43 protein-coding genes, 1 pseudogene and 1 riboswitch (1 of these 45 cut by a window edge) are annotated in these 57,671 nt (G+C 39.5%); of the genes and pseudogenes, 13 read left to right on the forward strand and 31 right to left on the reverse strand.

The features are described from left to right. The first annotated feature begins 230 nt into the window (after positions 1–230). A complete protein-coding gene (locus ACZ9EE_RS05545; protein WP_476025667.1) occupies positions 231–704 on the forward strand; it encodes a hypothetical protein in 474 nt (157 codons plus the stop codon). Positions 705–753: 49 nt separating this feature from the next. Here the strand turns inward: ACZ9EE_RS05545 and ACZ9EE_RS05550 are convergent, their stop codons facing one another. After that, entirely contained in the window at positions 754–1,197 is a 444-nt protein-coding gene (locus ACZ9EE_RS05550) for an SRPBCC family protein (protein ID WP_476025668.1), read from the reverse strand. A gap of 27 nt (positions 1,198–1,224) precedes the next feature. After that, positions 1,225–2,028, reverse strand: a complete 804-nt coding sequence (locus ACZ9EE_RS05555; RefSeq protein ID WP_476025669.1) for an SRPBCC domain-containing protein — start codon at positions 2,026–2,028, stop codon at positions 1,225–1,227. A 210-nt stretch (positions 2,029–2,238) separates the two neighbouring features. Between ACZ9EE_RS05555 and ACZ9EE_RS05560 the strand changes: the two genes are divergently transcribed. Further along, a complete protein-coding gene (locus ACZ9EE_RS05560; RefSeq protein WP_476025670.1) occupies positions 2,239–3,165 on the forward strand; it encodes a DMT family transporter in 927 nt (308 codons plus the stop codon). Between the two features lie 12 nt (positions 3,166–3,177). Further along, positions 3,178–3,738, forward strand: coding sequence for a cysteine dioxygenase (locus tag ACZ9EE_RS05565; protein ID WP_476025671.1), 561 nt, complete (start codon positions 3,178–3,180; stop codon positions 3,736–3,738). 79 nt (positions 3,739–3,817) lie between these two features. On the opposite strand, the gene ACZ9EE_RS05570 is transcribed toward ACZ9EE_RS05565, so the two are convergent. The 9 genes and pseudogenes from ACZ9EE_RS05570 to thrC form a co-directional block, all read right to left on the reverse strand. Further along, entirely contained in the window at positions 3,818–5,179 is a 1,362-nt protein-coding gene (locus ACZ9EE_RS05570; protein WP_476025672.1) for an MATE family efflux transporter, read from the reverse strand. Between the two features lie 289 nt (positions 5,180–5,468). Further along, positions 5,469–6,800, reverse strand: a complete 1,332-nt coding sequence (locus ACZ9EE_RS05575) for a glycoside hydrolase family 30 protein (RefSeq protein ID WP_476025673.1) — start codon at positions 6,798–6,800, stop codon at positions 5,469–5,471. 81 nt (positions 6,801–6,881) lie between these two features. Next, the gene (locus tag ACZ9EE_RS05580) at positions 6,882–8,888 is read right to left on the reverse strand and encodes a beta-galactosidase (protein ID WP_476025674.1); all 2,007 of its coding nucleotides are present in this window, start codon (positions 8,886–8,888) and stop codon (positions 6,882–6,884) included. 36 nt (positions 8,889–8,924) lie between these two features. Then, positions 8,925–9,718: pseudogene (locus ACZ9EE_RS05585) on the reverse strand (carbohydrate ABC transporter permease). Further along, on the reverse strand, positions 9,718–10,677 hold the full coding sequence (locus tag ACZ9EE_RS05590) for a carbohydrate ABC transporter permease (RefSeq protein ID WP_476025675.1): 960 nt from the start codon (positions 10,675–10,677) through the stop codon (positions 9,718–9,720). Before ACZ9EE_RS05590 ends, ACZ9EE_RS05585 begins: the two are co-directional and overlap by 1 nt. 87 nt (positions 10,678–10,764) lie before the next feature. After that, positions 10,765–12,045, reverse strand: a complete 1,281-nt coding sequence (locus ACZ9EE_RS05595; RefSeq protein ID WP_476025676.1) for an ABC transporter substrate-binding protein — start codon at positions 12,043–12,045, stop codon at positions 10,765–10,767. A gap of 100 nt (positions 12,046–12,145) precedes the next feature. Next, complete coding sequence (locus ACZ9EE_RS05600) at positions 12,146–13,213, reverse strand: response regulator transcription factor (RefSeq protein ID WP_476025677.1); 1,068 nt, start codon at positions 13,211–13,213, stop codon at positions 12,146–12,148. 1 nt (position 13,214) lies between these two features. Continuing rightward, the gene (locus ACZ9EE_RS05605) at positions 13,215–15,020 is read right to left on the reverse strand and encodes a sensor histidine kinase (protein ID WP_476025678.1); all 1,806 of its coding nucleotides are present in this window, start codon (positions 15,018–15,020) and stop codon (positions 13,215–13,217) included. Between the two features lie 105 nt (positions 15,021–15,125). Then, a complete protein-coding gene (gene thrC, locus ACZ9EE_RS05610) occupies positions 15,126–16,529 on the reverse strand; it encodes a threonine synthase (RefSeq protein ID WP_476025679.1) in 1,404 nt (467 codons plus the stop codon). 253 nt (positions 16,530–16,782) lie between these two features. Here thrC and ACZ9EE_RS05615 point away from each other — a divergent pair, with 253 nt between their 5' ends. Continuing rightward, positions 16,783–17,583 carry a hypothetical protein gene (locus tag ACZ9EE_RS05615; protein WP_476025680.1) on the forward strand — a complete coding sequence of 267 codons (801 nt, stop codon included), beginning with the start codon at positions 16,783–16,785 and terminating at the stop codon, positions 17,581–17,583. A 231-nt stretch (positions 17,584–17,814) separates the two neighbouring features. On the opposite strand, the gene ACZ9EE_RS05620 is transcribed toward ACZ9EE_RS05615, so the two are convergent. The 11 genes from ACZ9EE_RS05620 to ACZ9EE_RS05670 all read right to left on the reverse strand — a co-directional run bounded on the left by ACZ9EE_RS05620 (position 17,815) and on the right by ACZ9EE_RS05670 (position 30,719). Continuing rightward, positions 17,815–19,167 (reverse strand): aminotransferase, encoded by a 1,353-nt coding sequence (locus ACZ9EE_RS05620; RefSeq protein WP_476025681.1) that lies wholly within the window; start codon positions 19,165–19,167, stop codon positions 17,815–17,817. A gap of 552 nt (positions 19,168–19,719) precedes the next feature. Beyond that, positions 19,720–21,186, reverse strand: coding sequence for a CoA-acylating methylmalonate-semialdehyde dehydrogenase (locus ACZ9EE_RS05625; protein WP_476025682.1), 1,467 nt, complete (start codon positions 21,184–21,186; stop codon positions 19,720–19,722). A gap of 59 nt (positions 21,187–21,245) precedes the next feature. Continuing rightward, positions 21,246–22,379, reverse strand: coding sequence for an alanine dehydrogenase (gene ald / locus ACZ9EE_RS05630; protein ID WP_476025683.1), 1,134 nt, complete (start codon positions 22,377–22,379; stop codon positions 21,246–21,248). Then, positions 22,376–22,621: a hypothetical protein gene (locus tag ACZ9EE_RS05635; protein WP_476025684.1), complete on the reverse strand. Its 246-nt coding sequence runs from the start codon at positions 22,619–22,621 to the stop codon at positions 22,376–22,378. The genes ald and ACZ9EE_RS05635 overlap by 4 nt, the downstream gene beginning before the upstream one ends. Before the next feature lie 76 nt (positions 22,622–22,697). Then, the gene (gene hydA / locus ACZ9EE_RS05640) at positions 22,698–24,116 is read right to left on the reverse strand and encodes a dihydropyrimidinase (RefSeq protein WP_476025685.1); all 1,419 of its coding nucleotides are present in this window, start codon (positions 24,114–24,116) and stop codon (positions 22,698–22,700) included. 39 nt (positions 24,117–24,155) lie between these two features. Further along, a complete protein-coding gene (preA, locus tag ACZ9EE_RS05645) occupies positions 24,156–25,442 on the reverse strand; it encodes an NAD-dependent dihydropyrimidine dehydrogenase subunit PreA (RefSeq protein WP_476025686.1) in 1,287 nt (428 codons plus the stop codon). Positions 25,443–25,475: 33 nt separating this feature from the next. Beyond that, the gene (locus ACZ9EE_RS05650; protein ID WP_476025687.1) at positions 25,476–26,852 is read right to left on the reverse strand and encodes an NAD(P)-dependent oxidoreductase; all 1,377 of its coding nucleotides are present in this window, start codon (positions 26,850–26,852) and stop codon (positions 25,476–25,478) included. A 32-nt stretch (positions 26,853–26,884) separates the two neighbouring features. Next, positions 26,885–28,108 (reverse strand): allantoate amidohydrolase, encoded by a 1,224-nt coding sequence (locus tag ACZ9EE_RS05655; protein ID WP_476032864.1) that lies wholly within the window; start codon positions 28,106–28,108, stop codon positions 26,885–26,887. Between the two features lie 256 nt (positions 28,109–28,364). Further along, on the reverse strand, positions 28,365–29,699 hold the full coding sequence (locus ACZ9EE_RS05660) for a hypothetical protein (RefSeq protein WP_476025688.1): 1,335 nt from the start codon (positions 29,697–29,699) through the stop codon (positions 28,365–28,367). Between the two features lie 184 nt (positions 29,700–29,883). After that, positions 29,884–30,495 carry a DNA-3-methyladenine glycosylase gene (locus tag ACZ9EE_RS05665; protein WP_476025689.1) on the reverse strand — a complete coding sequence of 204 codons (612 nt, stop codon included), beginning with the start codon at positions 30,493–30,495 and terminating at the stop codon, positions 29,884–29,886. A 14-nt stretch (positions 30,496–30,509) separates the two neighbouring features. After that, entirely contained in the window at positions 30,510–30,719 is a 210-nt protein-coding gene (locus ACZ9EE_RS05670) for a hypothetical protein (protein ID WP_476025690.1), read from the reverse strand. A gap of 338 nt (positions 30,720–31,057) precedes the next feature. After that, positions 31,058–31,166, forward strand: a riboswitch (TPP riboswitch). 102 nt (positions 31,167–31,268) lie between these two features. Between ACZ9EE_RS05670 and ACZ9EE_RS05675 the strand changes: the two genes are divergently transcribed. From ACZ9EE_RS05675 to ACZ9EE_RS05695, 5 genes are read left to right on the forward strand one after another with little or no spacing between them, the layout of a single operon-like run. Continuing rightward, on the forward strand, positions 31,269–31,898 hold the full coding sequence (locus ACZ9EE_RS05675; protein WP_476025691.1) for a thiamine phosphate synthase: 630 nt from the start codon (positions 31,269–31,271) through the stop codon (positions 31,896–31,898). After that, positions 31,895–33,022, forward strand: a complete 1,128-nt coding sequence (thiO, locus tag ACZ9EE_RS05680) for a glycine oxidase ThiO (protein WP_476025692.1) — start codon at positions 31,895–31,897, stop codon at positions 33,020–33,022. Before ACZ9EE_RS05675 ends, thiO begins: the two co-directional genes overlap by 4 nt. A gap of 10 nt (positions 33,023–33,032) precedes the next feature. Next, positions 33,033–33,236, forward strand: coding sequence for a sulfur carrier protein ThiS (gene thiS, locus ACZ9EE_RS05685; RefSeq protein ID WP_476025693.1), 204 nt, complete (start codon positions 33,033–33,035; stop codon positions 33,234–33,236). 1 nt (position 33,237) lies between these two features. Continuing rightward, positions 33,238–34,005: a thiazole synthase gene (locus ACZ9EE_RS05690; RefSeq protein ID WP_476025694.1), complete on the forward strand. Its 768-nt coding sequence runs from the start codon at positions 33,238–33,240 to the stop codon at positions 34,003–34,005. Beyond that, positions 34,002–35,021 (forward strand): thiazole biosynthesis adenylyltransferase ThiF, encoded by a 1,020-nt coding sequence (locus ACZ9EE_RS05695; RefSeq protein WP_476025695.1) that lies wholly within the window; start codon positions 34,002–34,004, stop codon positions 35,019–35,021. Before ACZ9EE_RS05690 ends, ACZ9EE_RS05695 begins: the two co-directional genes overlap by 4 nt. A 67-nt stretch (positions 35,022–35,088) precedes the next feature. On the opposite strand, the gene ACZ9EE_RS05700 is transcribed toward ACZ9EE_RS05695, so the two are convergent. Beyond that, complete coding sequence (locus ACZ9EE_RS05700) at positions 35,089–36,123, reverse strand: LacI family DNA-binding transcriptional regulator (protein ID WP_476025696.1); 1,035 nt, start codon at positions 36,121–36,123, stop codon at positions 35,089–35,091. 322 nt (positions 36,124–36,445) lie between these two features. Between ACZ9EE_RS05700 and ACZ9EE_RS05705 the strand changes: the two genes are divergently transcribed. Next, positions 36,446–40,870, forward strand: coding sequence for a pullulanase X25 domain-containing protein (locus tag ACZ9EE_RS05705; RefSeq protein ID WP_476025697.1), 4,425 nt, complete (start codon positions 36,446–36,448; stop codon positions 40,868–40,870). A 227-nt stretch (positions 40,871–41,097) separates the two neighbouring features. Beyond that, positions 41,098–41,499, forward strand: a complete 402-nt coding sequence (locus tag ACZ9EE_RS05710; RefSeq protein ID WP_476032865.1) for a DoxX family protein — start codon at positions 41,098–41,100, stop codon at positions 41,497–41,499. Positions 41,500–41,667: 168 nt separating this feature from the next. Here ACZ9EE_RS05710 and ACZ9EE_RS05715 read toward each other — a convergent pair whose 3' ends face one another. After that, positions 41,668–42,723, reverse strand: a complete 1,056-nt coding sequence (locus tag ACZ9EE_RS05715) for a HupE/UreJ family protein (protein ID WP_476025698.1) — start codon at positions 42,721–42,723, stop codon at positions 41,668–41,670. A 103-nt stretch (positions 42,724–42,826) separates the two neighbouring features. Further along, entirely contained in the window at positions 42,827–44,365 is a 1,539-nt protein-coding gene (locus tag ACZ9EE_RS05720; RefSeq protein ID WP_476025699.1) for a CehA/McbA family metallohydrolase domain-containing protein, read from the reverse strand. Between the two features lie 528 nt (positions 44,366–44,893). Here ACZ9EE_RS05720 and ACZ9EE_RS05725 point away from each other — a divergent pair. Beyond that, positions 44,894–46,036, forward strand: coding sequence for an MGDG synthase family glycosyltransferase (locus ACZ9EE_RS05725; protein ID WP_476025700.1), 1,143 nt, complete (start codon positions 44,894–44,896; stop codon positions 46,034–46,036). 115 nt (positions 46,037–46,151) lie between these two features. On the opposite strand, the gene ACZ9EE_RS05730 is transcribed toward ACZ9EE_RS05725, so the two are convergent. Further along, positions 46,152–46,958, reverse strand: a complete 807-nt coding sequence (locus ACZ9EE_RS05730; protein ID WP_476025701.1) for an alpha/beta fold hydrolase — start codon at positions 46,956–46,958, stop codon at positions 46,152–46,154. A gap of 302 nt (positions 46,959–47,260) precedes the next feature. On the opposite strand from ACZ9EE_RS05730, the gene ndk reads away from it, so the two are divergent. After that, entirely contained in the window at positions 47,261–47,722 is a 462-nt protein-coding gene (gene ndk, locus ACZ9EE_RS05735; RefSeq protein WP_476025702.1) for a nucleoside-diphosphate kinase, read from the forward strand. A 159-nt stretch (positions 47,723–47,881) separates the two neighbouring features. Here ndk and ACZ9EE_RS05740 read toward each other — a convergent pair whose 3' ends face one another. The 5 genes from ACZ9EE_RS05740 to ACZ9EE_RS05760 form a co-directional block, all read right to left on the reverse strand. Next, complete coding sequence (locus tag ACZ9EE_RS05740; RefSeq protein ID WP_476025703.1) at positions 47,882–48,208, reverse strand: cupin domain-containing protein; 327 nt, start codon at positions 48,206–48,208, stop codon at positions 47,882–47,884. Between the two features lie 149 nt (positions 48,209–48,357). After that, a complete protein-coding gene (locus ACZ9EE_RS05745; RefSeq protein ID WP_476025704.1) occupies positions 48,358–52,119 on the reverse strand; it encodes a hypothetical protein in 3,762 nt (1,253 codons plus the stop codon). 271 nt (positions 52,120–52,390) lie between these two features. Next, a complete protein-coding gene (locus ACZ9EE_RS05750; RefSeq protein ID WP_476025705.1) occupies positions 52,391–53,143 on the reverse strand; it encodes a response regulator transcription factor in 753 nt (250 codons plus the stop codon). Beyond that, the gene (locus tag ACZ9EE_RS05755) at positions 53,125–54,939 is read right to left on the reverse strand and encodes a sensor histidine kinase (RefSeq protein WP_476025706.1); all 1,815 of its coding nucleotides are present in this window, start codon (positions 54,937–54,939) and stop codon (positions 53,125–53,127) included. Before ACZ9EE_RS05755 ends, ACZ9EE_RS05750 begins: the two co-directional genes overlap by 19 nt. A gap of 323 nt (positions 54,940–55,262) precedes the next feature. Further along, positions 55,263–57,671: the 3' portion of an alginate lyase family protein gene (locus tag ACZ9EE_RS05760; RefSeq protein WP_476025707.1), read on the reverse strand. Its footprint extends 351 nt past the window's final position; the window shows 2,409 of its 2,760 coding nt (coding positions 352–2,760); the start codon falls outside the window, past its right edge — the gene reads right to left on this strand; its stop codon occupies positions 55,263–55,265.

The raw sequence follows: 57,671 nt of genomic DNA on the forward strand, positions 1-57,671 counted from the left end.
CTTAGAATATCCTACCTAACCTCCAATCACAATGGATTTCCCCGCCATGTTTCATGGATTATCTTGCTTTTTAGAAACTAGGAAAACCCCTTCCTTGAAAATAAGAAAGAGGTTAAACGGATCATATCAATTTAAAACTCGAACTCCCATGAATAAATTACCTAATTGTCCTTTACGGGCTCGTCTTCCTTACATACACTAATAGGAATTCATCACTAGGAGTGAAGACCATGTCCTCTAACATCGTTTCAAATGTAAGATATGCCCTGGCTTATACAGTCCAAGCCATTCGATATACGGAAAGTGCGTTAATTTTTTTCCGAGAACTGACTGCCTTTCCTTTCCCGCCAAATCCGATTAAAGAACAATTCTACCAAGATGCGATTGATAGTCTCACAGAGGTTTATCTCGCGATTAAATGTTTACCCTTTGATACTTATTTTCCAAGCGACCCAATATTCCAAAACATACCTATTGCCCCCGAGATTCAAGATAACCAACTTCTCATTAATCTGTCTGACAATCGAATTACTTTGGCATTCGAAAAGACGAAAGAAACGATTGAGTTTATTAACGAAGCTATTTCCTTAAGCGGTAAAAATGATAAACTCCAAGGGCAGCTTGCTTTTATTAAAATTGAGTTAGAAGCAGCAAGAGACTCACTGGTCTCTGGTATAAATTCGTCTGATTTTATGGTGAATTAGAAAACGAGTACTGTTCTTTTTTAGGACAGTTCTTTTTTTCGAATAATATTTAATCTAGTAATTCTTCAAGGATAAATTTTATTTTTTGCAGGTCTTTATTGTTTGCTTTTTTCATCATCAGATCCATGAAGGGAGTAAACAATTTTGAAAAACCTGTTGGGTTCCCTTTGTTCCGCAGCGTCATTCTAGTTAGATTATTTTCAATCGGTTCCCAAGTGTAGATTGTTTCCATTGGAAAAGGACCGTCTGCCGTTTTCATAACAAGCTTTTGTCCCGATATAAATTCGGCTACTTCGTAAACATAGGCAAGTTCTCTGCCTAAGAATTGAGCTTTGAAGGCCATTTTCGAACCCATTGTTAGAGGTTTAGGGGTCAACCATTCAACAGATTTAATATTTACATACCAATCCGGAGCATGATCAGGATCTGCTGCATATTCCGCAACTTGTTGTAGCGGGCATCGGATGGTTATTTCTGTTAAGACGTCTACCATATCTTCGATTTAATCTCCTAACAACTATTATCTTGATGAATGATTTTGTTCTAGATAATTTTTCAGCAGAGTACCAAGCAGATATTTCCAGCCCTCTGAATGTTCTTGTTCCCAGTTTTCCTGGATGATACCAGATGCATGATGGGAAAGCTGCAGCACTGTCGCCCCATCCTTCTCAATAAGACGATACGTGTAGGAACTGTTTACCGCCCCTTGCATTCCGAGATGACCATGTAGGCGGATTTCTTCAGGTGCATTCACATAGTAAACATTACCCCAGACGGCACCTTGATTTTCACCCCACTTTTCAATAAATTGTCCCCCCGGAACAGGATGAAAGGTAAACTCAGATGGGACCCCTTTTGGCGCCAAACGGAACTCCCACCAATCGCCGGCCCGTTCTGTTAAGGCTTTGAAAACTTGTTCACGTGGAGCATCAATTAATACCTCTTGCTCAATTTTAAAAACTTGGCTTTGATCTTGGTTTGTTACGTTCATATCTAATTCTCCTCCTGTTTTTTGAACCACTGATTGTAAATTTAACAATGAACTGGCTGCTGCCTGCATGTATTTTCCAATCCAGCGATTATGCATCTTCTGAAGTGGAACAGCATTGAGAAAATTGCGCCGATATTTTCCTTCACGCCTGACGACCACTAAGTTTCCTTCCTCAAGTAATGACAAATGCTTCATAATCGCATATCTAGTGACCTCCGGAAAATAGTCGTTCAGTTCTCCTGTTGTTTTAGGTGATTCCTTCAGAATATCAAGAATTCGTCTGCGAATTGGATGTCCTAATGCCTTAAAAACTGTGGAAAGTTCGTCCTCCATTCCAACGATCCTTTCTAAGAAATATAGCAAATTACATGTGACCTAATGGTCACATTTAATAAGTGACTTTATGGTAACATGTACAATAACAAAGGTCAAGTTACCAAATCTATCCTTATCTTTCCAACGTTCGGTAGAAACAATCATCTTCTCTCAGGACAAGCATAAAATGGAATAACACCTTTTTTTATTGAAAGGAATGTTTAGTCCATGGCCCTTACTAGATCTAAGTTAACTGCCTCGCTTTATGCTTTCATCTCAATTAGTTTCTGGGGAATTTCCTTTGTATCAACGAAGGCTGTTCTAGCAGAACTTGATCCTTTTTCGATCGTTGTATTTCGCTTTGGAATAGGTGCCTTATTTTTACTGCTGCTATTACTAATCCAGCGTACCCGGCTGCTTGTCTCTATTAAATATCTTCCCCATTTAATAGTACTGGGTATTCTTGGTGTTTTTGTTCATCAATTGCTCCAGGTAACAGCGTTATTAACAATCCATGCATCTTCAGCTGGATGGCTCATATCGTTTTCCCCCATCTTTACAGTCATCCTATCCGTTCTCTTTTTGCATGAAAAAATGACTTTATCTAAGGCAACGGGAATGGTCCTAGCTATAATAGGTGTACTGCTAGTTACAACGACAAGAAGTGGGCATTCTTTTGCAGTCAGCATGAACATCGGCTTTTTTCTCATGCTTTTAAGTACCTTGAACTGGGCTGTTTATTCTGTGCTATTAAAAAGCTTACGGATTCCCTATTCTCCTCTTTTGATGACCTTTTATATGAGTTTACTTGGATTGATTCTAACGGCGCCTTTTATGATCCGGAACAAGGGCTGGGAATCCCTTTTACTGCTTAATCATACAGAGTGGGCGCATTTGTTGTTTCTTGGTGTCTTTGTTTCGGGGATTGCTTATTGGTATTGGGGAAAAGCACTCGAAGTTTTAGAGGCCTCTAAGGTATCAATGTTTCTATATATGGAACCTATCTCAACATTAGTTGCGGCAGTCTTATTTTTACAAGAAAAAGTTTTAATCATAAGTATTGCTGGGGGAATCATAATTATAATTGGAGTGATTATTGTTAACGGTCAGCTTGTGCCTCTTTTGTTCAGCCTCTTCAAGAAAAAACGTCCATAGGAGGAGAGCTTTATGACTTTGACAAGTAGGATAAAGAATGTATTAGATCCCTTAAAAAGTCCCTCTAAAGCACAGTTAAAAAATGCACTAGTAAAACTAGATATACAACTTAGAGATTTGAGCTTCCTCCCAGAACCGACCCAAGGAAAACCGTATAATCGAAAACTATTATTTAAAAATGAAGAAGTCGAGATGCTCGTGATGAATTGGTCTCAGCTGGAGTGTGCCCCTCATGACCATGGCCATTCACATGGCTGGATACAAGTCCTCTCGGGCACCTCTATTAATACGATTTATGAAATGAGCGGAAATAGCTTACCTGTTGAATTGTTACAGGAGTACCACCATCAAGGGAACTATTTATATGCACCGAAAAAAGCGATCCATAAAATGCAAGCCTCCAACCATGCAGATTTGATTACCCTTCATCTTTATTCACCACCTATTGCCGGAATGATTGTGTATGACCTAAAAAAATGTGCCGCTTGCATCGTTTCTGATGACTGCGGCGCGTGGTGGCCGGACGAACAAAATCAGAAAATAAAAGAGTTCCAACTAAAAAAAGAAAGGTAAACTTGTAATAGTCAAAAAAGAGGAGAGGGTGTACCGAAAAGTTTCCTTTTGGCACACCCTCTTTTTGATTTCCTAAAGATTATGCGTTAACCGACTTCCTTCGAGAAATAGGCTCTGATTTGCTTTTGGCTAATGTCCAATCCAAAGACTTAAAACGCCAGGCATTTGCTGCAAATTGTAGCACGATTAAACTGCAAAAAGCTGTCCAGGCGCCGGTTTGCCCTAAGTGATAAACTTGAGTTAGCAAAATCGTACATGGGATAAAGTAAATCCAATTCAATAATAAGGAAGCCCGAGACAAGAAGGTTGTATCCCCCACTCCTCTCAGTCCGCCAGAAAGTATAATGCCGGCTCCGCTAAACAATAGAATAAACGAAGCTAAATGAATGAGGGAAACAGAAGTTAAGTACACCGCAGAATCTGAGGTATACAATTTAGCCACAGGTAAGGAAAAAACAAACAATAAGATCGATATCAATAACATAAACCCTATGCCTAGGTACACCGTTACCAGTCCAAACCGTTTCGCTTCCGTCGGCCGCCCTTTACCAATTTCTTGACCAATACCAACGGTGGAAGCCGCTCCAAATCCATTTGCTGGCATAAACCCAAAAGATAAAATATTTAGAGCAATTTCATTGGCAGCAATCGCCACTGTCCCAAGTCGAGTAATACAAGCGGTAAATATCAACATCCCCATACTATTCGACAATTCCGTTATCCCTAGCTTTGAACTTTCGAACAGCAATAATCGAACCTGCTGCCGCTCAATCCGAACCCATGAACGGGTAAAATATTTTTCATTTAAAAAGCGGTAATAGACAAGTATATTTAGCAGGAACGTAATTCCTTCCGCTGCCACCATACTCCAGCCCGCTCCTTGTAAGCCTAAGTTTTGAAAGCCAAACTTTCCGTAAGCTAATACATAAGTTAAAAACACCACAAGTGCACTATTAATTAAAGAGATGTTCATGGGTGTTCGCGTATCACCTGTTGCCCTCATATAGGCATAAAAAATAATATTAAATACAGTGAACATCATGGCAAACATCCGGACCTGAACATATGGAACTCCAAGCTTTAAAATTGCTGTGTTTGATCCCATGACTTCTAGTATGAAATGAGGAATCATAAAGCTGGCACAGAATAAAAGGATCGCCTGCAAGGCAGCTAAAATTATTCCAATTTGCATACGCTGATTGCCCTGCTTCATGTTTTCAGATCCATAGTTTTGGGCAACTAAATAGTTAATGGCTCCTTGATTGCCGGAAAACAAGGCCCATAAATTGTACATTAAAACATTGGTAATCCCGACCACTGCAATAGCTGTAGCCCCCAGCTTGCCAACAATCATCAAGATAAGCAAACCTGTAACCGTCATGGAGGAGAAGGTTGCAATCGATGGAATAGCTAAATGAAGAATTTCCTTTATTAATTTCATGATCATCCCACCGTCATTTTTAAATTATTCATGAGAAACTAAATATGCACTAGATACTATGTGGAACCTCCCCTCCAATTAGAAAGCGCTTTTAATCTGTTAAATTCTAAATTATTTTGAGGTTTTGGTATATGGGCAAATTGCACAAAAGTAGGATGAATTGTAAAAGGAATGACTGGGGAATATGTGGGGGTTTAGTTTGTAGGCAACTACCGCAAGTAATGAGGCAGTTGCCTTTTTCTTATTAAATTAATGATGCAAATCAGTTTATTGAATCAATATTGATTAATCATTCTAATACGAAGGTATTAAAAGATTCAGGCTCTAATGTAACACGATAATTTTTATTATCTAGTTCCATACAAAGTTCACGTGCATCATTAAATGGATTGGCAATAACCACCACCTTAGAACCATCAGGATTTTGAAATGCTACTGAATTACCAGACCAAGGCCCTTTTGTATCCATCCTAACAGCACCAGGAGTAATATAATGAGAAAAATGTTTCATGACATAAAACTCTGGATTAAACATTACTTCCTTCGTGTCTGGATCTATCGTAATCATAGAGTTTTGTTCCCACCCCCATGTGCTCCGGCCAAAAGGCTCCAGCACCATATTCCAATAAACATAGGAATTAGCTCCATTTACAAAGTAATGTCGGAACAAATTATAGACATAGTGTGCATATTCCCAAGAGTTCTTTCCATCTCCACATTCATTTTCGGTCTGCATATAACGTAATTCAGGATAACTTTGCACCGTTTGTTGGATTGTATATTTACCTGCCCATTGAAAACCGACACCTTTAATGTATTGATAAGCATGGGGGTCACTGAGAACCGTATTTACCATTTGATCATAGTCGGAGGCTGACTTTTGAAATAGTTTTTCTACAATTCCATTAATAGTGCCCAGCCAAATTTCGGTGTCAAGTCCATGTTTTTCAAAGGCTGGACCTAAATATTCGCTGATAAATTCCCTAAGCTGCTCACCTGTCCAGACACAGGATGGAAATTTCTGATCAGCAACGACTTCATTTTGCACATGTATTTGATCTATCGTAATTCCTTCCTGTTTGTATGCCTCCACAAATTTTACAAAGTATAAGGCATATGCTTCTAATACTTCTTTTTCCCAGCGTAGCTTTCCATAATTATAAGCTTTAGGAAATTTCATCCATGTTGGCGGGCTCCAAGGAGAGGCAAATAATTTCATTTCTGGATTTCGTGTTAGCGCTTCTTTTATGTACGGGATTAAATATTTTCGATCCCTGTCAATATTGAAATGCTCCATGTGATAATCATTTTCTACTTCATTATGACTATACCATTCTAATGCATAGTCACTTGCCCCGATTGGAAGTCTGCAAATAGTAAATTTACACTCGCCATTTGGATCAAACAGTGTATCAAACACTTTATTTTGTTCTTCTTTACTTAAATGTTGAATCGCTGTTATCCCCAACTCATTAAAACAGCCGCCAAATCCTTCGATGATCCGCTCAGTTTTACTGGTCAAAGTTAAATTAGGTAACCCTGTTTCTGTTTGGTGTACTTCACTGGTATTCCAACTTCCCTGCTTTGTCGTTGAGATCCATTGCACAGAATTTCTCTTCATTGGTGATTCCTCGCTATCCTCATGGAATGTGATGGTTCCGCTGCTGATCGGTTACACCAGAACCATTCAAGTCTGTTACTATTACGTCTCTTCGATAATCAGGACTCCCCAAGGCTCTATATCTAAACTTTCCTCGATCGTCACAGTACGATCTGTTAACAATTCCACCCCACTGTTATGAGGATACTTGATAGAATCCCGGGCATCTGAGTAATTAAAGTAATAATGAACATTTTTACCTTTTTGATTAATGCCTGACTTTACAATTAACGGAAATGCAAGCTCTTGGTTTACTCCCCAAAGGTTTGCATGTTTAATCACATGTTTCAATATGTTATGCATGATCGCTGCACTAGGGATGCAGCCAATATAGGTTGCTATACCTTTACCATAACCATTTTGTGTAATAGCGGCATACCTTCCCCAATGTGGGTGATCATAATAAGCTAATACTTCCGCCGTGGTTGGGGTTATCAGTTCCATCCAGGTGTCCACCGTATTATTTTCTTGGCCCACCTCAAAAGGATCATCCTTTAAGGAAACATTCTTCGGTTCAACAAACATATTGTAATAAATACCGCAAGCCTCATTAATGATTCCTGGCTGATGAGTGGTTCTTACCTTTACATTTTCGTCAGTAAATCCACTCTTGAAAGTATATACGATGTGACCACCATTTTTAACAAACTTGTTTAATCGTTCTAGCAGTTGATTAGAAGCAGTATATAAGGCTGGTACGATTAACATTTGATAGTTTTCTAGGTTTTCACTAGTCGGATTTACAAAATCACAGCCAATATTCATTTTGTAAAGCTCGTCATACATCATGCGAACAATATCATTGTAATTTTTAGTGCTGGAAAAATTAAATTTAAACCACTCGATAGCCGTTAACGATTCATTGCTGACCAATATGGCAACTTGATTATTTTTCTCAAGGTTCACAAGATGTGGAGAGAGTCTTGCGAAATCCCTGCCGATAGTTTTGGCCTCATTATAAACGGGATTGGGTTCAAAATCGTGGCTTAACAGCCCTTTCCAATAAGTTTCAAACGAGTTGTGGATGGAATGCCAATGCCAATAGGCGACCATGTTAGCTCCTGACGCTAAATGTGAAAACGCCTGAAGCCTTAGCTGCCCTGGGTACGGAACCCAATTGGTAAATGCCTGTGCTTCCGTTTCAACTACAAGATAATTGGTTCCCTTCGTAGAACGAGCAACATCGCCGCCAAACGAAATTTCAATCCCGGTTAAATCCTCCTGCGAAGGATGATAGATATCCACTCCAGTTACATCAAATGCTTTAGCTGCTTCAAAATGATTAACTCTTGGCTGAATCCCATAGGAATAGCCACGCCATTCAAAATCAAAGTTTTGCATCACAAACTGGTCCGGACGTTTATACTCATTCACAATAGAAACCTGCCAAGATAGAAAATCCGTTACTAGCTGCCGTTGAAATCTTGCAAACTCCGCCCCTAAACTTCCATTTATGGTTCCAACTACAGAAGGGAAATCCTCCCAGCTATTAATGCGATTGCTCCAGTAATCTAATCCGAATACGCTGTTAATGGTATCCAGTGTTTTAAACTTTTCTTTCATGTATTTTACGAATAACACCTGAACATTCGGACCGGCGGTGTCATAATGCTTTGTCTCATTATCCGTCTGGTAGCCAATTATGGCTGGATGGTCCTTTACATGTCCAATTAATTTCCGGATAATCCGTTCAGCATAAAACAGATACGTAGGATTGGTGATATCCATAATCTGACGAGCCCCATACTTTCCTGGTCCTTTTTGGGTAATCGCCAATACTTCTGGATGTTCCTTTACCATCCAAGTTGGGATCGCATAGGTGGGGGTTCCAACAATTACTTTGATTCCGGCATTATGCATAGCATTCAGTACCCGGTCCACTGAAGTAAAATCGAAAACGCCATTTTGCGGTTCATGGGTGCTCCACGTCGATTCTGCGATTCGAACCACATTAATGCCTGCATCCTTCATCATCTCGATATCTTTTTCTAATCGTTCATAGGGCATATATTCATAATAGTACGCTACACCGTATAACAACTGTTTCATTACATTTCACCGTCCTAATCTGTGTAAACCACTTGTTTATTTAATCGCGCCATCTGCAATTCCCTTAAGAATGTATTTTTGAAAAATCGCATAAAACACAACCACAGGCAGCGCCGTAATGATAAGTCCTGAGAGGATCTTTGGCCAATCACTGTTGTATTCCCCGAATAACATGTTAATGGACAACATCAGGGTATAATTATTTACATCAGTCAACATGATTAAAGGCAATAAGAAGTCATTCCACAACCATAAAATATCTAAAATTAGAATTGTGGCTGTGATTGGTTTTAGAAGAGGAAAAATGATTTTCGTAAAGATTTGAAAGTCATTACATCCATCAATTCTTGCCGCTTCCTCCAGCTCTTTAGGGATGGTTTTCACAAAACCATGATATAGAAAGATGGCCATGTTTACACCAAGCCCAATATAAATGAGTCCTAACCCATAAATCGAACCCTGTACATGTAACCCTTTGGCTACCTTGGTCAAGGTAATCATGATTGAATGAAAAGGTACAAGCATTGAGGCTAGGAATAGCCTGGAGTCCTAGCTAATTTATAACCTGCAAGCGAACCGCAAATAACAATACCTGCTAATCCTATTACCGTGACAAGGACCGTATTCCAGGCGCTATGAAATAAATCTAACTGTTCAAACACACCCGTATAATTTTCAAAATGTAATTTTGTCGGCAGTTTTAAAACGGATTTAAAAATTTCTCCTTGTGTTTTAAAGGAATTAATAAAAGCCATGTAGATGGGAAAAAACGATATAGCCGCAAAGATTGCTAGAATTAGAGTAGCCGCTGCCCCGTATAGTTTTTTCATTATGCTTCCACCTCTTTCTTTTTCAACACTTTAACTTGGATCAAGGTAATCACTAAAACAATGAGAAAGAGTATCATTGCTTTTGCATTAGCATAACCATACCTAAAATTATTGGAGAATGCTTCTTCATAAATATTAAGGGCCATTACCTGTGTTGATCTTCCAGGCCCGCCTGCTGTGAGTGCATAAACAACATCAAACACTTTAAAGGCACCATTCAATGTCAAAAAGGCACAAATGGTTATGGCGTGCATAATCATTGGAATCGTAATATGAATAAGTCGTTGAAACGGATTTGCACCATCAATCATCGCTGCCTCCTTAAGATGTGAGGGTACACCTTGCAGTGCTGCCATATAAATGACCATCATATAGCCAATCCCATGCCACAAAGACACGATAAGAATGGAATAGAAGGAAACTTTTGCATCACCAATCCATGGTTGTTCTAGCAGATGAAAAATCGCTTTTTTCGATAGTTCAGGAAGTACATTCGAAAATATAAACGAAAACATCAATGCACTAATGATTAAACTTAACATATTTGGCATAAAGAATAGGGTTCGAAAAAAGCCTTTCGTCCTTACTCTAGTTTCAATAAAAAGTGCTAGAAGTAGCGCGATCACATTTTGGAATACAAACATGAAAGCCGTATATTTTAAAGTAAAGAAAAAGGAATGACGAAAATCAGGGTCATCTTTAAACGCTTCAATATAGTTACTAAAACCAACAAAATGAAAGGTTTGCGATAAGGCATTCCAATCGGTAAAGCTATAAAACCCTGCCCCGACCGTTGGAATCAACAAAAATACAAAATAAAAGATAAAGGCCGGAAGAACAAATAATAGTAGACTAAGAGTACCTTTTTGTTTTTTCAAACTTAAGGTGCTTTTTGAGCTTATTTTCGGTTGAACTTGGTTGATAGCGATTTGATTGCTTTGTTTTCCTAACTGTGGCATTGCACCCACCCCATTGACAGTTAATTTTTGATAATGATAAAGACAGCTGTGTAGAGCTGCCTTTATCATTGTCTGATGATAATCAAATTACTTATTGTTTTTATTGAATTGATCCCAGGCACGATCCAACCCTTTGATGACCTCAGCTTTGGATGCATCTCCTGCAAGATAACTCTGGAATAATTTTTGCGACTCGTCTTTAACCGCAGATGGAATTGCAGGGTCCTGATAAGCTCTGCCTTGTGAAACATAATCAGATGATTCTTTTAGCCATGGAAATGGTGCAAATGTATGAACTTTTGAGATAGGATTAAATCCAAGGCTCTTATAGAATTCACTGGAATCTTTATCATCAAGAATATAATTGATGAGGTCTTTTGCGACAGCTTTATTTTTACTCATTTTGGAAACAGCTAGTGATGTAGATGTACTTAAATTCAATAAAGTTGCTTTTGGATCATCATTAATAGGCAGTGGTGCAACACCAAATTCAAAGTCTTTATTTGCACTTACAATGGAATCTGCCATCCATGGTCCTTGGACCCACATGGCAGCCTTTCCATTCGCAAAATCAGAGGCTCCTTGATCTTGTCCGTTTTCAAAGGCACGTGTTGTTCCATTGGAATTAACTAAATCCATGATATCAAACAAGTCTTTAACATCTTTAAACGAACCTTTACCTTCATTCATGCTCTTTATAAAGTCAGGAGTCGTTGTACTGGCGTCCCCACCTACAGTAAGTGGTAAAAATAATTGCGGGATGTATGCATCTTTATAAGTTAACAAGAACGGTGTGATCTTATGTTGTTTTAATACTTTTATGGTTTCTTTCATTTCGGACATCGTCTGTGGTAATTTTAAACCTAAGTCACTAAAGATTTTCTTATTGTATAAGTAACCCCATTGAAGAGTCTCTAATGGGATTGCTACTACTTTACCATCGGTTGTGGTGACAGCTGGTTTAACCGTGTCATACAACTTATCAGCAAACGGTTCCTTTGATAAATCTTCTAGATAACCTGCTTTATTAAAAAGAGGGATATCATTTATCGCATGAAGACTGAAAATATCTGGGCTATCACCTGAAGCTAATCTTGTCTTTAATAGCTGTGATGCCTGATTTACATTTGGTAATTCCAATTTGATTTTGACATCAATGTTTTTATCCTGTTTCTCTTTTTTGACAAACTGATCAAAATACGTTTCATATTGTTTCTTAAATCGTGGTTGTCCAATAAAAACTTTAAGTTCAACTTGTTTTGACGCCTTTGTATCATTTTGGCCTGAAGCAGTATCATTTGAACTACAACCCGCTAACAAACCAATCCCAAGAATCAAGCTAAGTGCTGTTGAAATCGCTTTCTTCATCTTTTATGGCCCCCTGTTAAAGTTTTAACTTACACTCTTATCATAAACATCCCACTCGTACTCGAATATTGAAAATATTAGCGCTTACATTTGGACTTTTTTAACCTTGCCTCATTTCTCCCGGAGAAATTTTGAAGTATTTTTTAAAAACACGATAAAAATAGGACAGGTCTTCATACCCCACCATTTGGGCAATGCTTTTGATTTGAAGTTCATTTGCATCAATTAATCTTTTCGCATGTTCCATTCGTCTGCTGACAATGTACTCTGTAATATTACACTCATACATAGCTTTAAATGCTTTGCTTAAGTATTCTTTACTAACGAAAAACTTGTTGGCTAATACATCCAAAGATAGATGGGATTCTGTAAAATTCCGTTCTATGTATTCTTTTATTTCTTGGAGATCTACTCTGCCTTTTCGTTTCTTAACCTGGAGCATATATTCCACAAAACGTTTCCCTAAATCTTGATGTTTCTTCATGATTAACTCAAGTGACAAGCCGCTTTCATAGCTTAATTCTTCATGTTTAAACACCTCTTGAACATTGCAATCATTTTTAATCATTTGAGCTTCTAAAATCAGAATAAACTCGTGTTCAATTTTAGCCAGTGCATGGTTGTCCACTCCATCTACTTTCTTTAAATCAATGAAAAAACGCTCCATGACATTTTCAAAGCCCTCTGTATTTAGTTCATCCAAAAAAGAGATAATTGTTTTTTTATAGTCCATCATTAACGTAGAGATATCTTTACTTAAAAAAGAAAAAGGCTTTAAATGCTGCCTGGATTGTCGTTTTATCTCTTTTACACATTTTTCTATAGTTTGATTTAATTCGTCTGCATTGATTGGTTTCAGCAAATACTCATTGGCTTTCGAACGAATCGCCTGGCGCATATAATGAAAGTCATCATAGCCGCTGGCTACAATCAACTTAATCTGAGGGAAACGTTCGGCTACAATCCGAAGTAATTCCATGCCGTCCACACCAGGCATTTTCATATCGGTAATCACAATATCCGGGGACCATTGTTCGATCAATTTCAACCCCTCTTGTCCATCCGCAGCCTCCTCAATGGCTTCAATCCCATAGTCCTGCCATTTTCCAAACTGCTTAATCGTCTCTCTTGTCCATTTTTCATCGTCAACAAGTAATGTTTTTATCATGTTATACCTCCAATAGCATCCTTGCAGGAATTGTAATTACGATTTGCGTTCCATGATCTCCGCTTGAAATATCAAGACCGTATTCTTTACCAAAGTACAATCCGATTCTAGCAGCAACATTTTTAATTCCAATACTTCCTTTAGTATTCAAGGGCTGGGATAAATCGTTAATTTGACTTATGAGTGTTCTCAGTTTCTCCTCAGGTATTCCTACACCATTGTCTGTAATGGTTATCTCAATATCATCAAAGACTTTCTGCACTTCAACGGTGAGTTTCCATAGACCAACCTTTTGTTCAAACCCATGATTAAATGAATTTTCCACCAAAGGCTGGATTGTTAACATAGGGATTTCGTACGTTTCAGTACCTTCCTCTATATAAATATCCGTCTCTATTTTTCCATCAAAACGTTGATTTTGAATATAGAGGTAATTTTTTATATGTTCGATTTCATCTTCAATTAACACCAAGTCTCCTTGCTTCCCTGTAATATAGCGGAACATATCACTTAGTGCACATATCACCCTGTATATCCGCTCAGCATTATGGGCTACTGCCATTCCCCCGACTAACTGAAGAGTGTTATATAAAAAATGAGGATTGATTTGTGCTTGCAGCGCCTTAAATTGAGCCTCTTTTGTGGCAATTTCACTTTTGTATTCTTTTTCTATCAATTCATTTATTTGATAAACCATAGATGTAAATTTTTTTTCAAGCAGGCCAATCTCATCGGATCGTTCGGTTTCAATTCTTACATCAAAGTTGTTTTTTTCCACTTTTTGCATCGCATCAACTAAATGAATAATGGGCTTTGTCGTTCTTAAAGATATAATAATAGATAAAAATATGGTCAGGATGATAGAAAAAACACCGATGATAACTGCGTAGATCAATGTCTTCGTTACACCATTCATGATGAGTGTTTTAGGGATAAATTTCACAATTACTACTTTTTGGTTAAATGCCTTTTGAAAGAAAATATATCCACTTTTATCATTAAAATAGTAAACATCCTTCTTACTTTTGTTAATTTGCTTTATTATTTTTTGGAAATCAACTGATGGAGTTTTAATACGGTTAGGATTGTATATGATTTGACCTAGGTTATTTAATAGATAAACAGAGCTTTCTTTTTCTGATTCCAGCATCTCAATGACACTGTCGATCACATTCCAATTCACATCAATCGATACCCCGCCAACTATTTTTCGATCCTCAAAGCGAATAATACTTCTTGTTAGTGAAAAACTTTGCTTGGAATCTCTACTATCAAAAATATAATGGGGATTGACACCTAATTTAGACCAGTTTGTTCCCGAAAGATTCGATATCTTCGAAACTTTGAAATCTTCTTCTGTAAGTGAATAAACTGTACTTTTTTCTTTGGCATAGATTGAAAAACGATCAAGATTTTCATTTCTATAATAAATGGAATATAACTTGTCTTTTATGTAGTTTAGTGTACTAAAATTTAAAGGGGTATTTTCATCACTAGTTTGACTTATACTTGGTATTAATTTTTCGTCAAGTAAACTAGAAAATAATATTTTGTCACTTTCTTTTAATTTTTCATCTACATACTTTCCAGCTAAAACGATTCTGGATTCATTTGAACTGATAATTTCTTTTTCATAATTTCGTTGCGATACATTGATTGAAAAAATAATGAGGATCAGTAACGGGATGATCATGACAGATAACAGTAGAAACATTAATTTATAGCGGATATTTCCCGCAAGTTTACGAAGAAGTTTTTGCTGTAAATAATTTCGAATCCTTATTGGGAGCCTCGTAATTTTCAACATAGCGCTCTTTCCTTTTCTACAGAGGATATTCTAATGCAAAATAAATTATATCAAAAACAAAAAGGAGTAAAACTCTTACTCCTTTTCATCCACTTTGTATAGAATTTAGTTAGCAGAAAAACTAAAAAGCCTTTCTAAATGACGAACTACTTCATCATTCTCCGCTTCAACCACTTCTAAATACTGTGGTTTATTAAACAATTGATTGATTTCCCCAGGGTATGTCTGCTTAATATCACAAAGTTCAATGGATTCATTAAACTTTGCCGGATGGGCTGTTGCCAGTGTTACACACACCTCATTCGCATGATTACATTTTTCGTAAGCTGCGACACCGCAGGCAGTGTGTGGATCTAATAAGTAACTAGTTTCATTATAATACTTACTGATCGTCTGCAAGCATTCTTCCCCTTCAACTCCATGTGCTGCAAAATCCTTTTGAACCTGTTGGAGCTGATCTTCGCTCACAACAATTTTTCCTTCTGCCTTGAATTTCGCCATTAAGTCGGACACTGCCTGTGGATCTTCGCCAAGCAAGTAGTACAGGTAACGCTCAAAATTGCTGGCTACTTGGATATCCATCGAAGGGCTGTAAGTACTTCGGAATTCACCAGGCATGTACACGCCATCCTGGATAAAGCTTTCTAATATATTATTCTCATTCGTTGCAACAATCAGCTTACCTACAGGAAGACCCATTTTCTTGGCAAGATAACCAGCAAAGATATCACCAAAGTTTCCTGTCGGAACGCTAAAGTTAACACTCGTTAGGTCATTCTCTTTTTTCACTTGGAAATACGCATAGAAATAATAAACGGTTTGCGCCAGAATACGTACAAAGTTAATAGAATTAATCGCGCGGAGATGATATTTGTTTTTAAGATCTACATCTGCGAACAATTCCTTAATGATTCTCTGACCATCATCAAACGTTCCTTTTATCGCTAAATTCAACACACTTTTATCAGCAACAGTCGTCATCTGTAATTCTTGCACCTTACTTACTTTACCATGCGGGTGCAAAATACAAATGCGAATCCCTTCTTTTCCTCTAACACCTTCAATGGCAGATGCACCCGTATCACCTGAAGTTGCTCCGAGGATATGAATGGTTTCTCCTGTCTTTTTTGAGACATAGGAATATAAATTCCCTAAGAATTGCAGCGCAATATCCTTAAAAGCAAAGGTTGGACCATGAAACAGTTCCAGCACATACATATTATCTTTCACTTTTTGGACAGGTGTTACTTCCGGGTGACGGAAGGTTGCATAGCTTTTCTCGATTAATGTCTTTAGCTCATTGCCTGGAATCTCCCCATCAACATAGTAGGAAAAAATTTCGCAGGCTAATTCCTGATACGTTAAATCTGACATGGCTTCTAACTTCTCGGCAGGAATTTGAGGGATTTTCTCCGGTACTAATAGTCCCCCATCATTTGCCAGTCCCATTAAGACTGTATCAATAAATCCAATTTTATTAACTTTACCTCTTGTACTAACAAAGTTCATAGCGCCCTCCAGGTTTATATTAAAGTTGTATGTCTTAGTTATCATACTTGTTCAATTTTTATAGTGTAACAATACTATATTCTTTTTTTGCTTTAAAATATATAAAGTTTATTTTAATACATAATTTAGCGAATAGTCTATAAATTTCGTTTTAGATAGAGAAATTTTTAAACATTTACATTTTTCGATAGTAGATTTCCTCATAATTACTCAACAAATAGGAGGAACCCTCGCATTTCATAAGAAAGTGACGATGAAAACTCTTCATACCCATACAGGAAGTAAGGAATCTATATTGAATTATACTTTTACAAGGAAAAATAACCTTGTATCAAATCGGAAAGGTTGTGAGTTTATGAGACTTTCAGATGTACAGCCTAAAAAGAACTTCAGCTACATCTTCGTTCAATTTCCAGGAATGAAAATGAATGTCCCAATGCTCTCGAACAGTGAGGGAAAGGCGGTGAAAGAGGATGTTGCTTTATGTGTCCAATTAGATAGTAAAGACAAAGTGAATCAACTGTACTTTGTCCGTACAGAAAGTATCAAACCTTTTGACTTTACAGCTGAAGGAATTGGAGCAATAGCATCTTATCGAGTCATTAAGCAAAAAGAGAATTCTCAAGACTCACACTCGAAAGAACCTGTTGATTTTATCACGGCTATTACGGATGAAGTAGAAATTGTCCAAAAGAAAACAGATACAGGGTATCACTTCGTCCTAGTATTAAATAATCGTGAAATTGGTTTAGTCGCTTCAGTTGAAGTAGAAGAATTACAACCAGTGAAAGGATCAATGCCTCTTAAAGAGAAAGCGACCGAAACTGTCACCTCTATCCTTGATCAAAAAATAAATAAGGCTGTCTTAGCTAGGAGAGCCAAAAAGATAATTATCTTAGGAGGCAATCTCTTTCAGGATCATATAGTTATAGAGCCAATCCGAATTCTATTAGAGGGCGTTAAAAGAAAAGTTACCGTATTTTCTCCTGCCGCATTAGATTTTATCGGTCCGGGTGATCAGAACCAAACAATCGTAATCAAGAGGGGGTGGTGAATAGGTTTGTCCATTATGGATTCCACAACTTCATATTAGTATCTATCGAAACAAAAGGATTAAAGGGATAATCCGTTTCGATGGAAAAAATATTAAGGAAAGGATATATCGTTGACGTTTACTAGTTAAGAAGAACGTTAATATATGCAAAAGACTTAACCACGGGGGTTAAGTCTTTTTTGTTATTTTTAGCCAAAAACTTTACATGCCAGCTGCTTTCTTACTTAATCCTTATCTGATTCTACCTATAACCTTCTTTATAGTTGATACTATAAATTCTACATCCTCAGCTGTTGAGGACAATGGCGGAGATAGCGTAAGAATATTATTAAACCCTGCAACAGTGGCCCCATTTTTGCCAATAATCAATCCCTTACTCTTACACTCTGAAATAATTTGATCAATTTTTGCAGGCGAAATGGGTTCTTTCGTTTGTTTGTTTTCAACCAGTTCTATTCCCAGCAGGAAACCAAAACTACGGATATCACCAACAAGTGGATGATCCATGAGATCATTCAGTTCTTGTCTCAACTGTTTACCTAATTGAAGAGCACGCTCTACTAAATTTTCTTTTTCGTAGATTTCAATATTCTTTAAAGCGACGGCACAAGCCGCAGGGTTTCCACCAAAGGTATTTACATGTCTGAAAAAACCAAATTCATCTGAACTCTTGAATTTGTCGTATAACTCACGACGAACGGCAGTGGCCGATAAAGGAAGATACCCGCTGGTCAGCCCCTTCGCCATGGTGACTATATCAGGTTTGATGTCAAAGTGCATGTGACCAAATTTTTTCCCCGTTCGTCCAAAGCCGCAAATGACCTCATCTATAATTAAAAGGATGCCATACTTTTGGCAGATTTCCATAACCTTTTCCATATAAATTGGCTCAGGAACCAGAACACCTCCCCCAGTGATAGCTGGTTCCATAATAACCGCAGCAATCGATTCCTTACCTTCCCAAATGATTGTTTTTTCTATTTCTAGGGCGCATTGCAGATTAAATTGTTCGCTGGTCTGCCCTTCTGGGCGGCGGTAACTATCCGGAGGGCTAACATGAATAAAGCCCGGAGCAAGTGGTTCATAATTGAATTTTCGAACAGCCTGCCCTGTCGCAGCTAAAGACCCCATTGAATTCCCATGATAGGCTCGATACCGCGAAATAAATTTATACCGAGCTGGTTCTCCATTTTGCTGGTGATACTGACGAGCAATTTTAAAGGCGGTTTCATTTGCCTCCGACCCACTGTTCGAGAAAAAAATCACATAATCTCCTTCTAACCACTCATTCAATTTCTCTGCTAGCTGGATAGCCGGGATATGACTTTGTGAAAGTGGAAAATAGGCCATGCTTTTTAGTTGTTCATATGCTGCCTGGGCTAACTCTTCTCTTCCATAACCAACGTTTACACACCATAAACCTGACATTGCATCTAAGTATTTATTGCCATGGATATCGGTAATCCACGATCCTTTTCCTTCAACGGCAACGGTTGGTGAGGCTTTTTCTTTATAGGGGGTCATATGATGCCATAAATACTGCCGGTCTTTTTCGAGCATTGCCTCTGCTTTATTTTTGGTCATGGAAATTGTCCTTTCTGTTTAGAAATTTCAGGCTTTTGTTTAAAATTAATGAAAACGGGAACGTTTTTTCCGCTAAATATATAGGGTGTACCACTCTTCCTTAACCCATGGGATGATCCGTTTTTTATATCGTTATATGAACTGCTCTTTCATTGACCGAGAAGGGTTCTATTTCCTTTTTTCGGGCAATGAACCGCTCTTTTATTTACCCAGAATGGTTCTACTACCTTTTTTCGGGCAATGAACCGCTCTTTCATTTACCCAGAATGGCTCTACTACCTTTTTTCGGGCAATGAACCGCTCTTTCATTTACCCAGAATGGCTCTACTACCTTTTTTCAGGCAATGAACCGCTCCTTCATTTACCCAGAATGGTTCTACTACCTTTTTTCGGGCAATGAACCGCTCTTTTATTTACCGGAGGAGGGTTCTCACTCACATTCCTCTTTATGATCAATGAAAACTTTCTTTCATTGACCTTGCGTGCGGCCTTCGAATAAGCAACCAGGATCAGGTAGAAGCTCCTTAAAGAAAAGCAACACTGTCTCTCATCCTATTGATACCGAGCTGTCAGCATTTTCTTTCTTGTATAAAATTCAAATCCGTCTGTGCCATTTGCATGTAAATCCCCATAGAATGAATCCTTGTATCCGGAAAATGGGAAGAAAGCCATCGGAGCTGGCACGCCAACATTGACACCGAGCATTCCAGCATCAATGGTTTCGCGGAACTGACGCACGGCGGAAGCACGATCAGTGTACAGGCAGGCACCGTTCGCAAATGGTGAAGCATTCGCCACATCGATCGCCTCGGTTAAATCTTTTACTCTAACGATGGAAAGAACCGGTGCAAAAAGTTCATCCTGCCAGATTTTCATCTCTTTCGTAACATGATCGAAAATCGTTGGCCCAACGAAATAGCCAGGACCGTTAACCGCTTCATCCTTCCGTCCATCCCGGACAAGAGTAGCACCTTGAGTAATACCGGACTCGATATAATTTATCGTACGGGTCTTATTCCCTTCACGAATGACTGGTCCAAGGAAAATTCCGTCGGTAAGTCCATTACCAATTTTGATTTCATCAGCTAAAATAGATAAACGCTGGACCAATTCATCAGCAATACTTTCTTCCACTGCAACCACGGCGGCTGCCATACAACGTTCGCCTGCAGAACCAAACGCAGCGTTCGTAATTTCTCTTGCTGCAAGCTCCAGGTTTGCATCTTTTAAGACGATGGAATGATTTTTGGCACCAGAAAGTGCTTGGACCCGCTTTAGATTGGCTGTTCCTTTTTTGTAAACATATTCGGCAACAGGCTGTGAACCGACAAATGAGATTGCTTTGACCTCTTTATGTTCGAGCAGCCCATTGACCACATCATGTGCACCATTGACAATATTTAAGACTCCGCTTGGCAATCCAGCTTCCGTCATTAATTCTGTCAGACGGGCCGCAAGAAGTGGTGTCCGTTCGGAAGGCTTTAATACAAATGTATTTCCACAGGCAATCGCAATCGGAAACATCCAGCACGGAACCATCATCGGAAAATTAAATGGAGTAATCCCACCTACGACTCCGAGAGGATAGCGATACATCCCAGATTCAAGATTGGTAGCAATATCGGGCAGCTGTTTCCCCATCATGAACGATGGTGCACCAGCAGCGAATTCAACACACTCAATTCCACGCTGTACCTCACCTGCTGCTTCCGATAGAGCCTTGCCATTTTCTATTGTTACAAGCCTCGCCAGTTCATCCGAATTATCCACAAGCAGCTGCTGATACTTAAATAAAATTCTGGCCCGCTTAGGAACAGGTGTCTGTGACCATGTTTTAAAGGCCTCCTTCGCAACGGCAACGGCATGCTCGACATCTTCTTTTGTAGAAAGTCGTATTTCAGCAATTGCCTGGCCCGTTGCTGGATTGACAACAAGTTCTGTTTTATCAGATTTTGAGTCAACCCATTCTCCTCCGATGTAATTTTTTAATTGCCTGATTCCTTGTGTAAAAGTTGTCATTCAAACAGTCCCCTTTTGATGATTTATCGTTGAGTGCCCGATTAGCAGATGTAAATATATTAAATTGATATACTATCGTTATTAATCATTTGATCTATTTTGGTATAACTAAAACCATGGGCATCTGCCACCGCTTTAAACGTGACTTTTCCACCAATCACATTGATTCCCTTCATTAGAGCAGGTTTGGAAAGTGCGGCAAGATAAATACCTTTGTTGGCAATTTCAATACCATATGGAACGGTTACATTCGTTAAGGCGATGGTTGCGGTTCGAGGGACAGCACCTGGCATGTTTGCAACTGCATAATGAACCACGCCATGCTTTTCATAGGTTGGGTTTGTGTGAGTGGTAATCCGATCAATTGTTTCAATGGAGCCGCCTTGATCGATTGCCACATCAACCACAACAGAACCGGGCTGCATCGTCTTTATCATGCCCTCTGTGACAAGTCTGGGTGCCCGTGCCCCAGGAATAAGGACCGCACCAACAACTAGGTCTGCTTTTTTAACAGCTTCAGTAATGTTATAAGGATTGGACATAAGTGTCGTTAACCGTCCTTGAAATAGGTCATCTAATTCCCTTAACCGGTTTGCATTAATATCCAGAATGGTGACTTTAGCACCTAAGCCAAGCGCCATTTTCGCTGCATTTGATCCGACGATACCGCCGCCGATAATGGTAACTTCAGCCGGGGCAACACCAGGAACACCTCCAAGAAGAACTCCTTTACCACCTTTCGGCTTTTCTAAAAATTGGGCACCGATTTGGATCGACATCCTGCCGGCTACTTCACTCATCGGCATTAACAATGGGAGTAATCCATTTTCTAGTTGAATGGTTTCGTAAGCAATCGCGGTTACTTTTTTATCAATAAGTGCTTTCGTTAGGTCATATTCTGGTGCCAAATGAAGATAAGTAAATAATATTAATCCTTCCCGAAAATATTCAAATTCTTCCGGCAGCGGCTCTTTTACTTTCATGACCATATCTGCTGACCATGCTTCTTTCGCAGTCTGTACGATTTTGGCGCCGGCAGCGATGTATTCCTCGTTCGAGAAACCACTGCCAATTCCCGCATTGTTTTCAATCCAAATTTCATGCCCATTGACGATAAATTCAAATACTCCTCCAGGTGTTAATCCCACTCGATTCTCATTATCTTTAATCTCTTTTGGTATGCCGATAATCATGCTCCTGCATCCCTTTCTGGTTGACCGTTTTGTTGTTGAATTAGTCTCACCGAAAAATACTTCCGAGCCCCCGGAGTTAATAGATGTATAATTTCATTTTCCAATTCACCATTGCTGTTTTTTTTCTCAAAATGAACATAGGCACCGCTTAAATTTTCGGTACTATTTATAATTTGATAGCCTTTTTGAATGTAATAATCAACAAGATCCCGTTCTTTTAAATACTGTTGATATTCAGTCATTTTTCTCCTCCCTTATCTTAACCCGCTTGGTAAAGGGTTAAGAATCTTAATCCTTTACCCTTTACCACTTAATCTCTTACAATATGACAGTTTTTTCTGATTCTGCTTTTTGATTTGAACCATATTTCGCACGTTTTAAAAACTTTCCTGTTCCTGGTTTTCCAACAAACTGTTTATCACGGATAACAAAATTACCGCGTGATAGGACAGACACGGGCTCACCAGTTACCTTGATTCCTTCGAATGCATTATAATCAACGGCCATATGGTGCGTTTCAGCTGAAATGACGCGTTCCACATTTGGATCAAAAATGACAATGTCAGCATCAGCTCCTATGGCAATCGTTCCTTTTTGTGGATACAAACCAAATAATTTAGCAGCCTTTGTTGAGGTAATATCAACAAACTGGTTAATGGAAATTCTTCCTTTCTTAACCCCTTCGGAGAACAGTATACTAACGCGGTCCTCAATGATCGGTCCACCGTTTGGAATTTTTGAAAAATCACCTTTGCCAAGGTCCTTTTGACCAACAAAGTCAAAGGAGCATTGATCAGAGCCTACGGTCTGCAGTTGTCCTGTTTTTAAGGCATTCCACAGTTCGGCTTGATTCCATTTTTCACGTAACGGAGGCGACCAAACGTATTTTGCTCCTTCAAAATTTGGCTTTTCTAGGTAGGATTGGTCCAAAACCAAATATTGCGGACAAGTTTCTCCCCAGATATCGATGCCTTTGCTCCTCGCCTCGGCAATTTTACGGGCAGCTTCTGCACAAGAAACATGGACAACATATAATTGAGATTTAGCTAATTCTGTTAATGTTGCCGCTCTGCCTGTTGCTTCCGCTTCTACTTCCGGTGGTCTTGTCAGCGCATGGAAAATGGGATCGGTATTTCCTTCTTCTAAGGCCTTTTTCACTAAATAATCAATCACATCGCCATTTTCCGCATGAACCATGACGAGTGCCCCAAGGTCCCGTGCAGCAATCAATGTTTTAAAAAGTGTTTCATCATCAGCTTGAAACTGATTTTTATAAGCCATAAATACTTTAAGTGATGTGATCCCCTCTTCTTCAATCATTTTAGGCAGCTCGGCTAGCTTTTCATTGTTCATCTCAACAATTTGGAGGTGAAATCCATAATCAATGACGGCTTTATCTTTAGATTTTGCATGCCAAGTATCAACGGCACTTTTCAGTGTTGCCCCTTTTGTGGTTAAGCAGAAATCAATGATGGTGGTCGTTCCACCAAAGGCTGCTGCTATCGTACCGGATTCAAAATCATCTTTTGTAACGGTTCCGCCAAACGGCATATCCAGATGGGTATGGGGGTCAATTCCGCCAGGGAACAGGTAACAGCCTTTTGCATCAATAACTTCTGCTCCTGAAGCAGGTAAATTGTCGCCAATTTGCGTAACGACTCCATTTTCAATACACACATCGGCTCGATAAGTATCGACTGCCGTTACGATGGTTCCATTTTTAATAATTTTTTTCATAATTAATTATCCTCCCTATTTTGTTGGAATTTCAGTTGTTTATTTTTTAATAATATCGGTTTGATAAGAAAGCGCCCCGAGTGCTGCCTGGCGTTCATTCCATGTCATTGGCGGAAGTTCACTTGGTACTTCAATCATGTCAATCGCACCCTCGACCGGACAGACAATGGAACATAAATTACAGCCGACACAGTCTTCTTCCCTTACTTTGAGGATGCTGTTTCCGTGTTCATCCTTCAGCATATCGATGCATTGGTGGGAGGTGTCTTCACAGGCAATATGGCATTTATTGCAATTAATGCAAACATCATTATTGATTTTGGCAACCACACTATAGTTCAAATCAAGATTGCCCCAGTCAGAATATTTCGGTACCGATTTACCAACTAGATCCATAACAGAGGCGATGCCCTTTTCATCTAAATAATTATTCAATCCTTCAAGCATATCCTCAACGATTCTAAAGCCATGGTGCATGGCTGCTGTACAAACTTGGACTCCGCTTGCACCCATTAACATGAATTCGACTGCGTTTTGCCAGTTTGAGATTCCACCAATCCCTGAGATCGGGATATTAATCCTAGGATTTCGGGCACACTCCCCCACCATATGTAACGCAATCGGTTTTACCGCCGGCCCGCAGTAACCTCCATGTGCACCTTTCCCGGCAACATGTGGAATCGTATTCCAGGTATCAAGATCTACTCCTGCTAAACTATTAATTGTATTAATCATACTAACGGCATCCGCACCACCCTTTACCGCAGCCTCAGCGGTTGCCGTTATATCGGTTATATTCGGTGTGAGTTTTACAATGACCGGAGTCTTCGCCACTTCTTTTACCCAGTAGGTTTGTTGTTCAACTAGGGCCGGTACTTGGCCTGATGCAGATCCCATCCCTCGTTCTGCCATTCCATGTGGGCAGCCAAAGTTTAATTCAAGACCATCAACACCAACTGCTTCTACTTTTTTTACGATCTCATGCCATTTTTCTTGCTTTGGCTCCACCATTAACGAGGCGATGATGGCGTGATTGGGGAAACGCTTCTTAGTTTCATATATTTCTTTCAGGTTTACTTCTAAAGGGCGATCGGTAATGAGTTCGATATTATTAAAGCCGGCTACTCTTTGGCCATTAAAACTCACAGCAGAAAATCGGGAAGACGTATTAATAATAGGCTCTCCCAATGTCTTCCAAACCGCGCCGCCCCAGCCGGCTTCAAATGCACGTTGGACTTGGTATCCTGAATTTGTCGGGGGTGCTGAAGCAAGCCAGAATGGATTGGGTGATTTTATTCCAGCTAAATTGATCCTTAGGTCTGCCATAATCCTGCCTCCTTTTATTCTTTATCCGTAAGCCTAGGCTGTTTCCACAACCGAAGGATTCAGTAGTTGATGAATGGCATAAGCAGTTTCTTTCCCTTGTTGAACAGCCGTTACCACCATCGCATCGCCCTGTAGTCCCTTTCCATAAATGACATCGCCACAAGCAAACACCTTCTGGTTGGACGTTTGATAGGTAGCGGGATTAATCGTCACAACTCCCCCGTTATGCTCTAGATGAAACTGTTCGATTAGTTCCACATATCTGGATTGGCCATTTGCTTTAATCACCGCATCGACTTCAAGAATAAATTCAGTTCCTTTGATTGGAACAGGGCGCCGGCGGCCATCCGCGCCTGGTTCTGCCAGCTCCATATTGATGCATTCAATCCCGGTTACATTCCCTTGCTCATCACCTAAAATCCTGACTGGTGCCGTAAGCCATCGGAATTCCACTCCATCTTGTTTAGCGAATTCAAATTCAAATTGATAGGCAGTCATTTCTTCCCTTGTTCGTCTGTAGAGGATCTTGACATTGTCAGCACCGAGACGAGCGGAATTCGTTGCTGCATCAATAGCGGTGTTTCCTGCCCCGATTACGGCAACCTTTTTTCCTAGCAGCTGCGCAGAAAGTGGTTTTGTTTTCGTTTCTTTAACAAATTCGATCGCGTCAAACACTCCTGTTAAATCCTCACCATTTATCCCCAATTCTGGCACCTTGGACATGCCAATCGCGAGGACAATAGCATCGTAGTTATTCATAATTTCTTCAACTGCTATATTTTTGCCAACTCTTGTGCTGGTTCGAATCTCAACAGTTAAGCTCTCAATCTGCTTTACTTCCCAGTAGGAGATGTTAAGCGGCAGTCTAAATGGCACGATTCCATATGTGTTTAATCCTCCGGCCTTTTCTTCTGCTTCAAAAATAGTAACCTGGTAACCTAGCAGTGCTAGTTCCCTTGCTGCAGACAACCCAGCTGGTCCCCCGCCAACAATCGCCACGGTTTTCCCGTTTTTCTTTCCAGCTGTAAACAGGGATTGTTCATTCTGGATCGCCCAATCGGTCGCATAACGCTGCAGGTTACCAATCATGATGGGCTTGGTAGAATGGTTCAGGACACAGGCGCCCTCGCATAATTCCTCTGTTGGACAAACGCGTGAACAACTAGCCCCAATAGGATTTGCCGTTAGAATCGTTTTAGCTGACCCTTTTAAATTCCCAGAAGCGATTTTCTTAATAAACGAAGGGATATCAATTCCTGTTGGACATGCTTTTATACAAGGTGCATCGTAGCAGTATAGACATCGATTCGCTTCTTCGACGGCTTCCTGCTTTGTTAATCCAGGGACTATTTCTTGAAAATTCAGGCTTAAATCTTCAGATGAGATTTTTGAATGATTAATAACACCCAATGGCCAAAACCCCCTTTATTAAATAATAAATTCTAAAAAGAAAGAACCGTTTCTAACAGGACGTTTACTCCCTTTGCGCAGTCCTCCCAAGTAGTAAGCTCCTCTTCACAATGACTCTTTCCATTGATACTTGGAACAAAGATCATCGCCGTTGGAATATAACTTGCTAGAAATTGAGCGTCATGACCGGCGCCGCTATCCATTCTTTTATACGAGTAGTTTAATGACTTAGTAGAAATCTCTAATAAATCGCATATATCATCATCAAATAATACTGTAGAACGATCCCATAATTTCTCGGTTCGAATATCACAGCCCTCATTTCCCGAGGATTGTGTAAGACCAAAGATAATCTCTTCCACTCGCTTGATTACCGCTGGATCTTTGTGTCTAGCCTCAAGTGAAAAAACTACTTTATTTGGGATAACGGTATGAATGTTTGGAAGGACATTCATACGTCCTATCGTGAAAACTAAATCCTTATCTAGAGCACTAAGCTTTTGGCGGGCTTCGCTGATTAAGTTATTAGCCGCAAAGAGAGCATCCTTTCTCATGTCCATGGGAGTGGTTCCCGCATGGTCCGATTCCCCTGTTATCGCGATTTCATAACAAACCATTCCCAGCACGCATTCTACTACCCCGATTGATAAAGATTCCCGTTCAAGAATCGGTCCTTGTTCAATATGTAATTCTAAAAAGGCCGCAGCTTTGATTAAACGGGATTCCTCCTTACCAACGTAGCCAATCGACTGTAAGGCGTCTTCAAACGTGATACCATAGACATCCTTTTTCTTTAGCATTGTCGCTTTATCAAATTTGCCTGACAATACTCCAGATGCCATCATCGATGGTTCAAATCTGGCTCCTTCTTCGTTTGTGATATCGGCAATGACAAGAGGAATCCGGGGCTTAACCTTATTTTCAACTAAAGCACGCGCGACTTCTAAACCAGCGACTACCCCTAATACGCCATCAAACCGTCCGCCTTTTTTGACTGAATCTAAATGCGAGCCGATCACAAGCGGCGGCTTGTCTTCAATCCCTGCTAATGTCGCATAGATATTCCCCATATCATCAATTTCAACCGACATCCCTAACTTTTTACAGCATGAAATAAAATAATCTCTCGCTAAACGATCCTCTTCGGATAGGGCTAAACGAGTGACACCATTGTTTTCGGTTCGGCCGAAATTGGCAAATTGCTCAAGCGTGGACTGTAATCTTTCGGCGCTGATTAAAATTTTTTGTTTTTCCATCATCTTATTTCTGCCCCTTTCATCTCTTTTTAGCTGTGTGAAAAGACTTTTTTTACCCTACTGTCTTAATGTGAAATCTCCTCCTAATTGCTAAGCTTTAACCTTATGTCTTTTATATGTCTTTAATTTCCGCTCTAAATTGATTATCTTCCTTATAAGAATGACATTCCATTATCTGGTAAGGAAATCTAACACAATTATTTAGGTAAACGACTACAATTATGACGCCACTCCTTGAGAACATCCCTGTAAAGGGTTAGGGTGTTAACAAGTATGGATCAAGATTTGGCTTTGCTTCTTCATTCACTAGTTTTGCTAATTCTGTAAATTCAATTTCGTAAACAATCCGTGGCCGCCCTTTTTGATGTAAGGATTCTTTCCCAATGATTTTTGCAATCTTCTTTTCACATAAACTTTTTAAAATTCTTGCTGCGTGGCGTTCACTTGTATTCATCCCAATACTTAATTCCCTTGTGGTCACAACATTTTTTTGCATCATTGACAACCATGCATAAAATTTACGAAGTGTTAATGAATTTTGCTGATTATCGTTTGATTTTTGTAAGGGATAATTCACTGTTTCTACCGTTCCAAGTGGTCCATAAATCCTTTTGTCTGCATCAATCAAAAAACTGCTCCCCTTCTTTTCTCTGATTGAAAATTCAAGAGCATTCCTTGCATTATAAGCAGCATTTTCAACCGTATTTCCATAGCCAATCCCAAGATTAACCGTAACGGTAAAAAGGTCGTTTAATTCTTTTAGAAAGTAGAAATCTCTCCGTTTTTTCGTTACCTTTTCAAAAACACCACGTGTTGTGTAAAGTGTAATGATCTCGCTATCCGATAAATTACTACTTGAAAATAGCAGGTTTCCAAATTCTACTATTCTTTCCTTTATAAAATTACATTCCTTTTGTAATCGTTCAGTTCGTTCCTTTTCGTCATGGATCAGCTTAAATTGGAGGACCGTAATTTGAGCTTCCGCTTTTTTTTGATTTTGCCCACTTAGCACCGCTTTGCGTAATGTATCTCGGATATTTGCCTTTGTGTGTTTAATCAAAAAAACCGGTACATGGAAGAACTTTAATCTTTCATAGACAGAATTTAGCGTGGTGGCAATCACCTGAACTTTTCCCTCTTTCCATAAGTTCAAGTGATAGTTTGCTAATCCATCACTATCCACTGTATCTTCGTTCAAGGTGATTAATCGATAGGGGATTCTAGAGATCCCTATTTCCTCATAAATTTCTTCTAAGTAATGGGACTCGACAATATCATAACTAATGATTGGGTAATGATGGTAAATCTCGAACACCTCTAATAACAGTCGATAGATATCCGAGCCTTCAAAAGGAATATAATAGGAGATTACATCCAAGGGGATAGCCTCTTTTGAAATAAAAAAAGGTGTTGGACCAGCAAAAACATAAATATCCTTCGGTTCGTGGTGTTCCCGAACTAATTTTGCTGATTCCTCTACCTTTTCATAGATAAGTGATTTTGTTTTAAGTTGATTAAATTCTGAGGCAATCTTACTTATTTTATCGACTAACGGTTCAGGACCGACAATGTATACAGTCAGTTTTATCATGATCACCTCCTGTTCGATAGCATAGAAGCATCTAAAATTTGTCTTAACTAGCTTCGTTAGCCTGATTATCGTTAATATGTTTAAAATAATCCATCGCTTTGAAATAAAAGCTCACATTGAAATTTATGTAAACGGATACATTTTAGAACAAAAAAACCTAATCCTTATCGACGCAACGAAAGGATCAGGTCTTTTGATGTCTTGAAACATATTTATTATTCGTCACCCAGAAACGCCATGGATAGTCCCTTGCTTCACCAGAATTGTTAATTCCAATCCTTTTTCCAGATGATATGCTTTCAGGACAGATTCCCTTAGCAATAAATAAAGGAGAAGAAGTGAGAAGGCGGCCATAGTCATCGATTGTAATGCCCATTGATTTTGTCAATTTGCCGGGGCCGTTTGTCAGATTAGTCAGGACCTCGATTCCTCTTCTTTTTTTCATAAGCTCGATACCAATCACTGGTTCAATGGCTCGGACCAATACCGCTTCAGGTTTTTCTTCACCACCGCTAACTACATTGAACAGGCAGTGGGTGTGCATTAAATACGTATAGGTAAGACCCGAACGTTGGAACATGACTTCTGTTCTTTTCGTGCGTCTGTTTTGATGGCTGTGTGCAGCCCTGTCTCCAGGCCCTATGTAAGCCTCTGTCTCGACAATATAACCTGCCGTCATTCCTTCGTTCGTTTCTTTTACAAGCAGGCAGCCAAGTAATGCCCTTGCCAATTCGAGAGTGGGCTGGTCATAAAACTCCGCAGGTAACGGATCGATATCCAGTAAAGTATCTTCCATGCCTTATTCACTCCTTATAAAGGCTTATCTTTCTCTGTTATAAACCAACCATCAGGTTTTCTTTCAATATGAAACAAATTTTCATCAAACTTTTTTCTAAGTAATTTATACTCCTCATTTTCAAATTTCACCTGTGTTACTTTAATTTTCTTTAAGGTTATTTCCGGTTTCTCGACTTCAAAAATCAGGTCGTCTATTACAAAAAAAGTTTTCTGATGTTTCATTCTTTCCACTCCTTCCCCTTATAAATACATACGTATATAATTTGTTAAAAATGAAAAATTTCCTTGTTAATTTTCTGTAAAATAAACGGAATCTTATCATGATTTGAGCAATTCCTTAACAATCCTTGATTCCTACTTGGTTCGTGGGTACAGTATCAGTGGCTATCATGGTATTGGGTGAAGGTGAGCCACTACATATTCATTATACGCTAATTCGAAAAAAAAGCTTATATGGTCACAATAAAAGATCAGTTCTTACTAAATAAAATTATTTGACATTTCAATCAATGGTGATAGTATTGTACATGCAGGTAATTATTACAAATTCATATGGAAAATAAATCCGCTAGAGGTGCCTTTTTAAAGGGCTGAGATTGAAGTACTACTTCGGGACTCTATGAACCTGATCTGGGTTATACCAGCGTAGGGAAGTGGAAAACAGGATATTTGAATGTGCAATTTTCTCTTTCAAATGATCAAACCACTTTCTAAACATCGGAAAGTGGTTTTTTGTTTTTCACCTGTTCATAAGCGGAATCTTCTAAAGAGGTGACGCGAATTTTAACAAATGTTAAAGAGTTACATATCATTTCGAACGCTAAAATGCCAATCGAGCAGTTACGAGAGATTTTACTTGAGATTCACCCTTATGTAACGTCGATCCACTTAAGGGAAAAGCAACAAACAGCCCGGGAACTTTTTCAAGCGGTTGAATGGCTATCTAAAGACATCCCCCTTTCAAAAATTATTATTAATGACCGAGTGGATGTTGCTGTTGCCGCAAGAGTCGCAGGGGTCCAATTAGCCTATCATAGTTTGGACCAAGCGATTGTAAAAAAGGCGTTTCCAAGCTTAAAGGTAGGTAGTTCCATTCACTCTTATCAGGATGGAGAAAACGCTCTGAGGGACGGTGCTGATTACGTTCTGTTCGGCCACGTGTACCCTTCCCACTCTAAACAAGGTAAGACACCAAAAGGTATCGAGGAATTAGCAAAAGTAGCTAAACTGGCTATTCCGGTCATTGCTATTGGCGGGATCACACCTGAAAATACAAAACCAATCATTCAAGCTGGTGCTAAAGGTATTGCGGTTATGTCGGGTGTCTTAGATTCAAGCGATCCGTTAACCGCAGTAAAAGCGTATGTACATGCATTAAAAGATGGAGATGGTAAAAGGTGAAAAATTCATTTGATGTTGCCATTATTGGCGGCGGAATAAACGGAAGTTCCATTGCCTATCAACTTTCAAAGCTTGGGAAAAAGGTGGTTCTAATTGAGAAGAATCGTTTGGCTTGTGAAGCATCCAGTGCCGCTGCCGGAATGCTGGCAGCACAAGCGGAGATTGAAGATGATGGTCCCTTTTTTCAATTAGCTTTAAAAAGCCAGGGAATGTTTTCTTCCCTCTCAGACGAGTTATTTGAAATTACCGGAATCGATATTGAGTTTGTTCGTAAAGGCATGATTAAAATTGCCGAAACAGAAGAAAAAGCCACAGAAGTCAAACAACAAGCTACGTTTCAACGACATTGGGATCCAGAAATAGAATGGCTTGATTCTCATAGTATACGAGAATTGGAACCCTTCCTCTCCCCTAACGTTGCTGGCGGGATGTTCATCCCTAACGATGGCCATGTCCAGCCAGCTAAATTATCGAAGGCTTTTGCAAAGGCCGCAGAACAATTCGGGGCGACCATTCTCGAAAACACAGAGGTTCTTTCATTCAACTACGAAAATGACCGAGTAAACGGGGTTATAACCACTTTAGGAAACATCGATTGTAACCAGGTTGTCCTTGCAACCGGGGCATGGGCTTCAAAGCTAATGGATGAAACAGGGCTGGCTCTATCAGTCTATCCGGTCAAGGGTGAATGCTTTTCTGTTAAGACAGATATACCGATTATAAACAGAACGATTTTTTCGGATAAACGCTGTTACTTGGTTCCAAAACGCAATGGTGAAATCTTTATTGGTGCCACCCAAATTGATAATACATTTGACAAAAAAGTGACACCAAGCGGTATTGCTACATTAGTGGAAAGAGCCAGTCAACTGGTTCCACAGATTAAGGATGCCCCATGGGAGCGGGTTTGGGCTGGTCTTAGACCCCAAACTGGAGATGGTCTCCCTTATATTGGTGAACATCCATTATGGAAAGGATTGTTCATTGCAGCCGGACATTACCGGAACGGAATTTTATTAAGCCCGGTTACAGGTATGCTTGTGGCTGATTTATTGGATGGCAGACCAGATGGAAACCTGCTCTCGGCTTTCCGAATTGACCGGAATAAAACATTGGTGCATTAGGAGGTTAAACATGAACGTATTATTAAATGGAGAGTTTATTACATTACCAGATGACATTGACTCCGTTTCAGATTTACTTATGCATTATGAAGTCCACGATAAAGTCGTTGTCGTCGAAGTTAACGGGGAAATTCTAACTAGTGAAAATCACCAATGTACTAGATTATCAGATAAAGATCGAATCGAAATTGTCCATTTTGTAGGAGGCGGTTGAAATGTTAAAAATAGGCCCATTATCATTTAATTCTCGTTTATTGCTTGGAACTGGGAAGTACCCAAGCTTTGAAATCCAAAAGGAAGCGGTGGAAGTTTCTAAAGCTGAGATTCTAACGTTTGCTGTGCGGCGGATGAATATCTTTGAACCAAGCCAGCCCAATTTTTTAGAGCAGCTGGACACCAATAAATATACTTTACTTCCAAATACAGCTGGGGCAAAGACTGCCGCAGAAGCCGTGCGAATTGCTAAGCTAGCAAAGGCTTCTGGTCTCTGTGACATGATTAAAGTTGAAGTCATTGGCTGTGATAAAACATTACTACCTGATCCAATCGAAACTCTTAAAGCAACGGAAGAGTTAGTAAAAGAAGGATTTATTGTCCTTCCTTATACTTCTGATGATGTCGTCTTAGCAAGGAAACTACAAGAAGCTGGTTGTCATGCAGTTATGCCAGGAGCCTCACCAATTGGTTCTGGCCAGGGAATCATCAATCCAGTAAACCTTAGTTTTATTATCGAACAAGCCGTGGTTCCGGTTATTGTTGATGCTGGTGTAGGTTCCCCTGCCGATGCTGCATTGGCAATGGAATTAGGAGCCGACGGTGTATTATTAAATACAGCTGTTTCGGCCGCAACAGACCCGGTAAAAATGGCCAAAGCTATGAGTTTAGCGATTGAAGCCGGACGCTTAGGCTATGAAGCCGGGAGAATCGAGAAAAAGCGATATGCTGCTGCCAGCAGTCCAAAAGAAGGAATGAGCATCGGGTGAATAATCGGTACTCACGCCAAGAATTATTTTCACCTATTGGGATTGCAGGACAGGCAAAAATTTCAACTAAACATGTTTTAATCATAGGAGCCGGAGCACTTGGATCCGCAAGTGCCGAAGCTCTGGTCCGTTCCGGGATTGGTCAGCTAACCATCGTTGACCGGGACTATGTTGAATGGTCCAATTTACAGCGGCAGCAATTGTATACAGAGGAAGACGCAGACAATAGACTGCCCAAAGTCATTGCTGCTAAAAATCGATTAACAGCGATTAACTCTTCTGTGGACATTGAGGCCGTCATCGCCGATGCCTCTGTGTTAGAGCTTGAAGGATGGGCTAAACAAGTCGATCTTATTATAGATGCAACCGATAATTTTGATACAAGGATGATCATAAACGACGTATCACAAAAGTATGATGTGCCATGGATTTATGGTGCCTGTGTTGGCAGCTATGGAATCTCCTACACTATTATTCCTGAAAAAACCCCTTGCTTTACTTGTTTATTAGAAACAGTTCCACTAGGAGGATTAACTTGTGATACGGCTGGAATTATCAGTCCTGCTGTGAACATGGTTGTGTCTTATCAAATCAGTGAAGCATTAAAGATTTTGGTTGGTGATTTTGACTCATTGCGGAACAAGCTGGTTTCATTTGATTTATGGAAAAACCAACATAGTGCCATAAAAGTGGATAAATTAAAAAAAGAGGATTGTCCCTCTTGTGGGCAACACCGTTCATATCCCTATTTGTCGTTTGAGAATCAAACAAAAACAGCGGTATTGTGTGGAAGAGATTCCGTTCAGATCCGGCCTTCTCTTCCCATTGCCAGGGATTTAGAAGCATTAGAAAAAGTTTTAGTGAATCAAGGGGGAATAGTGCAGCGAAATCCTTACCTCCTATCGTTTAATGTCGATCCTTACAGATTGGTCGTTTTTAAAGACGGTAGAGTGTTAATACATGGAACGAAGGATATAGCTGAAGCAAAGGTGCTATATCATAGATATTTAGGATAAAAAGAACAGAGGTTTCCTTCTACACCCGTGATTAAAAAACGGCGTGTTGGAAGGAATCCTCTTTTGTTTAGCTGTTTGAAGTATTTAGTGGACAACATGATGCACGTTGTACCAATTTATGTGAAACAATAATACGTTTAGCCGGTTGTGAACTATTTTCAATTTTTTGGATTAAGCTCCTTGATGCTTCAATTCCAAGCTTTAAAATATTAATATCCATGGAAGTTAAAGGAGGCTTTGACATTTCTGACAGCAGGATATTATTAAAGCTAACAACAGAAATATCATCTGGAACCTTGATTCCTAATTCATCTAACTTATTAAGGACTCCCAGTGCCATGAAATCATCAACCACTAAAAGCGCAGTAGGTGGTTTTGGAAGAGCCATTAACTCATTAACTGCCTCTTGGCCCCCTTCCCTCAGGAATTCCTCATGTTTAATATATTCCTCATTTATAGGAAGGTTTGCCTCCTTTAATGCTTGTTTATAGCCATTTAAACGATCTACGGTGACCATTAGTTCAGTGCTGCCGCCAATAAAAGCAATTTGCTGGTGTCCAAGTTCAATCAGGTAATCGGCAGCCTCCTTCATTGCACCAACATTATCATTATCAACGTGTGCAATTTCTTCTGTATAGTTAGCTGGTTTTCCAATCACTACAAACGGAAAATCCATTTTTCTTAAGTACATGATGACCTGATCCTCCACTTTAGAATGTAAGAGAATCATCCCATCTACTCGTTTTCCTTGAACCATTTCAATTACTGCTTCAAAAGTTTCTTGTTCTGATCTTCCTGTTGTCATTTGCAGGGCATACTTTTTTTCGTGTGCCCCTTCACTAATCCCCTGCAACACCGTCGAAAAAAAAGGATTTTGGAAAACTACATCCCCCGAGCTTGGCATTACAAGTCCAATTGTTTGAGTTGTTTTACTAGAAAGACTTCTTGCATTCAGGTTAGGATGGTACCCAAGCTCCTCCATCACTTGCTTGACTTTTCGTTTCGTTGCTTCACTAATTCTGGGATTATTAGCAATTACTCTTGAAACCGTAGAAGGTGCAACATTTGCAAGCTTTGCGACCTCTTTTATTGTTACCGTCATTTTTTTCACCCTTCTTAATAGGGATTTTCATTTTATTTTATCATAACAGAAATAGTACTTTGGTAGCACAATAAAAAGTTCAAGCACATTGGACATCGGATGATTTTATTTTAAATACAAATCAACAACTATTTTACAGAAATTTTAGACTATTAATCTAATTTTCTATTGAAATAACCTTCCAAAAATAGTATTATTTGATTGTGAAAACGGTTGCACTATTTCTTAAAATTATATAGATCCTCCTTTATCCATCATAGGAGGATCTTTATACCACTTTTTGTGCAAACGATTTCACAAAAAATAACAAAGGGGTTTTTCTATGAAAAAGAAGCAGTGCACAATGCTGTCGCTTGTTACCATTACAGGATTAATACTCCAGCTGTTAACAGGACTCTCAAGCGGAACAGTAAAAGCAGCAGAAACTTCATCTAAGCAGGTTGTACTTGTTGGAAACCTGCAAACCGCTTTAGGAAATTCAGGTGATTGGGATCCATCTTCCACCATCACAAAAATGACCGACAAAGGAAATGGCCTCTATACCCTAACCGGTACATTACCAGCGGGTACATATGAGTACAAGATCGCCATCGGCGGCAGCTGGAATGAAAATTACGGAGAAGGCGGTACTCCAGGAGGGAACAATATGAAACTATCTCTCACTGAACAAAAAGAGGTAACCTTCTATTACAATGATAACACACACTCCATTGCCGACAGCAGCCATTACACTCCATTAACGGGAGACAAACAGCCTCGTATTGCCGGAACCATTCAGCCTGCCATTCAAGCCGGTTCAGCATGGAGCCCTGCCGATTCAACTGCATTGCTATCTGATGATCATTTTAACAATGTGTACTCTTTCACCACAAAAGTACCCAGAGGCAGCTATGAATATAAGATTGTTCTGGGCAAGGACTGGACGGAGTCTTATCCATCTTCTAATGAAAAACTAAATGTACTTGCGGATACAACGATCACATTTTTTTATAACCAGCAAACAAAAGAAGTTTATACAGATTACAGACCAGCTGGGTCTGATAGTTTAATTGATAAGGCTGCACTATATCATGATTCATGGGACAAAGTATACCGGACGCCTTTCGGGGCAGTACCTGCAGAACAACCTGTAACCCTGCGCGTGTCCGCTAAGAAAGGAGATTTGACAAGGGCCAATCTGTATGTAAAAAACTATAATACTGGCACATCAACTGTCATTTCTTTGAAGAATGCCGGCTGGACAGACACGACGGACAAAGGTCCGCTTGAGTTCTGGGAAGGCAAATTCACCCCTTCTGAAAAAGGCATCTACGGGTATAAATTTATTGTTGGCGATCAAGATGCTACAGCTGAATACGGTGAAGATACACAGGAGGGCCACACTGGAAAAGCAGAAGATAAAAATGCAGGACTATTCCAATTGACCGTTTACGACCCTGCCTATAAGACACCAGATTGGATGAAAGAAGCTGTTGTTTATCAAATCTTTCCGGATCGCTTTTATAATGGAAACAAAGCCAACGATCATGTGAAGGACCAAATTGGAGCACGTGGCAGCCAGCCAATCGAACATCCAGCTTCTTGGACCTCATTGCCGGATAATCCATATGAACAAGCTACTGGATCATATACGGGAGATGGAGAGTTTACCAACGACTTTTTTGGCGGTGATCTCGCCGGTATTAAAGCAAAGCTTGATTATCTGCAGTCTCTTGGCGTTAATACCTTGTATTTAAACCCAATCGCACTTGCACCATCCAACCATAAATACGATGCTGCCGATTATAAACAGGTCGATCCAATGTTTGGAACACAGAAAGAATTCGAGGATTTTGCAAAGGAATTATCCAAACGTCATATGCATCTTATTTTAGACGGGGTCTTTAACCATGTTTCCGACGATTCCATCTATTTTGACCGCTACCACAAATATAAAACCGTAGGTGCTTATGAATATTGGTCCCGTATTTATGACTTGATGAATCAAGAAAAATTGTCCGAAACAGCAGCCAAGGATAAGGCGAAGAAGCAATTGATTGCCGAAGGCCAAACCTTTAGTCCATACGGCTTTGAAAACTGGTTCGATATCAAAAATGAAAAGGTAGACAATGAAAAAGTCAACGGGGTTTCAACAGGTCAGCATTATAAATATGATGACTGGTGGGGATATGACAGTCTGCCTGTCTTTAAATCAGTGGATGGTACGAAAGTCAACCACCCTAGTGAGCTAAACAATACACAATTAGCGAATTATATTTTTTATGACAAGGATTCAGTAGCAAAAACGTGGATGGATCAAGGTTCCTCTGGCTGGCGGCTCGATGTAGCGAATGAAGTGGACAGCTCCTTCTGGCAGGAATTCCGTAAGCAAATGAAATCCAAGGCGATGATTGGAGCAGGAAAAACACTTCAAAAAGAGGAAGAGCCCCTTATTTTAGGTGAAATTTGGGATGATGCATCCAAGTATTTCTTGGGAGATCAATATGACTCTGTTATGAACTATCGTTTCCGCGGGGCCATCTTGGATTACTTAAAGAACGGGAATGCCGCTAATGCGGAGAACACCCTCCTCGCTGTACAAGAGGACTATCCAAAAGAAGCGTTTTATGCCCTTATGAACCTAATGGGATCACATGATACAGCTCGGGCCATTTTCCTGCTGGGCAATGGAACTGATACCTATTACCGGGCAGAACAAGACCCGAACTATAATTATAATGAAGGTGTTAAGCGACTAAAGCTGGCTTCCATCCTTCAAATGGGCTATCCAGGAGCACCGACCATTTATTATGGAGATGAAGCAGGCCAAACAGGATCAAAGGATCCAGACGACCGCAGGACCTATCCTTGGGGCAAGGAAGATAAATCCCTCATTGCCCATTATCAAAAAATTGGTCAAATCCGTAAAGAAAATGCCGACCTATTTGCTTATGGGGATTTACACCACATTTATGCAAAAGGCGATGTATTAGCCTATGTCCGGACCAAGGGAGCAAAATCAGGCCTTGTCATTATTAATAGAGGGGAAAACGCTCAAACGGTCGAGATAGATACAAAAGAACTGCTAGGGAATGGTCTTCGTTTTATTGATCAATTAGATAAGAAATATGAAGCTGCTGCAAAGGATGGTAAATTGAGCTTAACTGTCCCGGCTGAATCAGGTCGAATGCTAGTATCGGTTAATGAAGTCAAGAAGCCGGTTTCCGTAAAAGCTGTAACCGGAACAGCAGGTTCAAAAAAGGTGCTGTTAAACTGGTCAGGAACCAGTGCCAAATACAATGTTTATCAATCCACAGTATCTGGCGGTTTATGGACAAAAGTAAAAGAAACAACTGATCCATCTGTAACCATTTCTGATTTAAATAATGGCAGGACCTATTATTTTGCCGTTACGTCTGTAGATGAAAATGGCAATGAATCTATACCTGTTTCAACTTCCGGATTAGTCCCACACTACGATGCGGCCAAGAACAGCATCAAAGATCTGACTGTATTAGAAAACGGTGAACTGAATCTTGCTCAAGCCTCAAATGTAAAAGCAACTTTTTACTTGTCTGGCGCGACAGAAGCAGGAGCAGCTGAAGGAGTGACAGCTGAGCTTCAAGTAAGGCTAAAAGGCCAAACTACATGGCAATCCTCCCCTGCCCTATATAATGGCCAGACACAAGATGGCGTAGCAAACGAATTTCAAGGAAACTTCACGGCATATGAAGCGGGCACGTATGAATACCGGATGGCCTTTACGCCGGATCTAGGAACCACCTGGGTATACTCCACAACAGGAGAAGTAACCTATACGCATAGTACAGCTGATACAACCCCGCCAGCTAAACAAGTTGTATTGGATACACCAGTGAAAGAGTCTGGCCAGGTTAACTTAACCTGGAAACTATCGGAACCTGATCAGCCATATAAAACGCTTATCTACCGAGACGGCCAAGCACTTACTACCTTAAACGGAGATGTTACCACTTTCCGTGATTATCAGGTAGCAAATGGCACTGCTTATAAGTACCAAATCCGTGTCTTTGATCAGGCTGGTAATTATGTTGATTCAAACACCGTTAGTGTGACACCGGAAATTGTCATGGTTCAAGTGACATTTAAGGTGCATGCACCGGATTACACTCCGTTGTCCGCTCAAGTGAATTTACCGGGCAGCTTAAATGGCTGGAATACGGGCGCTTGGTCGATGAGCCGTAATGGTGCGGTTACACCGGATTGGGAATATACGATGGAATTAGAAGAAGGAACCGAGCTCACCTATAAATATGTAAAAAACAATTCTTGGGATCAGGAAGGTTTAACAGACCATACTCCAAACGATCCTTCGGATGACGATATTAGCTACTATGGTTATGGTGCACAAGGAACGGATATGAAGATTGTCGTCACCAATCAAGGCAACAACAAAATGGTTGTCCAAGATACCATTCTGCGCTGGATCGATATGCCATTAGTCGTGAGTCAAATCAGTGTGAATGGTTCAACGATGACTGTAACAGGAAATGCGATTAAAGGCGCAGACTTGACCATTAACGGAGAAAAAGTGGCCGTGGGCAAGGATATGAATTTCACACAATCCTTCACACTCCAAGCTGGTCAAACTTCTGTACCTGTTCACATCGAGCCTTCTACCGAAACAAAGTCGACGATTTTTAAAGGTGATGGCGGATCAATTAATAAAAATACTAAGAACTATTTGATTGATGTCTCAGGAAAAACCATAAGTGAAGTGAGAAATTAGGATAGAAAGAGGTCTGCCAGTTGCGGCAGACCTTTTTGCATGTATTTTATTGGTAAAAGATGAGGTCTTTTTACTCTAGTCTTATGGTTGATTAAATAGTAATCTTACAACTAGACTAGAATAAGAATTGGATTAATTACCCAAAATAAGATATCCATTTCTATTCTACACGATTTTTTGACATTACATATGGCGGAAGAAGGTATAATATGACTGAAAACATGGTACTGGTTAATATCGGGCTGTTACTGATTCGGCTCGTGATCGGGCTGACTTTTTTTGGACATGGCGCACAAAAGTTATTTGGCTGGTTTGGTGGTCCTGGTATAGCGGGTATGGGAAACTGGCTTGAAACACTCGGTCTTGAAAAAGGAGCCAAGGTTTGGGCGACCCTGGCAGGCTTATTCGAGCTGATAGGCGGATTACTTTTTGCCGCAGGTTTTCTTACTTGGATTGGTGCAATCATGATTGTCATCGTGATGATTGATGCTATTTTTACTGTTCATGGCAAAAATGGCTACTGGATGACCAACAATGGGTTTGAATATAATCTCGTTTTAATTGCTGCTGTTATTGGAGTAGCGCTAATTGGTCCTGGTGACTATGTGTTGTTTTTTAACCTTAAATGATTAAATTAAGGATAGCTTTCTATTCAGAAATTCGAAAAATAATCCTTACAATACTCCTATCAGATTTACTTGGTAGGAGTTATTAGCATTAGGCCATTAAAATGAGCCCTATTACCTTTTCATTTTGTAAAGGTATTTTGCAAAAACAGAAACGCTTTAATGTTAAACTTAAAAAGCTCGTTGAACAAACCAAACAAGACCGAAGACTAAGATTGCTGCCGAGGCTCCAGGGATAACCCATCTGATCGGTCTTAACGTTAATTGCCTAATCCACAAAATTAATGGGAAAGCTAAACAAACAATTAAAAGTTGGCCAATTTCAATCCCGATATTAAAAGATATTAATGATGTCGCCATATGACCGGTATCTAATCTCATTTCTGAAAGAATTCCCGCAAAACCAAATCCATGGATTAAACCAAATGCAAACGCAAGCCATGGCTGATGTTTCGAGTCCTGATTAAAAATATTTATAAGTGCCACATAAATAATGCTTAGAGCGATAGCCGATTCTACAAATCTACTAGGGAGATGAACAATATCGAATGTTGCCAAAGCCAAAGTGATACTATGTGCAATTGTAAAAGCAGTGACTAAAGACAGGATATGACGGATCGTTTTTGCCCCAATTAATAAGCTTATGACAAACATGATATGATCATAACCTGTGAAAATATGTTTTAATCCAAGACTTACAAACTGTTTAACATTTTGCAACGAGCTTATTTCTCCAATTTCTACTTCTCTTGATTCGAAAGTTAAAACCTTTTCTTGGTGTTTCCCGTCCATTTTAATGGTAGCAAAGTTCGCATGACTTGGGTCGGAATCATCCATAAACATATTATATTCGACCAGTAGTTTTTTAGGTTTATTCTCGATTTTATACTCCAAATTAATCACCGCAAACGGACGCTCCTTAATCATTTCTATATCCGTTTCTAACACTCTGCCCTCAACTAGCTCGCTGTCCACATAAAGCTTTATATGCGAATTTATATAATTTTGCAGGACCTTGTGATTAATGAATTCCTTTTCATTCGTCGCCTTATTTAGGGCATGCCCAAGCTCTTCTAAATCCAGTTTCAATTCATAATTCAGCGTTTTATCCTTGACATTAATAGTGGAAAAACCTTCACTGTTATTTGTATGTGCGTAAGCGGAATAGGGGCGTAGTGAAAATATTGCTAGAAGAATGAGCAATACAGGAACTAGTATTCTTTTCATTGTATCCACGTCCATTTCTTTGTTAATTTTCATGTCTCGACCTAGATAATGGAAAGACGAGGAGTATTTAGACCCCTCGTCTAGATTCTGTTCGTATCAATAACTATTTACTAGATTTGACGAAAATTGGGTTGGAGTAGAACCAAAGATCATTCCAAGGATTTTCCCCTTTTGGATCTGCTACTGGTTCTAATTGGTCCGTGTTAGTACCACGTAAACGAATATAGCTATCTTTGTCCACATCTTTTAAAGTGTAAGTAATCGTGATGTATTCACCGTCTTTTTTCCAGTCACTTTCTGTGAAACGCTTTACGACTTTTGTTGTAGGATTAGAAACAGTTGAGCGGTCTTCCACTTTTCCCTTAACTTCTCCCATGATTAAGTCAACACGTTGAACATTTGGTTTATCTCCATGAGAATTCGCAGCGTTTGGATCTTTGATGCGAACCGTAACTGTTACATCTGATTTCTTACTTGGAAGTGTAAGTGTTTCACCGATTGATGCTGTATTTCCTTTTGCCTTCGCATGTAATGGTGATTTGCCTCCTGCTTGTACTTTAACATCTAGTTCTGAGATAAGGTCACCCGTTGTAACAAATACATTACCCTTACGAAGGTTTTCCATTACATCTTCATAGTTTTTCTCTGCTTTTACATAGGTTTTAGAATATTCACCAGGCCAGAAGTCACTCCCTCCATCACGCCAGTTAACATGTGAATCCGAGGTAGCAGTAATCCACCAATGTCTTCCTTCACCTAACATCGAATCCCATAAACCACCAACGATAGCACTCATCTGATCGAAACCACCCATTGTTGGAGCGTTTACGTTTGAGTAACTACCACGAGATCCTTTAGGGTCAAGAGAGCCATCTGGATTAATAGCACTTGCTTGGTGACCAGGAGCACCTTCCATACCAATAGAGATATTTGGTGCTGTATCATTCCAATTACGGAACTCTTGCGGAGTATCTTGTCCCCATACACCAACACCTGTTGCTGAACGGGATGGATGATGTGCGATACTAATAGGAAGTTCGTCCATTTGTTTCATATAGTTAAGAGCTTCAATCATTTTTGATTCAGTGTTTCGGCTTGGGTCATTTGGATAAGCTTCACGAGAATTAAACTTGCTTTCCAGATCATAAAGCACTTGTGATTCATTTTCACCTTTTGGAATCATTAGCGTGCTATGATCAGCTCCTGGTGTGTCTAACTCCATTCCGTAAAATTGAAGAAGTTCAGGAACAGCTTCACGAGATTTTAATAGTTCAGGATAAGCTTGTTCTAAGTTAACCTTGGAATGGTTCGGACCCCCATGATCGGTTGTCATTATCCAATCAAGTCCATACTTCTTAGCATTTTCGGCATTTTTCACAATTGGATAAATGGCATCGCCGCCTCGTATGGCAGTAGGAGGGTTTGTAGAATTGTCCCAACCTACACTCCATTCACTATGTACATGGTGGTCACCTGCAAGCCATGATGTACCATTCTTTTTCACTTCTTCTTTTGACAGTGATTGTGCTTTAGCATTTTGATTACCGCCGTCATTAAAGATGGTTTGTGTTGTAAGTGCAGTTGTTGCAAGAACCGTTGTTGCGATTAAAGGTATAGCCTTCTTCTTAAAACGTGATTTCATTTTCCCCTAACCTCCCAATATGATTGAAGTAACTTCCATTGCTAACATCCTTTTAATAGATTGCTAGATTCATAACCCTAAGCCCCAACTATGACAACTTTAAATATTCCTAGTATTAACCTCTTATATTACCCCTCTCGCTATTTATTAAAATTAGATTAAAGATTTTAATCAAATTTTAATCTTTCTCATTCCCTAATATAAATCAGAATTGTTAATCTATTGTTAAGGCCAGGTAAAGATTTATTTAACATGAATAAAAATGAATAGCTTAGTAATCTATTAACGGTTACTCTGCTGAGAGTACCTCTTTGACCAATCAAGGGTTTATTTGAATTTGTTTTTTCTTACTTAAAGGTAGTGAGCAAATGTTAAATACAAAATATTTACAATTTTTTAACGATATCTTAGGAAGAAATCTCTTTGTTATCTAGTATGATAAAGGGAATTAGTTTTCGAGGAATCAAGGGGAAGAATTTGGATGTAGTGAGAATAAACAGTCAAATCATATTCTTAAAAAGGGCTGATATGATGAAAAAGACATTATTAATCATTTCTTCCGACCATACAGGACATGGACATAAAAGTATTACAGAATCTCTTTGTGAAAGAGTCAAAGCTCATAATGAAGTTAACATTCATGTAGTAGATGGGTTTTTGCTTGGTAAACAGTTACTCCTAAGGATTGGAAAATCCTATGGACCCATCACAAGAAATTCAGAACAGCTATGGAAGATGATTTGGAAGCTCTCAGCCTTAAGACCTTCTATAGTAGACAATTTAATTGAAACACATATAAGGGATAATTTTCTAAAATTACTGTCCGAAGTTAAACCAGATCTAATTTTATCCGTTCACCCTAATTTTAATGGCTCAATCTTGAATATTTTAGAAAAGCAAAATATAAATATCCCTTTCATCACTCTCATTGCCGATCTTGTAAACATTTATCCCCTGTGGGCTGATAAAAGGGCAAATTACATTATTAGCCCAACTTTTGAAGCCCAAAATAGGTGTATTGAATTTGGAATTCCTATTGAGAAAATTAAAGTTTCGGGATTTCCAGTCCGATCCCGATTTTTTCTGAAAAACTATAATCAACGAACTTTATATAGAAACGGACAATCTTTAAGCTGCTTGATTATGAGTGGTGGTGAAGGTGTAGGAAATATGAAGAAAATAGCAGAAAACCTGCTTGATCATTTTGATTGTACCGTTAAACTTGTAGCTGGAAAAAATAACAAACTTAAAACAAAGCTGGAAAGATCCCTTAAGGCCCAATATGGTAATCGAGTAGAAATTTATGGTTTCACCCAAAATATCCAGGATTTAATGCTCACTTCTGATATCGCTTTTACTAGGGGAAGTCCAAATGTCATGTTTGAAGCAATAGCTTCCAATACACCGCTAATCATTACGGGTGCATTACCAGGTCAGGAAGAGGATAATCCAGCATTTGCTGAAAATTTTGGTTTGGGAGTGGTATGTAAAAACCCAAAGGGAATAAAGCAGACGATAACCAAATTACTTGAAAATGATGGTGAAAAATTAAATAATATTATCAACTGTCAGAGAAAATTTATAAATGAAAATGCAGCTGATGACATTCTACAATTTATACTGAAAGTCGGAGAGCCTTATTATGAAGAAGCACAAGTTAAACTTTCCTAATTCCAAAACTTTTTTACTAAAAATGGGCTGACTCATAAGATCGTTGATTCACAACTTTTTGAGTCTGCTTTTCCTATTTCCTTACAAGAATATTAAAATTCTTGGGTTACAATGGTTAGTTTGTGTGCATCAATATATTCCTAAAAACAAACTCTGGTCTTTCCTCCGTAATTAAATGCCCTGTTTCTCCGTAGGTAATTAACCTGGCATCTGGCAAATCCCGAACTAACCGTTTGCCGACTTCCACTGGAACCACGCGATCTTCCTCTCCCCATAATAATAATGTTGGGACTTGTATATCCTTTAATTGTTGCGGCAATAAATCACCCTCACGGTGACGAATTAATCGGATTAAAGCTTTGTAAAATCCTTTTTCAGCCAGCGGCCTGCCAAATTCACGGATTAACTCATCATTGATAAAGGATTGATTAAAAAAAACGTTCCCCAAGTGATATTTGACATCTTTTCTTCCAATATAATAATGAATAGCTTTATCAAAGAATGGTAAATAGGAACTGCAAATGAGAAGTTTTTTTGCACGCTTTAAATAGCCTGAACTACTTAATAAAATTAGTTTGTTAATTTTCTCAGGAGCGATTCGCGCCATATTTAGAGCAATTTGACCGCCCATCGAATGGGCAACAATATAGATGTTAGTAAATCCAAAATGGTGGATACATTCAATCATCAACTTCGCATAGTTTTCAAAGCTATAAACAAATGAGGTGGATTTCTCACTTTTCCCAAAACCCGGGAGGTCAATCGCCAGTATTGAAAACTTGTCTTGTAATAAAGGGATGATACGACGAAACGTATAAGTAGAAGATGCGAAGCCGTGGATCAGAAGAATTGGTGGTTTATCATTTAATAAGTATTCACAGTACAAATTAATATTGTCTACTTTAATGTAGGTTTGCTTCAATCCATCGACACACAATATGTTCCACTCCTCAAGAATTTATCATATAGTATTTATTATTTATCAATTCGTTCATGAGGATGCAGAAAACATTTCACCCATAGGCAATTTCAGCAGGAAGAAATTTTTTTAAAGAACTACATAAACAATTTTTATTTAGGTTCTATTTTTATTTTCTTAGTTTGAAATCTATATTATTTTTCCATAATGGAATATGGGTAGAATCCGCCTTTGAAAAAAGTTCAGCATTCTTTGTACTGGTCTGGCGGTTCTCATCTAAATATCTATTTTTACGAGGTGATCGTATGAGTTTACAGCGCACGTTTATCATGGTAAAACCTGATGGGGTGAAACGCGGGTTAATCGGAGAAATTATCAATCGCTTTGAACAGAAAGGTTTTACCTTATTGAATGCAGAACTAATGAAAGTGGACCGTAGTAAAGCAGAGTATCATTATATGGAACATCAGGAAAAGCCGTTTTTCGGAGAATTAGTGGATTTCATTACTTCAGCTCCAGTTTTTGCCATGGTCTGGGAAGGAGAAAATATAATAGAAGTTTCTCGTCTCATGATTGGGAAGACAAGTCCATCGGAAGCAATGCCAGGCACCATTCGTGGTGATTTTGCCTTTTCCAAAGAAGAAAATGTAATCCATGGCTCCGATTCTCTCTTAAGTGCCGAACGAGAAATTGAGAATTTCTTTGGACTATTGAAAAAACGGATCTCACGAGATGATTTTCCATTCGAAGATCGACAATCTGTTTAAAAATTGCTTAGGTAAATCCCCTAGATATAATGCTAAGGGGATTTTATTTATTTGGTAATAAAAAGCGGTCTTATCCTAATTAATATAGAATAAAACCGCTTTAAGTTTTATTTATTTAGAATCAATTTATGCAGAATTTGTTGTACAAGTGAGTTATTCTCATGGAAGAAAATCTTCCCGCTGCGGCGTAAAAATGTCTAAAATGATGGAATTCTCTTCTAACGATTTAACACCATGCAGAGTATTGGAAGGAACGTAGATACTGTCTCCCTTTCCTACTTTTTGAACGCTGCCATCTAAATGAAATTCAAAACTTCCCTGAACAATATAACTGATTTGTTCATGGGAATGGGAATGGATGTCACCTACTGCCCCTTTTTTAAAGGTGACCTCGGTCATCATCATACTTCCGCCACGGCTTAACAGTTTTCTTTCCACACCCTCGCCTGCATGGACTGCTGCTGTATCTTCTCCTAAAACAAACATTTTCTTTCACTCCTCCGTATTTTTTATGCTTTCACTTAGAAAGACGAATATTTTTTTAGATAAAATTAATCTTATAAAAGTGGCGAGCAGAGATACCTCCAAACCACTTAATTCAATTAGCCTATTAAACCTTTTGAGATCAATATTATTTAATCAACCCTTGTCAATTTCAAGTAGTCGATTACAATCGAGCCTGGATTCGTTGCCATGAATCGAATCGGATAGGTACCTGATTGAGTGAAAGTTACCAAACCCAAATTGACTGGAGTAAACACATTAGCGGTTGTGCCAGTCTGGTTAACCGGTGATCCCTTTGCCTCCCCATTGACAAATGCCTGAACGGTTGCCCTTCCAGATGTATTGGTTTTATATTGATATGACACTTCATATGTGCCCGACGATGGTACCACTATATTGAATTCAATCCACTCCCCAACTGGCACAGTATTGGTTTGTAAATAAGAAATTCCATTTGTTGAAGAGTTTGTAACCGTAATACTAGGAAGGCTCTTGGCAACTGTATTTAGCTGCGACTCGCCTTCAACTAAAATCTCGAGCGGTACATTAATCGAATAATTTTTCTTTGTTTCCCCATCCTGTGCGGTGACAACGAGAATGTCCCCCGTTTTTAGCACGCCCGTATCCTTTGCCGCATGTGAAGCGTCGGTAACCATATAATTCTGGGGCGTCCCATCTGTTGACTCAACTTGATTAATGATGTTCGGGACTGTGGTCCCCAAGGATGCCGTAATCGAATATTCTTGTGTATCTAGCTTCGTTAGATTCTCGTGACCGTCCTTTTTTAATTGAATCAATGTATTATGCGGGTCCTGAATCCTTGGAGGATAGGCTTGTTTACTTGTTACAGTCACATTATTTAAGTCCTCAATTGGGGTAAGCTCATTCCCCCATGTATTCTTGTAGTACGCTGAATCCCTAACGGTTATGTTACTTGCATTTTTTAGCTGAATGACACTTTGATTGTTAGAGCCTTTTACCATTGTCAGCTGATCAAGGACAGCATTTTTCACATCATCTAACACAATGGCATAACGATCATCGTTTTTTTCAAAGTTTGTCGTTACATTTTTAAACGTAAGCCCGTCAACATGCCGTGCCCAGAATCCGTAGGACGGCTGTACGCCAAAATCACCCACGTTATATTTGCCTACACCTAACTCAGGAGGACTAACCTCTGAATCGGCAAGGCCGTTACCGCCTTTTACCAGAATATCAACGTTTTCAAAATTTACATTTTCAATATAACCAATGCTGCGTCCATCCGGCAGTGCTGGTCCACCATCCCCGACCTTATAACCTGCAATAATAGGGGTTGCTTTACTTTGATTGGTATATGGAACCCATCTCTTAGACGGATCGCCATACTGACTTCCTTGGTACACTTCTTCAATATTGATATCTTTAATATAGATATTTCTTACATGGCCAATATTGACATTGGTGCTTAACAGCTCATCACGCTGTACACCATTTTCCATAAATTTCATCCGTTCTGCCTGACCGCCAATTACACGACCACGATTGGAAATCGATAGGAAGAAAGGTGCCCGTGTCCTTCTCATTTGTGCTTCATGATGAATAGGACCGGTTTTACCAGAGTTCAAATAAATATTTTCAACTGTCCCGCCATCATTAGTAGAAATAGAGAATCCGGCTTTATTTCCTGCCAATACATATATATTGTCTACATAGGCATTTTTAATATCATCCGCTGTTTCACTGCCGATTTGGAATAGATTACAGTTGGTGTCACCGATGATATTCTGAACATAAAAATCAGTTGCAGGTCTTGTAAAACCTAGTGAAGAGTCACTGCCCAGCTTTACAATATCGTCGGATGTTCCCTTCGCGTAAATATTTTTAGCTGTTACAAAGCTGCTTTCCATGTAGTCAAAAACATCCCTTGCTTGACCGCCTTTTCCTTTATCATAGTAAAAATCGTGTGTATTGATATGATCTGTACCAGTTGCCAGCAAGGCAAAATGCCCGGCATTATCCACTTTGAGCATATTGCTGATGTCTTTTTGCTTGACTTCATTTTTTCCTTCCTTATCAATGCTTTTAATATAATAAGGCTCGTCAGTCGTTGGTGCATCTGTTTCTTCGTACCATAGATCAAGCCCATTATCCAATCCGCCAAATTCAAAGTTTGTACTTAGTTTTACTGTTACCATCTTATCGGTACGATGGTCTTGTTCGTTATTCATGACACTATCACCGTTTACGAGATTCCCATTTCCGGTGATTCGGCCATTACCAATAATTTTGACATTATCAATTCGTTCACCAAAAAACATACTGTTTCTAAAGTATGTGTGTCCAACATCCTGCTTCGTCATATAATTTTCAGGATCACGATATGGCCCACTATCCGTAGGGGAAGTACCCGAGCGATAGGCTTTATCCGAGAAATAAGCGGATTCAGGGGCATCACCGCCTCTAAGTGCTGCGATAGTAGCGTCTTTATTCACATATAAGTATACGTTGCTCAAAAGATGAACAGTTCTCACATTAAATGTACCATTTTCAAAGAACAGTGTACCACCGCCAATAGAGTTCAGATAGACAATCGCTTCGTTAATGGCTTGTGTGTCATCAGCCACCCCGTCCCCTTTTGCTCCATTTAGCTTGGCGTTGTATTTGCCTGTATACATTTTGGCAATATTGGACTGTCCATTATTTTCGCCGCCAGTGACGGCCAGTTTAAATTGATACTCTGTATTTGGGATAAGGTTTTTAACCTCGACTTCATTACGTTGCTTATCCACTTTAGCATTACTTTCAGCCCATGTTTTTCCCTTATCGGTAGATTGCAATAGTTTAATGAAGGCGGCATGCTTAGGAGCGGTCCAGTTCAATTTCGCCTTTGTATAAGTATCACTGCTTTCCTTATAAGTCAGGCTCTTATCTAAGACTCTATGAAAATCACTAATGGTTTTGACGACATCTAAACTTACCGAGCATGGTGGGCTTGTTAATTCCTCCGGCTCAGCGGTGATGTAAGAAGCCTCAAATCCATAGCTGCCTTTTTTTAAGGAAACCCCCTTAAAGGTGATTTGCAGATCGGCTCCATTAGCAGGTCTTAAATCGAGTCCCTTAAATTTAATAGTCTGGCTTCCGTCGTCATTGTTATCTATAGCGACAGTACCCACTTGTTTGAAACGGTATCCTTCCCCAACTCTTCCAACAGATTGAGTCGCAAGCCCTGAAAGCTTTACTTCACCTCTGCCTATTACGTTTACGGTGGTGTTATCCATCGTGGCATTGACACCTTTAGGCACTTTAAGGACAACTTCCGTATTGGGGCTTCTCATTCCTGCAAAAAAATTCAACACAACATCAGATTGTGTCTTTTCTGTTATTTCACTATCTTCTACCTGCAACTTGCCTCTTACTGCACCTTTTATTACTTTGATCTTATAGATGTGAGAATCAGTTCCGGCACTAACTGTTAAACTATCACCTTGTGCAATTGGGTCTGCCGATTGTTTGACTTTTCCATTGGCGTCTTTAACTACATAGGTTTGCGGTGTAGAAGTTTTAGAAGTAATTTGCTTTAGCAGTTCATCCACTGTATTAATAGTCAAAGTGGTGAGACCTTCACCTTCCGCAGTATCGACGTTATATATATAGGTGTTACCTGAAGTAATAGTGATAGTGTCGTTTGAGATAGCACTAATATTTACCCCCTGTTCGGATGGGATAATCGACAATCTATCGGGTACTTTATTGCCGTTGTAATCGTCTCCGCCATTCTCCTGCACCAGCGAGTTAGGAGCAGAAGCTTCTGCCTTTGGCATTAAGTTAGGACCAAATGCAGTTGAAACGATTGAAACCAAAATAATTAAAACAACTATGGCTAGAGACTCTTTTTTAACGTTTTTGACCATGATTTTACTCCTTTTCAACTCCAGAATGTTAAATATAGAAATGCAGTTCCTATCAGCGGTCTATTCCCCTCCCTCCAAAAAGTCTCGGGATGCATTGGAAACGTATACAATCATTCTATAGTAAATTTCACTTTGAAAATAATGGGTCCATTTTATGTTTTATATAAGTTTTTTTAGGTTAGTCAGCATGTTATAAAATGGACAAGGTCAATGTTAACTAGAGATTGACCTGTCCGGATAGCGGAAAAGCTAGGGAAAAGGCAGACATTCATTAACCTCTCTTACTCTCTTGAAAACATTTCCGAAATTCTGATGGAGTTTTCTTTTTGATTCTTTTAAATGTGTTGCTGAAATAGGACAAGTCGGCGTAACCAAGTCGATAAGCAATTTCATTTATTCGAAGGGAAGTGTAAGTTAGCAGCCGCTCTGCTTCGTCCATCTTCGACTGCAGCACAAAATCTAGAAATGTTTGATTCATTCGCTGTTTAAATAGTTGGCTTAAATAACTCGGATTTAAATGTACCTTGGCAGCCGCCTCCGTCAAGGTGACCTCCTCTGGTATCTTGTTCTTGATGAATTGAATAACTTGTTCAACCGGCGACATTTCCTGCGGATCCAACGCTGTTTGTTGAGGAGCAGGCTCTGTCAATTCTTGATTCTTTTGAAGCCACTTTTCTAAGCATTCTCCCATTTCCTGAACTTCTACCGGCTTTAGCAAATAATCAAATACACCTGCACGCAATGATTGCTGGAGATAGGAAAAATCATCGTGGCCGCTAATCATAATGACAGCTTGTTTTTGATTGGCCGATCGCAATTGCTTCAAGAACGTCATACCATCCATCACCGGCATCCGTATGTCCGTCATGATGAGATCGACATGATTGCGTTTCAGCCAGTCCAGCGCCTCTAAACCGTTACTGCATTCATGGTCTATCGTAACAGGCAGATCTGTCCGTTCTATGGTGCGTTTGATGGCGGTGCGAACCCATCTCTCATCGTCAACTAGTAAAATTTTTTGCATATGCCAGCCTCCTCACTCGTTACCGGGACCGATAACGGCAATTTTATGTCAACAGCGACCCCTTGTTCAAAACGGTTTTCAATGAAAATGCCATAGCCTTCTCCGAACAACAGGCGGATTCGCCTGTGCACATTGACGATCCCTATGTTCGGTCCACCCTCCATGACATCTTTTTGCTCTAAATTATTGTTAATCCTCTGAAGCGTTTGCTCGTTAATTCCCATTCCCGTATCTTGGATTCGCACTACGAAAGACTGGCCCTCAGGATCTATCATCGCAGAAATAGTGATCCTAATAATCCCATTGGCGGGTTCGGTACCGTGGATAATACTGTTTTCTACGATGGGTTGAACGACAAATTTTGAAATAAGTTGCTGCTTTGCCCAATCAGGAATATTCATTTCATAAACTAATCGTTCCTCAAGCCGATATTTTTGGATCCGCAAATAAATTTCTGCGTAGCGTAATTCCTCTTCGAGGGTAACGGTTTGCCCTTTATTATTCAAATTGTATCGAAGTAGACGAGCCATTGAAGAAGCAATTGATGAAATATCATCCAAAGAGTGTTCAAGCGCCATTCCACGAATAGTATCGAGAGTGTTGTACATAAAATGAGGATTAATTTGGGATTGCAGCGCTTTTAATTCGATTTCACGCTGCTTTAAGGCGAGCTCTGTTTCCCTGAGCTTGGAATAATAGATTTCTTCCATCAAACCCTTTAGCCTAGTAACCATAGTGTTAAAGCCATATACAAGCATACCAATTTCATCTTTGCTTTCGACTTGAATATGGCCATTGAAGTCTCCTGCTTCTACTTTTCTCATATAAAAATATAATCGTCTGACGGGTCTGACAATGCTATCTGCAAAGCCAAAACCAAATAAAGAGGCCACCGCCAAAGTAATCAAACCTGTAAATAGTATCGTCCGCTTGATGTACTCTGTTCCTTGAATCAATTCCTTATAAGGGATTGAAGTAACAAGCGTCCATCCAAGAAAGGAAGAGTGACTATAGGTTAGGAGATTTTTGGGACCGCGGGTTGTAACGAACGAATTACTGTTGCCAAACAAAATGCCTTTTAAATTCTCATATCTTGCTGATGTGCCCATTTTTGACAGGTTGGGATGGTAGACAAAATTCCCCTCTGAATCTATGATACTCAAATAACCCGAATGGCCGATATTGACTTTTTCAGCAATTTCCTGGAACCTTTTAAAATTAACATCCACGACAATCATTCCAATCGGCTTTAGTGTCTGCGGACTCACTAACCGTCTTGCAATACTGATGACCTGTTCATTATGATCGTCCCAATGCAGTGTCCGGGTGAATATTTTTGGCTCACTGTTATCTGGAATGGAAGCATACCAGTCCTCGTTGACCACTGGGTTTTCGAGATGTTGGTAATTTGTATCTATCGATTCAATCATATCGATGCCGTCCAGCACGACTGTGATATTGGAAATATCAGGCCGTGAATAAGCTGTGTTGCGCAGAACCTGTTGGACGGAATCGCGAATATCGCTGCGCTCGATTTCTTTAAGCGATTTCATTTTTAAATAGCTATTCATGCTTCGACTGTTAACCATTTTTAAAATGCTGATTTCGAAATCGTTTACATAATACTCAACATGAGTGGTTACCTGCTCAATAATTTGCCAACTATTCTGGCGTGCTTCATTCTCGAGGACAGCTGCCGACCGTTGATAGGATTTGATTCCGATAAAAACCATCGGAACGACAACAAGCAAAGTGGAATACACAAGAAACTTTGCAGCTAGGTTAATGTCTCGCAAAAAAATATGTCGAAAAATTCTATTTAAGGTATGGTTCGGGAAGATTCTCATTTTTAACCCTTTCTAAATTTTCATTCCGCATTACTATTAATTACTATAGGATACCATCATGGAAATAGTTTTTATATGGGTCAAATCTACGATGAAAGCGCTTATTTTTAATATTAAAGGATGGCAGTCTGTTATACAGTGTTCTTAAATAAAACTTTAAGTCTATTCTTATTTTTAGGACTAGATTGATACACTGACCTAACATCTGTGTCTAGGTACAAAAGAAAACGAGCATTTCTCTATCAAAAATGCTCGTTTCTTTTATTCAAGATCTACTTTTGATTGGCTGCAGGCAGGTCAACCCGTTTTACAATAATCGTATACGTTTTGGTTTCCCCTTTTTCTGGTGTTACTTCCAGTTGAATTGGATTATCCCCTATTTTCAATGAAATCGATTGTAATTCAGAACTAGGAATGCCATTAACCCTCACTCTAGCTGCTGCATCTGCAGTGACGGGGCTAATCTTTATTCTGTTTACATTCCGCTGTACATGACCGGTATAATCGGTTACATCTGCTTTAAAAGCTGGAGATAAGGTACCATCGCTAATCTCTAAACGACTCAAGTCAGCATTTGACTCTAAAGGAACTGCAGAGATCTGAACATCATCTATATTCATATAGCCAATGCTGGATCGGTCTAATTTGAATCTAAAAAGAAAATTAGGTTTATTGAAAGCATTCGGATCACTGATCGTAAATGTGAATGGATCATTACGATACGTATCAGTCAGAACTAAATGATCCTTATCACGGGTAAGCTCACCAGCTGTATTCCAGGTCTTTCCGTTATCAATAGACCATTCACCGAGCAATTTTAAGCCATTCGATTTACTTTGAGTTTTTGCGGCGAAAGTAATAGAAATATCCTTATATCCTCTTGTGCTCACATTCACCGTAGCAGTAGAACCATTTTTTGTATCCTTCAATAGTCTTAAAGCAGCAGGCATGGACCGGGTTTGTGTTGTATTTCCATCTTTTACATAGATTTGCGCTGGAGCTTTAAATGTGTCTTGTTCATAATACCCTTGATACCAAGTCAACGGTTTAATGTCAGATGCTGATTGCGGGAGTTTCTCCATGACATCGAATAAACTAACACTGCTGTCCTTTGCTAATATTTCATCGATTCTTGGGTCGGCCCTAAATTCAGTGAAGCTAGACTGTTCGATCAAACTAGGAAACTTTTTATCAGATTCCACTACCTTGACTGTATACTCTCTTTTCGAACCATTAGGAGACTCTACGCTATACGTAACAGGGACCGTAAAATCATTAGGAGTTTTACCGCTCTCTTGTACGGTCTTTGCAACTTTTACACGCTTGCCCGTTGTTTTAAACGATGCGACTAATCCACTTCGGTCGGTCCCCTTTGGCACTGTCACAACAATTTCGTCATGGGAGATGTTCCCAATCACCGGGGTGTACAATCCCTTAAAGGAAAAAGCTACAAATTCTTTGCGTGGATTGCCTCCAACGTGACTTGGAGCAACTAAATTTGCCCGATGTGTCTCTACTTGATCCTTTAACATAAAATCGGATGCGCTCCAGAATGAATCTTCTCCGAATTTTGCTGCGGCGTCGCGTAAATAGATGGAGAAAATCGTTTCATCTTGTTGAGCCTCAAGCTCATCATACGGCCAATCCGTGAAATCGACTACATACGGGGTAATAAAATCATATGCTTTTCGAATACTTCCTCCAGCATTCCAAACATCGACCCCTACTTGATCTCCCATAACCGCCAACATGGTAAATGGAATTAAATTATAGGTGAAATAATGGAATGGTCTTGTTCTCCGCAACTCTTCAGGCATAGTCCCATCGCTGGTAATTTGAGACGAAAGCCGCGGGATCGACGTTTCTTCTAAATATTTTTTGGCTTTACTTTTAGCTCCTAAATAAAGATTATAAGCTGTATATTGGGCATCATACCATGTACCATGATTATTGATAGAGTTTTTCTCATCCTGAGCCATTGAATTTGTTTCAAGCCATGCTGTATACTCTGCTAACCAACGCTTGAACTCGGTTGTATCGTCCATCGTCCAGTGACTGGAATGGGAAATGAGCTCAATTGAGTCAATGATATCTAGTAATTTATCGGATTCCAAAACTCCTTCCTTACGCCCGTCCGTGAGTCCTGGGACACCTTGAGCATATCTCATGTTCGGATTCATCTTTGTTTCTGGATTTATAAACCAAGTTTTTAGCAGTAATGCAGCATGTTCTGCATACTCTTGCTTATCTGTTAAAAAATAAGCCAGTGATAGCGAAGAAACGGCATCCCTTAAATCGATAAAACTCTGCTTGTCATATTTTTCCGTATAACCTTCAGGGTTAAATTGACCGTCCTTGTTAATATATGGCATTCCATCCGTTTCAGGTTTTGTCGGGTCAGGCCACCAGTAAGGACCAATACTCCAATAATCATGAATACTAGCATTTGGCGCTGCCTTCGGTTTGTACGTGACCGAATAAGGACCCTTATTTAAGGCTGTGCCGGCCTCTTCTAGTAATTTATTCACTGCGCCGGCATACTCCTTGCTGCCGTTTGTTAAAGTTTCTTTCACCTTCACAAGCTGTTCTGCATTGATTAGAATCGTGTTCAGCCTTTGAGTTGGGGTCAGCGATAAAATGACCTCCTTACTTACGATTCCCTCCTTTGATACCGTTTGAAT

The sequence above is a fragment of the Bacillus sp. URHA0034 genome, from assembly GCF_056280405.1.

Coding starts and splice junctions, on each gene's coding strand:
- ACZ9EE_RS05545 (WP_476025667.1), top strand. CDS start 231: ATGTCCTCTAACATCGTTTCAAATGTAAGATATGCCCTGGCTTATACA.
- ACZ9EE_RS05550 (WP_476025668.1), bottom strand. CDS start 1,197: ATGGTAGACGTCTTAACAGAAATAACCATCCGATGCCCGCTACAACAA.
- ACZ9EE_RS05555 (WP_476025669.1), bottom strand. CDS start 2,028: ATGGAGGACGAACTTTCCACAGTTTTTAAGGCATTAGGACATCCAATT.
- ACZ9EE_RS05560 (WP_476025670.1), top strand. CDS start 2,239: ATGGCCCTTACTAGATCTAAGTTAACTGCCTCGCTTTATGCTTTCATC.
- ACZ9EE_RS05565 (WP_476025671.1), top strand. CDS start 3,178: ATGACTTTGACAAGTAGGATAAAGAATGTATTAGATCCCTTAAAAAGT.
- ACZ9EE_RS05570 (WP_476025672.1), bottom strand. CDS start 5,179: ATGAAATTAATAAAGGAAATTCTTCATTTAGCTATTCCATCGATTGCA.
- ACZ9EE_RS05575 (WP_476025673.1), bottom strand. CDS start 6,800: ATGAAGAGAAATTCTGTGCAATGGATCTCAACGACAAAGCAGGGAAGT.
- ACZ9EE_RS05580 (WP_476025674.1), bottom strand. CDS start 8,888: ATGAAACAGTTGTTATACGGTGTAGCGTACTATTATGAATATATGCCC.
- ACZ9EE_RS05590 (WP_476025675.1), bottom strand. CDS start 10,677: ATGCCACAGTTAGGAAAACAAAGCAATCAAATCGCTATCAACCAAGTT.
- ACZ9EE_RS05595 (WP_476025676.1), bottom strand. CDS start 12,045: ATGAAGAAAGCGATTTCAACAGCACTTAGCTTGATTCTTGGGATTGGT.
- ACZ9EE_RS05600 (WP_476025677.1), bottom strand. CDS start 13,213: ATGATAAAAACATTACTTGTTGACGATGAAAAATGGACAAGAGAGACG.
- ACZ9EE_RS05605 (WP_476025678.1), bottom strand. CDS start 15,020: ATGTTGAAAATTACGAGGCTCCCAATAAGGATTCGAAATTATTTACAG.
- thrC (WP_476025679.1), bottom strand. CDS start 16,529: ATGAACTTTGTTAGTACAAGAGGTAAAGTTAATAAAATTGGATTTATT.
- ACZ9EE_RS05615 (WP_476025680.1), top strand. CDS start 16,783: ATGAAAACTCTTCATACCCATACAGGAAGTAAGGAATCTATATTGAAT.
- ACZ9EE_RS05620 (WP_476025681.1), bottom strand. CDS start 19,167: ATGACCAAAAATAAAGCAGAGGCAATGCTCGAAAAAGACCGGCAGTAT.
- ACZ9EE_RS05625 (WP_476025682.1), bottom strand. CDS start 21,186: ATGACAACTTTTACACAAGGAATCAGGCAATTAAAAAATTACATCGGA.
- ald (WP_476025683.1), bottom strand. CDS start 22,379: ATGATTATCGGCATACCAAAAGAGATTAAAGATAATGAGAATCGAGTG.
- ACZ9EE_RS05635 (WP_476025684.1), bottom strand. CDS start 22,621: ATGACTGAATATCAACAGTATTTAAAAGAACGGGATCTTGTTGATTAT.
- hydA (WP_476025685.1), bottom strand. CDS start 24,116: ATGAAAAAAATTATTAAAAATGGAACCATCGTAACGGCAGTCGATACT.
- preA (WP_476025686.1), bottom strand. CDS start 25,442: ATGGCAGACCTAAGGATCAATTTAGCTGGAATAAAATCACCCAATCCA.
- ACZ9EE_RS05655 (WP_476032864.1), bottom strand. CDS start 28,108: ATGGAAAAACAAAAAATTTTAATCAGCGCCGAAAGATTACAGTCCACG.
- ACZ9EE_RS05660 (WP_476025688.1), bottom strand. CDS start 29,699: ATGATAAAACTGACTGTATACATTGTCGGTCCTGAACCGTTAGTCGAT.
- ACZ9EE_RS05665 (WP_476025689.1), bottom strand. CDS start 30,495: ATGGAAGATACTTTACTGGATATCGATCCGTTACCTGCGGAGTTTTAT.
- ACZ9EE_RS05670 (WP_476025690.1), bottom strand. CDS start 30,719: ATGAAACATCAGAAAACTTTTTTTGTAATAGACGACCTGATTTTTGAA.
- thiS (WP_476025693.1), top strand. CDS start 33,033: ATGAACGTATTATTAAATGGAGAGTTTATTACATTACCAGATGACATT.
- ACZ9EE_RS05690 (WP_476025694.1), top strand. CDS start 33,238: ATGTTAAAAATAGGCCCATTATCATTTAATTCTCGTTTATTGCTTGGA.
- ACZ9EE_RS05700 (WP_476025696.1), bottom strand. CDS start 36,123: ATGACGGTAACAATAAAAGAGGTCGCAAAGCTTGCAAATGTTGCACCT.
- ACZ9EE_RS05705 (WP_476025697.1), top strand. CDS start 36,446: ATGAAAAAGAAGCAGTGCACAATGCTGTCGCTTGTTACCATTACAGGA.
- ACZ9EE_RS05715 (WP_476025698.1), bottom strand. CDS start 42,723: ATGAAAAGAATACTAGTTCCTGTATTGCTCATTCTTCTAGCAATATTT.
- ACZ9EE_RS05720 (WP_476025699.1), bottom strand. CDS start 44,365: ATGAAATCACGTTTTAAGAAGAAGGCTATACCTTTAATCGCAACAACG.
- ACZ9EE_RS05725 (WP_476025700.1), top strand. CDS start 44,894: ATGATGAAAAAGACATTATTAATCATTTCTTCCGACCATACAGGACAT.
- ndk (WP_476025702.1), top strand. CDS start 47,261: ATGAGTTTACAGCGCACGTTTATCATGGTAAAACCTGATGGGGTGAAA.
- ACZ9EE_RS05740 (WP_476025703.1), bottom strand. CDS start 48,208: ATGTTTGTTTTAGGAGAAGATACAGCAGCAGTCCATGCAGGCGAGGGT.
- ACZ9EE_RS05745 (WP_476025704.1), bottom strand. CDS start 52,119: ATGGTCAAAAACGTTAAAAAAGAGTCTCTAGCCATAGTTGTTTTAATT.
- ACZ9EE_RS05750 (WP_476025705.1), bottom strand. CDS start 53,143: ATGCAAAAAATTTTACTAGTTGACGATGAGAGATGGGTTCGCACCGCC.